53 protein-coding genes and 1 pseudogene (1 of these 54 running past the window's edge) are annotated in these 56,735 nt (G+C 70.3%); 26 read left to right on the top strand and 28 right to left on the bottom strand.

Translation table 11 applies throughout. From position 1 onward, the window contains the following. Positions 1-1,761 carry the end of a type VII secretion protein EccCa gene (gene eccCa / locus ACFQV6_RS32735; protein WP_378031513.1) on the top strand. The gene continues 2,139 nt to the left of window position 1, outside the view, so 1,761 of the gene's 3,900 nt are visible here — the last part of the coding sequence; its start codon lies off the left edge, out of view; its stop codon occupies positions 1,759-1,761. A gap of 96 nt (positions 1,762-1,857) precedes the next feature. Here eccCa and ACFQV6_RS32730 read toward each other — a convergent pair whose 3' ends face one another. From ACFQV6_RS32730 to ACFQV6_RS32720, 3 genes are all read right to left on the bottom strand, one after another. Then, positions 1,858-2,982 (bottom strand): hypothetical protein, encoded by a 1,125-nt coding sequence (locus tag ACFQV6_RS32730; protein WP_378031512.1) that lies wholly within the window; start codon positions 2,980-2,982, stop codon positions 1,858-1,860. After that, on the bottom strand, positions 2,979-4,214 hold the full coding sequence (locus ACFQV6_RS32725; protein WP_378031511.1) for a type VII secretion protein EccE: 1,236 nt from the start codon (positions 4,212-4,214) through the stop codon (positions 2,979-2,981). Before ACFQV6_RS32725 ends, ACFQV6_RS32730 begins: the two co-directional genes overlap by 4 nt. A gap of 598 nt (positions 4,215-4,812) precedes the next feature. Continuing rightward, a complete protein-coding gene (locus ACFQV6_RS32720; protein ID WP_378031510.1) occupies positions 4,813-5,505 on the bottom strand; it encodes a DUF4191 domain-containing protein in 693 nt (230 codons plus the stop codon). A 172-nt stretch (positions 5,506-5,677) separates the two neighbouring features. On the opposite strand from ACFQV6_RS32720, the gene ACFQV6_RS32715 reads away from it, so the two are divergent. The 3 genes from ACFQV6_RS32715 (at position 5,678) to ACFQV6_RS32705 (ending at position 9,212) form a co-directional block, all read left to right on the top strand. Then, positions 5,678-5,917: a hypothetical protein gene (locus ACFQV6_RS32715; protein ID WP_378031509.1), complete on the top strand. Its 240-nt coding sequence runs from the start codon at positions 5,678-5,680 to the stop codon at positions 5,915-5,917. Between the two features lie 53 nt (positions 5,918-5,970). Further along, positions 5,971-8,826 carry an AAA family ATPase gene (locus ACFQV6_RS32710; protein WP_378031508.1) on the top strand — a complete coding sequence of 952 codons (2,856 nt, stop codon included), beginning with the start codon at positions 5,971-5,973 and terminating at the stop codon, positions 8,824-8,826. 176 nt (positions 8,827-9,002) lie between these two features. Further along, positions 9,003-9,212, top strand: a complete 210-nt coding sequence (locus ACFQV6_RS32705) for a hypothetical protein (RefSeq protein WP_378031507.1) — start codon at positions 9,003-9,005, stop codon at positions 9,210-9,212. A gap of 261 nt (positions 9,213-9,473) precedes the next feature. Here ACFQV6_RS32705 and ACFQV6_RS32700 read toward each other — a convergent pair whose 3' ends face one another. The 3 genes and pseudogenes from ACFQV6_RS32700 to lipA form a co-directional block, all read right to left on the bottom strand. Then, positions 9,474-9,959: a hypothetical protein gene (locus ACFQV6_RS32700; RefSeq protein WP_378031506.1), complete on the bottom strand. Its 486-nt coding sequence runs from the start codon at positions 9,957-9,959 to the stop codon at positions 9,474-9,476. Positions 9,960-10,057: 98 nt separating this feature from the next. Beyond that, a pseudogene (locus ACFQV6_RS32695) lies at positions 10,058-10,264 on the bottom strand (transposase); the annotation flags it as partial. Between the two features lie 482 nt (positions 10,265-10,746). Continuing rightward, positions 10,747-11,709, bottom strand: a complete 963-nt coding sequence (gene lipA, locus ACFQV6_RS32690; RefSeq protein WP_378031569.1) for a lipoyl synthase — start codon at positions 11,707-11,709, stop codon at positions 10,747-10,749. Between the two features lie 297 nt (positions 11,710-12,006). Here lipA and aspS point away from each other — a divergent pair, with 297 nt between their 5' ends. Together aspS and ACFQV6_RS32680 are read left to right on the top strand one after the other, a co-directional pair. After that, positions 12,007-13,272 (top strand): aspartate--tRNA(Asn) ligase, encoded by a 1,266-nt coding sequence (aspS, locus tag ACFQV6_RS32685; protein ID WP_378031505.1) that lies wholly within the window; start codon positions 12,007-12,009, stop codon positions 13,270-13,272. Positions 13,273-13,312: 40 nt separating this feature from the next. After that, the gene (locus ACFQV6_RS32680) at positions 13,313-14,488 is read left to right on the top strand and encodes a PQQ-binding-like beta-propeller repeat protein (protein ID WP_378031504.1); all 1,176 of its coding nucleotides are present in this window, start codon (positions 13,313-13,315) and stop codon (positions 14,486-14,488) included. On the opposite strand, the gene ACFQV6_RS32675 is transcribed toward ACFQV6_RS32680, so the two are convergent. From ACFQV6_RS32675 to lpdA, 6 genes are all read right to left on the bottom strand, one after another. Next, on the bottom strand, positions 14,485-14,649 hold the full coding sequence (locus ACFQV6_RS32675) for a peptide ABC transporter substrate-binding protein (RefSeq protein ID WP_378031503.1): 165 nt from the start codon (positions 14,647-14,649) through the stop codon (positions 14,485-14,487). The genes ACFQV6_RS32680 and ACFQV6_RS32675 overlap by 4 nt on opposite strands. Then, entirely contained in the window at positions 14,649-15,278 is a 630-nt protein-coding gene (gene lipB / locus ACFQV6_RS32670) for a lipoyl(octanoyl) transferase LipB (RefSeq protein ID WP_378031502.1), read from the bottom strand. The genes ACFQV6_RS32675 and lipB overlap by 1 nt, the downstream gene beginning before the upstream one ends. 21 nt (positions 15,279-15,299) lie before the next feature. Further along, positions 15,300-17,180, bottom strand: coding sequence for a DUF2079 domain-containing protein (locus tag ACFQV6_RS32665; RefSeq protein ID WP_378031501.1), 1,881 nt, complete (start codon positions 17,178-17,180; stop codon positions 15,300-15,302). Between the two features lie 31 nt (positions 17,181-17,211). Then, complete coding sequence (locus ACFQV6_RS32660; RefSeq protein WP_378031500.1) at positions 17,212-18,129, bottom strand: TIGR01777 family oxidoreductase; 918 nt, start codon at positions 18,127-18,129, stop codon at positions 17,212-17,214. Between the two features lie 88 nt (positions 18,130-18,217). Beyond that, positions 18,218-20,098 carry a 2-oxoglutarate dehydrogenase, E2 component, dihydrolipoamide succinyltransferase gene (gene sucB / locus ACFQV6_RS32655; protein ID WP_378031499.1) on the bottom strand — a complete coding sequence of 627 codons (1,881 nt, stop codon included), beginning with the start codon at positions 20,096-20,098 and terminating at the stop codon, positions 18,218-18,220. Between the two features lie 35 nt (positions 20,099-20,133). Next, positions 20,134-21,525, bottom strand: coding sequence for a dihydrolipoyl dehydrogenase (gene lpdA, locus ACFQV6_RS32650; protein ID WP_378031498.1), 1,392 nt, complete (start codon positions 21,523-21,525; stop codon positions 20,134-20,136). A 163-nt stretch (positions 21,526-21,688) separates the two neighbouring features. Between lpdA and ACFQV6_RS32645 the strand changes: the two genes are divergently transcribed. Next, the gene (locus ACFQV6_RS32645; protein WP_378031497.1) at positions 21,689-22,009 is read left to right on the top strand and encodes a hypothetical protein; all 321 of its coding nucleotides are present in this window, start codon (positions 21,689-21,691) and stop codon (positions 22,007-22,009) included. 32 nt (positions 22,010-22,041) lie between these two features. Here ACFQV6_RS32645 and ACFQV6_RS32640 read toward each other — a convergent pair whose 3' ends face one another. Continuing rightward, on the bottom strand, positions 22,042-23,577 hold the full coding sequence (locus ACFQV6_RS32640) for a leucyl aminopeptidase (protein ID WP_378031496.1): 1,536 nt from the start codon (positions 23,575-23,577) through the stop codon (positions 22,042-22,044). A 118-nt stretch (positions 23,578-23,695) separates the two neighbouring features. Between ACFQV6_RS32640 and gcvT the strand changes: the two genes are divergently transcribed. Next, positions 23,696-24,787 carry a glycine cleavage system aminomethyltransferase GcvT gene (gene gcvT, locus ACFQV6_RS32635; protein ID WP_378031495.1) on the top strand — a complete coding sequence of 364 codons (1,092 nt, stop codon included), beginning with the start codon at positions 23,696-23,698 and terminating at the stop codon, positions 24,785-24,787. A gap of 135 nt (positions 24,788-24,922) precedes the next feature. Here gcvT and ACFQV6_RS32630 read toward each other — a convergent pair whose 3' ends face one another. Further along, positions 24,923-25,657, bottom strand: a complete 735-nt coding sequence (locus tag ACFQV6_RS32630; RefSeq protein ID WP_378031494.1) for an adenosylcobinamide-GDP ribazoletransferase — start codon at positions 25,655-25,657, stop codon at positions 24,923-24,925. Beyond that, positions 25,650-27,695 carry a bifunctional adenosylcobinamide kinase/adenosylcobinamide-phosphate guanylyltransferase gene (locus tag ACFQV6_RS32625; RefSeq protein WP_378031493.1) on the bottom strand — a complete coding sequence of 682 codons (2,046 nt, stop codon included), beginning with the start codon at positions 27,693-27,695 and terminating at the stop codon, positions 25,650-25,652. The genes ACFQV6_RS32630 and ACFQV6_RS32625 overlap by 8 nt, the downstream gene beginning before the upstream one ends. Positions 27,696-27,777: 82 nt before the next feature. Between ACFQV6_RS32625 and ACFQV6_RS32620 the strand changes: the two genes are divergently transcribed. Beyond that, positions 27,778-27,975, top strand: a complete 198-nt coding sequence (locus ACFQV6_RS32620) for a hypothetical protein (protein WP_378031492.1) — start codon at positions 27,778-27,780, stop codon at positions 27,973-27,975. 1 nt (position 27,976) lies between these two features. Next, positions 27,977-28,801, top strand: a complete 825-nt coding sequence (locus ACFQV6_RS32615; RefSeq protein WP_378031491.1) for a site-2 protease family protein — start codon at positions 27,977-27,979, stop codon at positions 28,799-28,801. Between the two features lie 36 nt (positions 28,802-28,837). On the opposite strand, the gene ACFQV6_RS32610 is transcribed toward ACFQV6_RS32615, so the two are convergent. Both ACFQV6_RS32610 and ACFQV6_RS32605 read right to left on the bottom strand, forming a co-directional pair. After that, positions 28,838-29,836, bottom strand: a complete 999-nt coding sequence (locus tag ACFQV6_RS32610) for an aldo/keto reductase family protein (RefSeq protein WP_378031490.1) — start codon at positions 29,834-29,836, stop codon at positions 28,838-28,840. 13 nt (positions 29,837-29,849) lie between these two features. Continuing rightward, the gene (locus ACFQV6_RS32605) at positions 29,850-31,184 is read right to left on the bottom strand and encodes a WG repeat-containing protein (protein WP_378031489.1); all 1,335 of its coding nucleotides are present in this window, start codon (positions 31,182-31,184) and stop codon (positions 29,850-29,852) included. Positions 31,185-31,461: 277 nt separating this feature from the next. Here ACFQV6_RS32605 and ACFQV6_RS32600 point away from each other — a divergent pair, with 277 nt between their 5' ends. From ACFQV6_RS32600 to ACFQV6_RS32585, 4 genes are all read left to right on the top strand, one after another. Then, entirely contained in the window at positions 31,462-32,151 is a 690-nt protein-coding gene (locus tag ACFQV6_RS32600; protein ID WP_378031488.1) for a hypothetical protein, read from the top strand. Between the two features lie 2,280 nt (positions 32,152-34,431). Continuing rightward, entirely contained in the window at positions 34,432-35,292 is an 861-nt protein-coding gene (locus ACFQV6_RS32595; protein ID WP_378031487.1) for an ABC transporter permease, read from the top strand. Beyond that, complete coding sequence (locus ACFQV6_RS32590; RefSeq protein WP_378031486.1) at positions 35,285-36,085, top strand: ABC transporter permease; 801 nt, start codon at positions 35,285-35,287, stop codon at positions 36,083-36,085. Before ACFQV6_RS32595 ends, ACFQV6_RS32590 begins: the two co-directional genes overlap by 8 nt. After that, entirely contained in the window at positions 36,082-37,041 is a 960-nt protein-coding gene (locus tag ACFQV6_RS32585) for an ATP-binding cassette domain-containing protein (RefSeq protein ID WP_378031485.1), read from the top strand. The genes ACFQV6_RS32590 and ACFQV6_RS32585 overlap by 4 nt, the downstream gene beginning before the upstream one ends. Here ACFQV6_RS32585 and ACFQV6_RS32580 read toward each other — a convergent pair. Further along, positions 37,025-37,579 carry a helix-turn-helix domain-containing protein gene (locus ACFQV6_RS32580; RefSeq protein ID WP_378031484.1) on the bottom strand — a complete coding sequence of 185 codons (555 nt, stop codon included), beginning with the start codon at positions 37,577-37,579 and terminating at the stop codon, positions 37,025-37,027. The genes ACFQV6_RS32585 and ACFQV6_RS32580 overlap by 17 nt on opposite strands. Positions 37,580-37,675: 96 nt before the next feature. Here ACFQV6_RS32580 and ACFQV6_RS32575 point away from each other — a divergent pair, with 96 nt between their 5' ends. Beyond that, positions 37,676-38,461: an AzlC family ABC transporter permease gene (locus tag ACFQV6_RS32575; protein WP_378031483.1), complete on the top strand. Its 786-nt coding sequence runs from the start codon at positions 37,676-37,678 to the stop codon at positions 38,459-38,461. Continuing rightward, a complete protein-coding gene (locus ACFQV6_RS32570) occupies positions 38,455-38,763 on the top strand; it encodes an AzlD domain-containing protein (RefSeq protein ID WP_378031482.1) in 309 nt (102 codons plus the stop codon). Before ACFQV6_RS32575 ends, ACFQV6_RS32570 begins: the two co-directional genes overlap by 7 nt. Positions 38,764-39,006: 243 nt before the next feature. On the opposite strand, the gene ACFQV6_RS32565 is transcribed toward ACFQV6_RS32570, so the two are convergent. The 3 genes from ACFQV6_RS32565 to nadA all read right to left on the bottom strand — a co-directional run bounded on the left by ACFQV6_RS32565 (position 39,007) and on the right by nadA (position 42,548). Beyond that, the gene (locus ACFQV6_RS32565; protein WP_378031481.1) at positions 39,007-39,633 is read right to left on the bottom strand and encodes a DUF3043 domain-containing protein; all 627 of its coding nucleotides are present in this window, start codon (positions 39,631-39,633) and stop codon (positions 39,007-39,009) included. 159 nt (positions 39,634-39,792) lie between these two features. Further along, positions 39,793-41,148, bottom strand: coding sequence for a UDP-N-acetylglucosamine 1-carboxyvinyltransferase (gene murA / locus ACFQV6_RS32560; RefSeq protein ID WP_378031480.1), 1,356 nt, complete (start codon positions 41,146-41,148; stop codon positions 39,793-39,795). A 221-nt stretch (positions 41,149-41,369) separates the two neighbouring features. Beyond that, positions 41,370-42,548, bottom strand: a complete 1,179-nt coding sequence (gene nadA, locus ACFQV6_RS32555) for a quinolinate synthase NadA (RefSeq protein WP_378031479.1) — start codon at positions 42,546-42,548, stop codon at positions 41,370-41,372. A gap of 60 nt (positions 42,549-42,608) precedes the next feature. Between nadA and ACFQV6_RS32550 the strand changes: the two genes are divergently transcribed. From ACFQV6_RS32550 to ACFQV6_RS32535, 4 genes are all read left to right on the top strand, one after another. Beyond that, on the top strand, positions 42,609-43,718 hold the full coding sequence (locus tag ACFQV6_RS32550; RefSeq protein WP_378031478.1) for a glycerate kinase: 1,110 nt from the start codon (positions 42,609-42,611) through the stop codon (positions 43,716-43,718). A gap of 132 nt (positions 43,719-43,850) precedes the next feature. Next, entirely contained in the window at positions 43,851-44,219 is a 369-nt protein-coding gene (gene erpA / locus ACFQV6_RS32545) for an iron-sulfur cluster insertion protein ErpA (protein ID WP_378031477.1), read from the top strand. A 109-nt stretch (positions 44,220-44,328) separates the two neighbouring features. Continuing rightward, positions 44,329-45,306: a carbohydrate kinase family protein gene (locus ACFQV6_RS32540; protein ID WP_378031476.1), complete on the top strand. Its 978-nt coding sequence runs from the start codon at positions 44,329-44,331 to the stop codon at positions 45,304-45,306. Positions 45,307-45,313: 7 nt separating this feature from the next. Continuing rightward, positions 45,314-45,814 (top strand): AAA family ATPase, encoded by a 501-nt coding sequence (locus ACFQV6_RS32535; protein ID WP_378031475.1) that lies wholly within the window; start codon positions 45,314-45,316, stop codon positions 45,812-45,814. On the opposite strand, the gene ACFQV6_RS32530 is transcribed toward ACFQV6_RS32535, so the two are convergent. Next, positions 45,807-46,016 (bottom strand): sulfurtransferase TusA family protein, encoded by a 210-nt coding sequence (locus ACFQV6_RS32530; protein WP_378031474.1) that lies wholly within the window; start codon positions 46,014-46,016, stop codon positions 45,807-45,809. The two genes, ACFQV6_RS32535 and ACFQV6_RS32530, sit on opposite strands and share 8 nt — an antisense overlap. Then, positions 46,013-47,155 (bottom strand): cysteine desulfurase family protein, encoded by a 1,143-nt coding sequence (locus ACFQV6_RS32525; RefSeq protein ID WP_378031473.1) that lies wholly within the window; start codon positions 47,153-47,155, stop codon positions 46,013-46,015. Before ACFQV6_RS32525 ends, ACFQV6_RS32530 begins: the two co-directional genes overlap by 4 nt. 192 nt (positions 47,156-47,347) lie before the next feature. Here ACFQV6_RS32525 and coxB point away from each other — a divergent pair, with 192 nt between their 5' ends. After that, a complete protein-coding gene (gene coxB / locus ACFQV6_RS32520) occupies positions 47,348-48,283 on the top strand; it encodes a cytochrome c oxidase subunit II (protein ID WP_378031472.1) in 936 nt (311 codons plus the stop codon). Positions 48,284-48,293: 10 nt separating this feature from the next. Then, on the top strand, positions 48,294-48,716 hold the full coding sequence (locus ACFQV6_RS32515) for a cytochrome c oxidase subunit 4 (RefSeq protein WP_378031471.1): 423 nt from the start codon (positions 48,294-48,296) through the stop codon (positions 48,714-48,716). A gap of 61 nt (positions 48,717-48,777) precedes the next feature. Here the strand turns inward: ACFQV6_RS32515 and ACFQV6_RS32510 are convergent, their stop codons facing one another. The 4 genes from ACFQV6_RS32510 to ACFQV6_RS32495 all read right to left on the bottom strand — a co-directional run bounded on the left by ACFQV6_RS32510 (position 48,778) and on the right by ACFQV6_RS32495 (position 51,671). Then, positions 48,778-48,987: a hypothetical protein gene (locus ACFQV6_RS32510; RefSeq protein ID WP_378031470.1), complete on the bottom strand. Its 210-nt coding sequence runs from the start codon at positions 48,985-48,987 to the stop codon at positions 48,778-48,780. A gap of 128 nt (positions 48,988-49,115) precedes the next feature. Next, positions 49,116-50,174, bottom strand: a complete 1,059-nt coding sequence (trpD, locus tag ACFQV6_RS32505; protein WP_378031469.1) for an anthranilate phosphoribosyltransferase — start codon at positions 50,172-50,174, stop codon at positions 49,116-49,118. Positions 50,175-50,204: 30 nt separating this feature from the next. After that, complete coding sequence (locus ACFQV6_RS32500; RefSeq protein ID WP_378031468.1) at positions 50,205-50,642, bottom strand: hypothetical protein; 438 nt, start codon at positions 50,640-50,642, stop codon at positions 50,205-50,207. 45 nt (positions 50,643-50,687) lie between these two features. Continuing rightward, entirely contained in the window at positions 50,688-51,671 is a 984-nt protein-coding gene (locus ACFQV6_RS32495) for a cytochrome c oxidase assembly protein (protein ID WP_378031467.1), read from the bottom strand. 106 nt (positions 51,672-51,777) lie between these two features. Here ACFQV6_RS32495 and ACFQV6_RS32490 point away from each other — a divergent pair, with 106 nt between their 5' ends. Genes ACFQV6_RS32490 through ACFQV6_RS32475 form a run of 4 tightly spaced genes read left to right on the top strand, consistent with a single transcriptional unit; the run spans position 51,778 to position 55,978 of the window. After that, complete coding sequence (locus ACFQV6_RS32490; protein WP_378031466.1) at positions 51,778-52,374, top strand: heme-copper oxidase subunit III; 597 nt, start codon at positions 51,778-51,780, stop codon at positions 52,372-52,374. A 48-nt stretch (positions 52,375-52,422) separates the two neighbouring features. Continuing rightward, entirely contained in the window at positions 52,423-53,271 is an 849-nt protein-coding gene (locus ACFQV6_RS32485) for a c-type cytochrome (protein WP_378031465.1), read from the top strand. Then, positions 53,268-54,371: a ubiquinol-cytochrome c reductase iron-sulfur subunit gene (locus ACFQV6_RS32480; RefSeq protein WP_378031464.1), complete on the top strand. Its 1,104-nt coding sequence runs from the start codon at positions 53,268-53,270 to the stop codon at positions 54,369-54,371. The genes ACFQV6_RS32485 and ACFQV6_RS32480 overlap by 4 nt, the downstream gene beginning before the upstream one ends. Next, positions 54,368-55,978 carry a cytochrome bc complex cytochrome b subunit gene (locus ACFQV6_RS32475; RefSeq protein WP_378031463.1) on the top strand — a complete coding sequence of 537 codons (1,611 nt, stop codon included), beginning with the start codon at positions 54,368-54,370 and terminating at the stop codon, positions 55,976-55,978. Before ACFQV6_RS32480 ends, ACFQV6_RS32475 begins: the two co-directional genes overlap by 4 nt. Before the next feature lie 360 nt (positions 55,979-56,338). Here ACFQV6_RS32475 and ACFQV6_RS32470 read toward each other — a convergent pair whose 3' ends face one another. Further along, positions 56,339-56,626: an Lrp/AsnC family transcriptional regulator gene (locus ACFQV6_RS32470; protein ID WP_196419919.1), complete on the bottom strand. Its 288-nt coding sequence runs from the start codon at positions 56,624-56,626 to the stop codon at positions 56,339-56,341. Positions 56,627-56,735: the final 109 nt, after the last annotated feature.

Genomic DNA, 56,735 nt, shown 5'->3' with positions numbered 1-56,735 from the left:
TACACGACGTTCTACTCGGTGCCGGAGCGTAACCCGGAGCCGGTTGAGGTGGAGGAGCCGCCCGAAGAGGGCGACACGCTGCTCGAAGTGCTGGTCCGGCAGATGGAGGGCAGGGGCACTCCCGCGCACGAGGTGTGGCTGCCGCCGCTCGACAAGGCGCCCACCCTCGGCCAGATGATCCCGGAGACCATTCCGGCGCCGTTGCACGCGCTCGGCGGCATCGTCGACAAACCGTTCGAACAACGGCGCGATCCGATGTGGCTGGACCTCTCCGGCGCGGGCGGCAACCTCGTGGTCGTCGGTGCCGCTCAAACCGGAAAGAGCAATTTCTTGCGTACGGTGATCGCAGCTCTTTCCTTGACCCACACCCCTCGTGAGGTGCAGTTCTATGCTCTTGATTTTGGAGGTGGACCGCTCAGCGGGCTGATCGACCTGCCGCACGTCGGCGGCGTGGCCACCCGGCGCGACGTGGATCGCGTCCGCCGCACCATCGCCGAGTTGCACGGGCTGATGCGCGCCCGCGAGGAGCTCTTCGCCCGGGAGAGTGTCGAAGGCGCCGCGGACTATCGGCGGGCCAAGACGCAGGGCAGGTTCGCCGAGGACCCGTTCGGCGACGTGTTCCTGGTCGTGGACGGCTGGTCGACGCTGCGCACCGAATTCGAGGACCTCGAGTCCACGGTGCACGAACTCGCCAACCAGGGACTCGGCTTCGGCATCCACATCCTCGCCGCCACCAACCGCTGGACCGACATCCGGCCGCAGATCCGCGATGTCTTCGGCACCCGGCTCGAACTGCGGCTCGGCGATCCCAGCGATTCGGTGATCAACCGGCGCGAGGCGGTGAACGTGCCGGTCAAAGCACCCGGCCGCGGTCTCACACCGGCCGGCCACCACTTCCTGGCCGCGCTGCCCCGCATCGACCGGGAACAACGCGTCGACGACCTCGCCGAGGCCGTCACCGATCTGGTCAAACACGTCGCCGAGCAGTGGACGGGCCCGCCCGCTCCCCGGGTCCGCCTGCTACCCGCCGAGCTGCCCTACGAGGCACTGCCGCCGGCCCAGGGGGCGGTGATCCCGATCGGCGTCGCCGAAGCCGACCTGCAGCCGGTCTTCCTCGACTTCGGCGCCGAACCGCACGCCCTGCTCTTCGGCGACGTGGAGAGCGGCAAGAGCTCGTTCCTGCGCAGCCTCGCCCGATCCCTCACCGCCAACCACGGCCCCGAACAGGCCCGCCTGCTCCTCGTCGACCTGCGGCGCAGCCTGCTCGGTTGCGTCCCCGCCGAGCACACCATCGGGTACGGCAGCTCGCACCAGGTCACCGCCGGCCTGATCGAGCAGGTGGCCGTGGCCATGCGGGAACGGCTGCCCGGCCCGGACGTCACCCCCGAGATGCTCAGCGACCGCAGCTGGTGGAAGGGTCCCCAGCTCTACGTGCTGGTCGACGACTACGACCTGGTGGCCGGTGCGACCCAGAACCCGCTCCTGCCCCTGCTCGAGTTCCTGCCGCAGGCCCGCGACATCGGACTGCACGTCGTCATCACCCGCCGGATCGGCGGCGCCAGCCGGGCCCTGTTCGACCCGGTGATCGGCCGGATCCGGGAGCTGGCGTCACCGGGCATCATGATGTCCGGGCCGCGGGAGGAGGGGCCGCTCTTCGGCACCCTGAAGCCCCAGCCGCTGCCGCCGGGCCGCGCTTGGATGGTCACCCGCAAGCACGGCGCTCGGCTCGTCCAGCTCGCTTGGACACCGCCGGCTCGCTGACCCACCTCCCGGCCTTACTTCCCCGTCTTACTTCCGGGCCTCACCTCGCCTCCTCGCCTCCTCGCCTCCTCGGTCGCTGGCTTGCCTCGCGCCGGCTCATCTTCGGGGTGGGCCGACGTACTGCTGTTCGAGTGCGGTCTGCTGCAGGAACACGTACTGGTCGGCGCCGTCCCCGACGACGGCGAGCATGTCGTCGGCGACGGCCTCCAGGAAGCGGCTCTCCGGGCCCATCCGCAGCGTCGGCGCGGCGATGGCGACCTCCTCGCCGCCGAGCCGCTGCAGCAGGACGATCCGGGCGTCCTGCAGCGCTGTCACGCCGGACCGGTCCAACTGCCGCAGGATGGTCAACTGCGTGTGCCACTCACCCAGCGGCGGCGGAGTCGCCGGCCCCGTCATGCCGAGGTCATAAACGGTCAGGGTGGGAAGCTGCGCGGTGCCGGGCGGGAACCCGCCCTGGTCGCTGCTGAGCACGGTGAGCCGGTTGTACTGCCCGGTGGCGCGCTCCCCGAAGCCGGACCAGGCCTGCGGCTCAGTGGTTACCACGATCGCACGGGCGCCGAGCGCGAACGCCCGGAAGATCAGGAGCTGAGCGGCCCAGACGCCACCGACCAGGGTGATCCGGACCGGTTCGGGGGCGAAAACTCTCAACGGTACGGGCGAACGGTGCTGATCCCGCCCGAGCAGCAGTCCGGAGCCGGGCGGCGCCGCGATCGCCACGCGGCGCAGCCCGGTACGCGGGATCGCATGCCATCCGATGTGGAGCCTGCTGGTTCGCCCGGAGGGCCCGGTTCGTTCCTGCTCCCGGGCGTCCGTCGGTCCGTCCGGGTCGTGCGGTGGCCTGCGGGATTGGTCGGGGATGGTGAGACGGGCCAGGGGTGCGGAGGTGACTGGTGGCGCGGACGCTCCGGGAAAGGGGGCGGCTGCCGCGGCTGATCCGGTGACGGTTGTGGCTGGTGGCGCTGTTCGTCCGGTGGCCAGTGTTGCTGGTGGCGCCGCTCGGCCGGTGGCGGGTGTGGCTGGTGGTGCCACTGATCCGATGGTGGACGTGGCGGGTGGCGCTGTGGGGTCGGTGGCGGTGGGCGGAACCGATGCGGCTGCGCGCTGGCCGGGCGTCGCGTGGTGGGTGTCGGTGGCATCGACCGGGGGTGGTGGCACGGGAGCGTGGGCTCGGGCCACTGTCGGCGGGACCTGTTGCGGTCCGGGTGTCTCCGGATGGCTCATCCCGGGCCACCTCCGGTCGGGGCGGTCGCGTAGGTGGCTGGGCCGTGCTCGCCATCGAGGGGCTGGAGTTCGGTGGCCATCTGGAGTGCGCCTTCGAGGAGCATGCGGTCCAGTGCTTGCAGGTCGGCTTCCGGGCGGGTTGCCAGGCGGAGCAAGGCTCGGACGGTGATGTCCTGCCCGTTTGCGCTGAGGATGAGGGCTGTGCTGGTGAGGGCTACCGGTGCGGTGGCGGCCCACGCGAACAGGGAGCTGATCTCGGCTACCTGGGCCGGCCAGGTACGCAGCCAGTAGGTGCGGTGCGTGAGCCGGGCGGAGCGCCAGTGTGTCCATGACTCGTCCACGTCGGTCCCCGGGGCGACGTCGCAGGAGCGGGACAGGGAGGCCACGATCTCGCCGGCGTTCAGGGTTCGGGCGGTGAGGCCGAGCCTGCGCAGGTTCGTCACCAGCTTGCGGCCCAGGCCGGCGGCGAGCGCGGCGGCGGACTCCGGGTCGGCGGTGTGGTCGAGCAGGGCTTCGGCGAGCAGCCGGGCGTCGACGCGCACGCTGATCGACGTCTCGCGGTGGGCCGGGACCGGGGCCGGGCTCACTGCCTGCACCAACTGCCGGTAGGACGACCCGGCGGGAGAATCGGGATGCACGTCGGGACTGGGCGCCGGGATCGTGTGTGTGACCAGCGCCAGCACGACGCCGGGCTGGTCGGTGCTGTTGAGGAGTCCGGCCAGGGCGTCCAGCGGAAGCGGCCCGGTCGCCGGATCGAGCGCGACGACGCTGAACCAGCCCGCTTCATCCCGCGCCACACCGGTCCCGTCCCGCGCCACACCGGTCCCGTCCCGCGCTGCGCCGGCGACGGTTGTGCCGTTGTGGGGGGCGGGGATGTCGCGGACGGTCAGGCCGGGGGCGATCGTTCGTAGTGCGGCCAGCAGGGGGCCGGCGTCCGATTCCAGTCGGGCGGCGCGTCGCCGGTGGAGGGCGCGGGCGATCCGGCGGTGTTCCAGCCACCAGCGGTCTTGCCGTCGGCTGAAGAAGACCAGCAGGAGGACTGCGGCGAACGCGGCCGCGATGACTGTGGGGAGCAGGCCCTGGGTGAGGCCGGCGATGACGGCGAGGACGGAAGCTTCGGCGGCGAGGATCTGCGCGAGGCTCCATGAGCCGAGGTGGCCGCGGCGAGGGACTGGGCGGGCGGTCGAGTCGGCGGTTGTCGGGGGTGGGGGATAGCCGTCGCTGCTTCGCACCGGATCACCCCCTAGACGGTCAGTAACGACGCAATTCTATGAGAGTAATCATGATCGTCGTTGTCCCGGCGCGGCTGAGTTCCGTGTGGCTCTGTAACCCACCGGCTGGGCGTGGGCGGGGTTTTTTGGGCGCGAGGGCACCGCTGAGGGCCAGCTGGGTGGACGGGCTGGGCGTGGGCGGGGCTTTCTGGGCGCTAGGGCACCGCTGAGGGCCAGCTGGGTGGGTGGGCTGGGCGTGAGCGGGGCTTTTCGGGCTTGGAGGCACCGCTGAGGGCCAGCTGGGTGGGTGGGCTGGGCGTGAGCGGGGCTTTTTGGGCGTGGGAGCACCGCTGAGGACCAGCTGGGCGTCAGCGGGGGGTGGTGGGCGGTGACGAAAGAGGTGGGAGGTTGGAGGTGTTGGACCGCTACGTCCGGCGCGGGCGCTGCGGCCTGGAGTTGCAGGCCGCGCGCCGGGAGCAGAAGGGGACGGGACGATTTGGCGGAGCCGCAGTCCCGTACCCCTGAAGTTGCCTTTAGTGAGGGCGCTGCTGGCGGAACGCGCCCCTGAAGTTGCCTTTAGTGAGGGCGTTGCTGGCGGAACGCGCCCCAGACGTTGTTTTTAGCGTGGGCGCTGCTGGCGGAACGCGCCCTTGCTGGGCCGCATGTTCTTGGGGATCGCGCCCTTGGGCATCTGGGGGCGGGCCATCAGTGCGCCGAGGCGCTTGTCGAGGGCGTTGACGTCCTTGCCGGTGAGGTTGCGCGGCAGTTTGAGCATGGTGGAGCGGAGCTTGCGGACCGGGAGCTGGCCCTCGGCGCTGCCGATGATGTAGTCGTAGAGCGGGGCGTTGCCGATCACCTTGACCAGGCGCTTGCGCTCCTGGCTGAGGAGGTTGCGCACGCGCTGCGGGTCGCCCTCGGCGAGGAGGATGACGCCGGGGCGGCCGACCACGACGTGGACCATGTCGAACTGCGTGGTGGAGCTGGCGGCCGGGCGGACGCGCCAGTCGCCGCGCATGTTCTCCATCAGGGAGGCGGCGGCGCCGGGCTGGCCCTCCGCCACGTTCATCATCGCGGTGTTGGAGCGCAGGTTGAGCACGATCAGCACGGCCAGCAGCGTGAACAGGATGCCGACCGGGATCCAGAGCAACCCCCAGCCCAGGAGCACGGCGAGCACGGTGAGGGCGACCGGGATCGCCACCGCCGCGACGACCAGCGGGACGAACCACTTGTCCTGCTTCGCCGTGAACGCGAACACCTGGCCGATCTGCTTCAGGCGCTCGCGGAACGACACCTTCTCCTGGGGCTTTGCCATAGCCGCAAAGTGTAGTGGGGCTCAGGTACCTTACGGCGTCCCGGGCACCTCAGGAGTCCTGAGTAAGGAGGGGAGGGCCCCGGAGATCGGGCATCGTCCCCATGCCGGGCGGGTGCCTTCACGCGAAGAGTTACCGGTGCGACAAGCCGAACTCTTCCGCAGGAGGCCCGAGATGATCCCCTTCACCAGCCCTGAGATCCAGCTCGATCTGATCCGTGAGCACAACGACCGGCTGGTTCGTGAGGCCGCCCAGGACCGGCGGGCGCGGGAGTCGGCAGGCGGCCGGGAGCGCCGGTTCGGCAGGTGGCCGCGGATGCGCCGGTTCGGCGGGTGGCCGCGGATGCGCCGGTTCGGCAGGTGGCCGGGGGCGCGCCGGGCGAGGCGGCCGGCCGGGCAGTCGCTCGCGTCGTGAGCGGGGCGATCGGGGCGGAAAATCTGTCGTACCCGCGTGGCATGCTCGAACTCATGACGGTGAGTGCCCACAGTTCGGTTCTGGTCGGCCGCGACGCCGACCTGGCCACGCTGCACGAGGTGCTCAAGCGCGTCCGGGGTGAGGAGCCGTCGGCCCTGCTTGTCGGCGGTGAGGCGGGGGTCGGCAAGACGCGCCTGGTCGAGGAGTTCTGCCGGTCACTGGCCGGTGAGCCGGTCCGCCTGCTCACCGGCCAGTGCCTGGAGCTGGGTGAGGAGGGCCTGCCCTTCGCGCCGTTCGCTGCCGCGCTGCGGGAGCTGTCCCGGCGAGAGGGGCGCGCTGTGTTCGACGGGCGGGAGCCGGAGTTCGCCCGGTTGCTGCCCGAGCTGGGCCCGGCGCCGGAGCCCGGTGAGTCCCGCCGTGGGCATCTCTTCGAGCTGGTCGGGTCGCTGTTCGCCCGGCTCGCCGAGCAGCAGCCGCTGGTCCTGGTGATCGAGGATCTGCACTGGGCCGACCGTTCCACCCGTGACCTGATCGGCTTCCTGGTGCGCTCCGCGCGGGTGCCGGGGCTGATGCTGGTGGCCACCTATCGCACCGATGAGCTGCACCGCGGTCACCCGCTGCGGCCGTTCCTCGCCGAGTTGGAGCGGGTTCGCGGTGTGCAGCGGCACGAGCTCGACCGGCTCGACCGGGACGGCACGGCCGAGCTGCTGGGTCACCTGCTCGGCGCCGAGCCCGACGCGCCCACCGTCGACGCGGTCAGCGAGCGGGCCCAGGGCATCCCGTTCTTCATCGAGCAGTTCGCCTCGACCGGCGATCCGCGCTGCGGCGACATTCCCGAGAATCTGCGCGACCTGCTGCTCTCCCGCGTCGACCAGCTGCCCGAGTCGGCGCAGCGGGTGCTGCGGGTCGCCGCGGTCGGCGGGACCAGGTTCGGTCACGACCTGCTGGCCCGGGTCGCCGGGATGGACGATCCGACGCTGGAGTCCGCGCTGCGAGCCGCGGTGGCCGCCCAGATGATCGTTTTCGACCCCGCCGGGGGTTATGAGTTCCGGCACGCGCTGGTTCGCGAGGCGGTGCACGACGACCTGCTGCCGGGCGAGCACGCTCGGCTCCACGCGAAGTTCGCGGCGGTGATCGAGGCGGAGCCGCACCTGATCGATCTCGACCGTGCGCCGGCCGAGATCGCCCATCACTGGCACGCCGCCCACGATCATCCGCGGGCGCTGGTCGCCGCGCGCCGGGCTGCCGCCGACGCGGGGACCCGTTATGCGTTCGCGGAGAAAGCGCGTCTGCTCGACCGGGTGCTCGAGTTGTGGGAGCAGGTGCCCGACGCGGCTGCCCTTCTCGGCACCACCCATCTGGACCTGCTGGAGGAGGCGGCGCTCGTCGCCATCGACTCCGGGGAGCACATGCGGGCCCTGAGCCTGACCCGGGCGGCGCTCGGCGACCTGGACAGCGAGGCGGAGCCCCTGCGGGCGGCCCGGCTGATGATCCGGCGGGCGAAGGTGCTGCGTAATGCCGGTAAGAGTGACGGGGCGCCGGAGGCTCGCGAGGCGTACCGGCTTTTGCAACTGGTGCCGCGCGATACCGAGTGGCTGCGGCTGCTGGCCGACGTGGCGTATGTGTATGGAGGCATCGACGGCGACGAGGCAGCCGGGATCGCTCAGCAGTTCAAGGACACCGCGGCCGAGCTCGGTGACGAGGCCACCCAGATCTCCGCCGAGGTCATTGTCGGGCAGATCTGCGGCGGCAAGCTCTCCGCCGCGATCGCCCTGCCGGCCATGCGCCACGCGGTCGACCGCGCCCGGACAGCGGGTGACCTGCAGAGCTTCGCTCACTCCCTGGTCAACCACTCGGACGCGCTGTTCGAGGTGGGTGAGTATGCGGAGTCGGCCGCTGCTGCCGCCGAGGGAGTGCCGCACGCTGACCGGGTGGGTGTCAGCCGCACCACCGGGGTCTACCTTCTGGCCAACCACGCCGAGGCGCTGATGGCGCTGGGCGACTGGGACGAGGCGGACGCCCTGCTGGCTCAGGCGGCCCGGCACGATCCGCCGGGCACGCTTGCTGTCCCGTGGCTGCGGCTGCGCGCGCGGATCCGGCTGGCCCGCGGGCACGAGGGGGCGGATGCCTTGGTGGGGTTGGCTACGGCGTTCCTGAGTAAGCCGTTTCTGAACGCGGACACCCGGGTGTCCCTGCTGGAGCTGCGGATCTTGGCGAGCCGGGCGGCGGGAGATCTGGGTACTGCTACGAGCGTGGCAACGGCTGCAGTGCGCGATCGTGGGGTGAAGCAGCGCCCTCGGTACGGGTGGCCGCTGCTCGCGGCGGCGGCACGGGTGGTGGCCGTGCGACCGGACGCGGAGCTGGAAGCGGCCGTTCGGGAGGCGGTGGCGGGGCTGCCCCAGCGGTATCCGGCTGAGCGGGCCTGTGCGGCGGAAGTGGAAGCGCTGCTCGACGGTGGGGTGGAGCGGTGGCGGGCGGCGGTTGGGGCTTGGCGGGAGGACGGGCAGGCGTACCAGTTGGGGGTGGCGCTGCTCGGGCTCGCTGAGGCGGTGGCGGCGGACCGGCAGGCGGCCACGGAGGCGATCACGGAGTCGGTGGCGATCGCGGCCCGGCTGGGGGCTCGGCCGCTCGCCGAGGCGGGGGAGACGCTCGCGCGGCGGCTCGGGGTGCGGGTGGCGGCGGTCGGTGCGGCTGGTGGGGTATCCGGTCCGGAAGTGCTGACGGCTCGGGAGCGGGAGGTGTTGCGGCTTGTTGCTGAGGGGCGGAGCAACAGTGGGATCGCACAGCGGCTGTTCATCTCGCCCAAGACGGCGAGTGTGCATGTGTCGCGGATCATCGCGAAGCTTGAAGTGAGCAATCGGGTGGAGGCTGCGGCTGTGGCTCGTCGGTTGGGGCTGCTGGAGGAGTGACCTGACGGGCGGTTGGGGCTGCGGTTCGCTCTTGGGCGGGGCGGTTCCTTCGGTGGCTGGGCGTTGGGGGGTTGGAAAGGCTAAGGGCGGGTGGCGGGGCTTCCGATACTGGTGGCCGACTCCTCGTGTGGGAGTGGTTACTAACCGCGTTTGCCCTCAACCTTCGGAGGCCGAAGATGGACGCTGCCCTTGATGTGGCTTATCCGGTGGTCGACGCATTGTTCGGGCCGGACTCGGATCTGCCCTGGTGGGCTTGGGTGGCGCCGCTCGTGATGATCTTCGCCAAGTTGCTCGGGCCGGTGGTGGCTCCTGAGGCTGCTGGGGCGGGATCTGGCGTTCGATCCGGGAAGAAGGGCAAGAAGTCCAAGAAGGGTAAAAAGAAGTAGTTTTCTTGTACTTGGAGCGCCGTTCGGCGGGGGGCCCGGCGGGCGGCGCTTGTTGCTGTCCGGCTGGGTGTGGGTGCTGTAACCACCGCCCTGCCGGAGTGATCACTATCCATAGCGAACTCTCAGAACGACCTTGAATTGGACTCAACGCACAGATCAACTCGAACCTGGAAACGCTCTCAGGGTCAGCTGGGTGTAGGGGGGCGTTTGGGAGGTGGGCGGCCCCGCTCAGGGCCAGCTGGGTGGGTCCCTATGGTTTTGTCAAGGAGCTTGGTCGGGTGGGGTGGCGTTGGCCTGGTTGAGGAGTTGTTCGACGGCTCCGGGGCTACGAAGCACGCGGAGGTCAGCGTGGGCGGCGTTGCTCGCGATCGCGGCCATGACAGCGGGCAGGCTGCGGCGTCGGTAGGTGAGGACCCAGCGCCAGAAGGCCAAGTTCTCGCGGGAGCGGCGCAGTGCGCGCCAGGCGCAGCGCCAGAGGGGAAAGTCCAGCACAATGACGGTATCGGCGGCTCGCAGTCGTACGTCGAGTACGTCGTAAGGGCCGAGGTCGCCGTCGATGATCCATCGCTGGCCGTTGGTGAGCCGGTGTTGGATGTCCGTCCACCGGTCTTTGGGTGTTGGGGTGAGGTCTGGCGCCCAGAAGTGTTTATCCAGCTCGATGACCGGCAGAGCCAGGGCGGTGCCCAGGTGAGCGGCGAGGGTGGACTTACCCGCGCCGCCACGGCCGAGGATCACGATTTTCCTCATGCTGCTCGGGCACCCGGGTGGGCGGCGGGTGCCTGGTAGCGGGCACGGTTGCGCAGCATGGCGTGCAGGACGTCGACGCGACGGCGGGCGAGGCAGATGCGGGCGGCGTCGGCGATGACGTAGGCGTCGCGGGCGTCGGTCTTCGCCGTGCCTTGGTGCAGGTCAGCCAGCCGCCGCATGACCAGACCCGGCAGATTCGCCACCTGGTGCCCGCAAGCGCGGGCGACCGCGACGGGCAGTGCGACCGCATGATGGTCGGGTTTGCCGACCTCGAGCCCCAGGAACACGCCGTACTCGTCGTGCACGCCTTTGCCTCCCACGAGTCCACAAGGGGCTCGGTCGCTGGTCAGGGCGTCGGACTGCCGGCAACCACGTTACGGAGAGACCTACCCATGAGGGGTGGCCGGGTCCCTATCAGCGGTCCGCCGACGCCACCCGGCCCGGCGACAACACCCCCCGGATCATGCCTGCGACAGGGGCGATAAGTCATACCGGACCGAGCGACCGAGCAGTCCCCGGTGGGGACGATCAAAAAGGTAACGGGTGGAAGGCCCCGCTCAGGGCCAGCTGGGTGGCCCGGCTGGGTGTGAGGGGGCGTTTGGGGGGTGGAAGGCCCCGCTCAGGACCAGCTGGGTGGGCCGGCTGGGTGTGAGGGGGCGTTTGGGGGGTGGAAGGCCCCGCTCAGGGCCAGCTGGGTGGGGTGGCTGGACGGGAGTGGGGTGGGGGAATGGGTAGCGCCCGCCGGGTGGGCCGGGCGGGCGCTGGGGAGAGCGGGAGAGTGGGAGGGTCAGCCTCGGGCTTCGAGGGCCTGCTTGTAGAGGCGGCCGGCTCGGTAGGAGGAGCGGACCAGGGGGCCGCTCATGACGCCGGCGAAGCCGATTTGTTCGGCTTCGTCGCGGAGTTCGACGAACTCGTCGGGCTTGACCCAGCGCTCGACCGGGTGGTGGCGGGGGGTCGGGCGCAGGTACTGGGTGATGGTGATTAGTTCGCAGCCGGCCGCGTGCAGGTCGCGGAGGGCGGCGGAGATCTCGGAGCGCTCCTCGCCCATGCCGAGGATCAGGTTGCTCTTGGTGACCAGGCCGGCCGCTCGGGCCTGGGTGATCACGTCGAGGGAGCGCTCGTAGCGGAAGCCGGGGCGGATGCGCTTGAAGATGCGCGGGACCGTCTCGACGTTGTGCGCCAGGACCTCGGGTGCCGCGCCGAAGACCTCGGCGAGCTGGGTGGGGTCGGCGTTGAAGTCGGGGATCAGCAGCTCGACGCCGCAGCCGGGCTGGAGCTTGTGGATCTGGCGGACAGTTTCCGCGTAGAGCCAGGCGCCGCCGTCGGGCAGGTCGTCACGGGCGACGCCGGTGACGGTGGCGTAGCGCAGGCCCATGGTGGCGACGGACTCGCCGACGCGGCGGGGCTCGTCGGCGTCGAACTCGGCCGGCTTGCCGGTGTCGATCTGGCAGAAGTCGCAGCGGCGGGTGCACTGGTCACCGCCGATGAGGAAGGTGGCCTCGCGGTCTTCCCAGCACTCGTAGATGTTGGGGCACCCGGCCTCCTGGCAGACCGTGTGCAGGCCTTCTTTCTGCACCAGGCCGCGCATCTGCGTGTACTCAGGGCCCATTTTCGCCTTGACTTTGATCCACGGCGGTTTCCGCTCGATGGGAGTTTCGGCGTTGCGCGCCTCGATGCGCAGCATGCGGCGGCCCTCGGGAGCAATAGTCACACCCCGAAGATACGCCCGTTTGACGCCCACCTGACGCAGGGTGTGAGTGCCCTCACCGGCCCGGAACCAAATCGTGTGCACACCGGTACGAAAGTTGCTAACGTCCCCGCCACGGCATTGATGGGACCAAGTAACGCTCTGATTACACCGGCCGAGAGAGCCACCCGGGAGCTGCGAAGGGCGGCCCGGTGCCGGAGCGTGAAGACACCCGGAGCCGAGCACGAAAAGAGGCGCCTCAAGACTTACGAGGCGTGAAGGTGCGGTGGTACCGCGAGGATTCCCGCTCGCCCGCACCTCCCTGGGGCCGCGTTGCAGAATCCCGAGGAGGTACGAGCCATGCAACGCATCCTCTCCGCCCAGCTGTCCGAGCACGTCCACGAAAAAGTGGCGATCGCCGGCTGGATCCACCGCCGCCGCCTGCTCAAATCGGTGGCCTTCCTGATCGTCCGGGACGCCGCGGGGCTCAGCCAGGTGGTTGTCACCGACCCGGCGACCCGGGCGCAGCTGGAGCAGCTCGCCGAGGAGAGCGTCGTCGAGGTGACCGCTGTCGTCACCGCGAACCCGCAGGCCCCCAATGGTGTGGAGCTGACCGGGCCACAGGTCCGAGAGTTGAGTGCGGTGGGCGTACCGCTGCCGTTTGAACTGCATCGGCCGACGCTGACCGCGGGCCTGCCCGCCCAGCTCGACCATGCTGCTCTTGCCCTGCGGCACCCGAGCCGGGCCGCGACGTTGCGGATCGCTGCCGCCGCGACCGCGGGTTTCCGCAAAGCCCTGGAAGCGCAGCGGTTCGTCGAGATCCAGACGCCGAAGATCGTGGGTTCGGCGACCGAGTCGGGGTCGAGTGTCTTCCGGCTCGACTATTTCGGGCGGCCGGGCTATCTGGCGCAGTCGCCGCAGTTCTACAAGCAGCTGATGGTCGGTGTGTTCGAGCGGGTCTTCGAGGTCGGGCCGGTGTTCCGGGCGGAGCCGAGCGACACCGCGCGGCATCTGGCGCAGTACACGTCGCTGGACGCCGAGATGGGTTTCATCGCCGACCACCGGGACGTGATGGCGGCGCTGACGCTGGTGGTGCGCGGGATGCTGGCCGAGGTGACCGCGCGTACGGGCCATCGGACACCCGAGGTCCCGGCGGAGGTCCCGGCCGTGCACTTCACCGAGGCTCTGCGGATCGCCGGTGCGCCGCCGGACGAGCCTGACCTGGCGCCCGCGCACGAACGGGCGCTGGGGGAGTGGGCGCGGCGGGAGCACGGGTCGGAGTTCGTCTTCGTGACCGGTTATCCGATGCGCAAGCGGCCCTTCTACACCCATCCGGACCCGGGGCGGCCCGCGTACTCGAACGGGTTCGACCTGCTCTTTCGCGGTCTGGAGATCGTCACGGGCGGTCAGCGGCTGCACCGCTACGAGGACTACGTCGCGGCGCTGAGCGCGGCGGGCGAGCCGGTGGAGGCCTATCGGGGCTATCTCGACGGCTTCCTCTACGGGATGCCGCCGCACGGTGGCTGGGCGATCGGTCTCGAGCGGTTCGTGGCCAGGCTGACCGGCCTGGCGAACGTCCGGGAGGTCACCGCGTTCCCGCGTGACCTGCATCGGATCGCGCCGTAGTTTCACAGCGGTTTGACGTGGGGGCGGGTCGACTGTGCCGGTGCTGATCGATCTCGATGCGCCACCGGCGCGGCGCCCGCCACCGCCCGTCGACCGGCGATGGTTCGGCGCGGTGGCTGCCGCCGTGCTGCTCCTGATGCTGGGCGGGGCGGCCGGTGTGCCGGAACCGGGGAAGGTGCGCCAGGTCGCCTCCTCGGGCGGCGCCGTCGTGGCGAGCCTGCTGACGGAGTCGGCGCTCTACACCGCGCAAGCCGTGACCGGCGAGAACGCGGTGGTGGAGATTTGGGCCCGGTCGCTCACCGAGGGCGGGGAGTCGTGGAGCGCGCGGGCACCGAACGGCGAGGTGACCCTGCGCAGTATCGGTGGAACCCTGGTCGTGGTGTCCGATGCGGCGATCACGGTCCTCGACGCACGCGACGGCCGGGTTCGATGGAGTGAGAGGTCGGCCTTCTCGGCCATCGTGGTCGGCGAGCGGGTGCTGCTGTCGTACGACGATGTCGAGTGGGGCGCGAAGACCACCTTCACCGACCTCGCGTCGGGGCGGAAGCTGTGGTCGGTCGAGGGGCAGCCGGACGTCGCGTTCCTGGACGAGTCCGGGCGATACCTGGTTGCCGCGGACTACGGCGGCCACACCGTGCTGCGTGACACCGCGAGCGGCCGGATCCTGGCTACCCGCGAGCTGGACGTCCTCGACGGGATGGTGATGATCATTGGCGATCGGGTCCTCGTTTCCCGCGCCGCGCGGCTGCTCGCGCTGCGGCTGCCGGACCTGGAACGGCTCTGGGAGGTGACCACGCCCTTTCCCGAGACTATGCAGCCCTGCGGCGGCCTGCTCTGCGTGACCGACTCCCGCGGGCTGGCGGCCTTCGACCCGGCCACCGGCGACGAACGCTGGCGGACCGCCGTCTGGACCAGCTACCACCAGCCCGCCGCGGTGCGCGCGGACGGCCAGGGGGTTGCGGTGGGCGCGGACGGCCGGGCCGTCGTGCTCGATCCGGTGACCGGGCGGACGGTACGGGAGCTCGGCCGCGGCCGTCCGGTCGGCGACCTGATGCTCCGGTTCGCCGACGGCCAGATGTGGATCACCGGTCTCCGGTCGGGACGGGTGATGGGCAGCGTGCCCGGTGTCATCCCGTTCGGCTGCACCACCGCCGGGCGCTTCCTGGGCTGCCCGGTGGCGGCCGGAGCCTTCACCGTCTGGGAGACGCCCCGCTAAAGGATCACCATCAGCGTGACGGCGGCGACGATGACGAACGGGACGATCGTCGTGCAGACCAGGATCGTCCAGGCGACGGGATGGCCGAAGTTGAGGACCACCCCACCGCCCTTCTTCGGTACGAAGACCCGCTTGTCACGGGGATCGCGATAGAGCGCCATCAGAACAGCGTCGGCAGGTGTCGCTCGACCACCGGCAGCACCTCGGCGACCGTCACCGGGCGGCCCAGCTCGGCGCTCAGGGAGGTCACGCCCGCGTCCCGGATGCCGCACGGGACGAACCGGTCGAAGTTGGCCAGGTCGCAGTCGCAGTTCAGCGCGAAGCCGTGCAGGGTCACGCCGCGCGACACCCGGATGCCGATCTGGGCGATCTTGCGGTCGAGGCCGCCGTCGGTCGCCCGGACCCAGGCGCCGCTGCGTCCCTCGACCCGCTCGGTGGCCACGCCGAACTCGGCGCAGACGTCGATCAGCAGCTGTTCGGTCCGGCGGACGTAGGCCACCACGTCGACCGGGTCGGGAAGCCGGACGATCGGGTAGCCGACCAGCTGCCCCGGGCCGTGCCAGGTGATCTTGCCGCCACGGTCGACGTCGACGACCGGCGTGCCGTCGAACGGGCGGTCGGCGGGCTCGGTGCGCTTGCCCGCGGTGAAGACGCTCGGGTGCTCCAGCAGCAGGACGGTGTCCGGCCGGGAGCCGTCAGCCACGCCCTCGTGCAGGCGCTTCTGCTCCTCCCACGCGTCCCGGTAGTCGACCAGCCCGGGGCGCAGGACGGTGATAACAGAGGAAGTCACAGCGGAAGCCTAACTCCGGCCTCAGCGATCGACCGGATCCACTCCGGGACGGATGCGCCACACCAGGACGTCGTCCACCCGCTCGGGCGGGCCGAACAGCTCGATCGCTGTGGTCTCGACGGCCGACCGGAACAGGATGCGATGGTCCGAGCCGGTGATCTCGTCGGCCAGGAACACCGCTTCGACGCCCCAGTACTCCAGGTCACGCCGGGCCTGGTCGCGGTCGATGTTGCTGAGCCGGGGCACGTAGCCGTACAGGGCGGCTCGGGTGAACAGCCAGTCGGTGGAGAGCGGCGGTGCACCGATCCGGCCGACCAGCTTGCGGCCCTCCTCGCCGGTGGTCTGCGGGCCGAGGAAGTAGCCGTCCGGGATGCGGAACTGCGCACCACCACGGGCCATCGTGTACGCCTGCCAGCGCTGCCCGTCGGCGTGCACGTTCAGGGCGAACGGGAGAGCCGTGAGCACACCGTCGTCCGAGACGTACTGGCGCCAGGTGCCGTTCCTGATGAACCCGGGTTCCGGCGCGCGCTCCTGATGCCGTACCGGAAGGGGGAAGATCGGCAGAAGTGCCACCGCGACCCCCGCACCCAGCGCGAGCCGCATCGAGGCCGGAATGTTCGCCCGGTTCGTCACCATGTGCTCGATCAGCAGCGCCAGCAGGATGCCGAAGACGCCGGCCAGCGCGAGCGCGAAGCGCAGCGGCAGCGCCGAGTCGAAGAGCGGCAGGTGGGCGAGCAGCGCGTAGGGCAGCGGGATGTTGATCTCGTCGCCCATCCAGTTCAGCCGCGGGCCCCAGGAGAGCACCAGGAAGAACACGCCGACCACGGCGATCGCGCGCAGGGTGGCGCGGCGGCCCGGCCCGGCCTGCTGCCAGAGCAGCCGGAAGGCGACAAGCAGAAGGGCGATCAGGGGTACGCCGAAGTACGACGTCTCCTCGGTCCGGTTGGGTCCGAGGTCGGAGCCGAACCCGAGGAGGCCGGCCAGGGACCGGCTCGGGTACGACAGGTACGACGCCACGTCCTCCACGAAGTACCGCTGGTTGAAGCCGGTCCCCTTGAACGCGAGCGGCCCGGCGAAGTGCATGTAGAGCGGGTACGCCAGCAGTGCCCCGGCCACCACAGCGGTCACGCCGAGCGCCCGCAGCACGGTCGGCACGGCCGCGATGGCCTCCTGCCGCACCGGGCCGGCCAGCGACCACGCGGCGATGAAGACGCCGCTGGCCAGGGCGGTGTAGAACAACCCCTCGGGTGCGATCGAGAAGCCCATCGCCAGCAGCAGGCCGAGCACGATGCCGTTGCGCAGCCAGCGCCCCGGCGTCCGCAGTTTCAGCACCCGCCAGAGCACCACCGGGACGATCCAGCCGGCCGTCCAGTTCAGGTGGCCGTTGGCGTGCGAGACGAACCCGGGCGCGAAGCCGCAGAACAGGCCGCCCAGCGCCGCCGCGAACGTGCTGGACACCAGCCAGCGGCGCAGGAACAGGTACCACACGAAGGCGGACCCGGCCAGGTTCAGCGTCAGGATCGTCACGAAGCTGATCTGCGGCCCGGCCAGCCAGGTCAGCGGCGCGAAGAGCACGGTGTACACCGTGATCGACGTGTTCGCCGCCAGGTTGACGCCGAGCGGAGCGTTCATCACGTCCGCGAAGTACGGGTCGGCGCCGGTGCCGAGGATGTGGACCCCGTAGGCCAGCAGCCACTCGAACCACGCCTGGTCGCCGACGTTGTCGGAGAGCACGTGGTTGTACGGATCGCGCCACAGACCGTTCGTCACGTAGCCCGCGAGTGCCAGGGCGATCAGGGCGACGGTCAGGTGGGCACGCCACGGCCGGGCCCGGAGCGGCGTGTCCGCCTGCTCGGAGGGCGGGTCCGTGGGGGCGGCTGAGGTGGGGGCGGCGACTGACATCAGGCGCAGGTTAGCAAGAGCCCGCCGTAAGTCAGGGAGCCATCGCCGCTCCCGGCCGCAGCGCCGCCCTCAGCGCCTCCTCCATGCTCGGATACGTCCAGGCGAACCCGGCTGCCGAGAGGACTCCCGGCAGCACCCGCTGGCTGCGCTGCGCCTCACCGGCCAGCTCACCGAGCACCAGGTCGAGCGCGGGACCGGGAACGGTCAGCAGCGCGGGCCGCTTCAACTGGCCGGCCAGCACCCTGGTGAAGTCGGCGTTGCGGATCGGCTGCGGCGAGGCCAGGTTGACCGGGCCGCTGAGGTCCTCGCGCTCCAGCAGGAACTCCGCGGCGTTCAGCCAGTCGGCGAGGGAGATCCACGCCATCCACTGGCGGCCGCCGCCGATGCGCGCGCCGGCGCCCAGCTTGAACGGCAGCAGCAGCGGCTTGAGCAGGGAACCCGAGGCGTCGATCGTCGGGGCGGTGCGCAGCAGCACCACGCGGACGCCGGCGTCCTCGGCGGGCCGGGCGGCGGCCTCCCACACCCGGCACAGGTCGGCCAGGAACGTGGTGCCGGCCGAACCCTCCTCGGTGACGGCCTGCTCGCCGGTCTCCCCGTACCACCCCACTGCGGAGCCCTGGAGCAGTGCGCGCGGTCGCTCGTCGTCCGGCAGCTGCCGGATCGCCTTGGCGATGGTGTCGGTGGTGTTGATCCGGCTGGATCGCAGCACCCGCTTGTAGCTCGCGGTCCACCGGCGGTCACCGATGTTGGCGCCGGCCAGGTTGATCACCGCGTCGGCGCCGGCGAGCAGCACCGGGTCGAGCCGGCCCTGCGCGGGGTCCCAGGTGGCCTCGCCGGGGCCCGCGGACGGGCGGCGAACGAGTCGGGTGAGGTCGTGGCCGCTGCGCCGGAGCCGGTCCGCGAGCCGGGTGCCGAGGAACCCGGAGGCCCCGGCCATGACGATCCGCATACCTCATTCTTTCCCGGAGATCGCCCTTCGTAAAACAAACCGGGGGCAACGCCACACGGCGCGCCCCCGGTTTTTCTGCCGACAGGTGCTACAGACCGAGGTCGGCCTCGAAGTTGCCGCCCTCGAGGCGCTCCTTCAGGGTGACCAGGAAGCGGGCGGCGTCGGCGCCGTCCACGATCCGGTGGTCATAGCTGAGTGCCAGGTAGACCATCGAGCGGGGCACGATGATCTCGCCCAGGTTGGCGTCGTTCACGACCACGGGGCGCTTGACCACCGCGCCGAGGCCGAGGATGCCGACCTGCGGCTGGTTGATGATCGGCGTGTCGAAGAGGGCACCCCGGCTGCCGGTGTTGGTCAGCGTGAACGTGCCACCGGAGATCTCGTCGGGGCCGATCTTGTTGTTCCGGGTCCGGTCGGCGACGTCGGCGATCCGCTTCGCCAGGCCGGCCAGGTTGAGGTCGCCCGCGTCCTTGAGAACCGGGACGATCAGGCCCTTCGGCGTGTCCACCGCGATGCCCAGGTGCTCGGCCTCGTGGTAGGTGACCGTGCCGGCCTCCTGGTCGATCGACGAGTTGACGACCGGGTGCTGCTGGAGCGCCTCGACCGCGGCCAGGGCGAAGAACGGCAGGAACGTGAGCTTCACGCCGTGCTTGGTCTGGAAGTCGGCCTTCGCCTTGTTCCGCAGCTGGGCGATCTTGGTGACGTCCACCTCGACGACCGTGGTGAGCTGCGCCGACACCTGGAGCGACTCGACCATGCGCCGGGCGATGGTGGCCCGGGTCCGGGTGAGCTTCTCGGTGCGGCCACGCAGCGGGCTCGGCGCCGGCTTGGCGGCCGGCTTCGGTGCCGCGGCGGCCGGGGCGGCAGCGGGTGCGGGTGCGGGCTGAGCCTTGGCGGCGGCAGCCTTCTCCGCGGCGTCCAGCACGTCCTGCTTGCGGATGCGGCCGCCGACGCCGGTGCCGGTCAGCGCGGACAGGTCCACGCCCTTCTCGGCGGCGAGCTTGCGGACCAGCGGCGTCACATAACCGGCGTCGCCGGCACCGTTCGCCTGAACCGTCTCGGCGGCCGGCGCTGCCGGCTGGGCGGGAGCGGGTGCGGGCTGGGCCGACGCCGGCTGGGCGGACGGCTGCTTTGTCTCCGCGGCGGGGGACGGCGTCGAGTACGACTCGCCGACCTCCGGTGCCGGAGCCGACTCGACCCGCGGCTGCGGAGCCGGTGCGGTCTCCTGCTTCGGAGCCTCCTGCTTCGGAGCCTCCTGCTTCGGAGCCTCCTGCTGGGGTGCTTCCTGCTGCGGTGCGGCCGGTGCGCTGCCCTCGGCGCCGATGATCGCGAGCTCCGCGCCGACGTCAGCGGTCTCGTCCTCGGCGACCTTGATCTCCAGGACGGTGCCGGCGACCGGCGACGGGATCTCGGTGTCCACCTTGTCGGTGGAGACCTCGAGCAGCGGCTCGTCGACCTCGACGGTCTCGCCGACCTGCTTGAGCCAGCGGGTGACGGTGCCCTCGGTGACGCTCTCACCCAGTGCCGGCATCTTCACCGCGGTGCCCTCGGCGGCGCCGCCCTCAGACGAGGCGGACGGGGCGGCGGTCTGCGGCGCCGGAGCCTCGTCCTCGACCGGCTTCTCGGTCGACGGCGTGTTCAGCGCGGCGGGCTCGGGTTCCGGCTCCGCTTCCTGCTGCTGGGCTTCCTGCTGCTGGGCGGGTGCGGGCTCCGACGAACCGGCGTCCTCGCCCTCGCCCGCGATCACGGCCAGCTCGCTGCCGACCTCGGCGGTCTCGTCCTCACCGACCACGATCCGGGTGAGCACACCCGCGGCCGGCGACGGAATCTCCGTGTCGACCTTGTCGGTCGAAACCTCGAGCAGCGGCTCGTCGGCCTCGACGCGCTCGCCCTCCTGCTTGAGCCAGCGCGTGACGGTGCCCTCGGTGACGCTCTCACCCAGCCGCGGCATGGTTACCGATACCGGCATTTTTCCCCAAACTCCTTAACGCAGTAAAAGAAAGATCAGCTGTGCGCGTGCAGGGGCTTGCCCGCGAGCGCGAGGAAGGCCTCGCCCAGCGCCTCGTTCTGCGTCGGGTGGGCGTGTACGAGCTGCGCGACCTCTTCCGGGAACGCTTCCCAGTTGTAGATCAGCTGGGCTTCGCCGACAAGTTCGCCGACCCGGGCACCGACCATGTGCAGGCCGACGACCGGACCGTCGTTCACGCGGACCAGCTTGATGAAGCCCGCGGTCTTGAGGATCTGGCTCTTGCCGTTGCCGCCGAGGTTGTAGTTGTAGGTCGAGATCTTGTCGTCACCGTACTTCTCCTTGGCCTTCGCCTCGGTGAAGCCCATCGACGCGACCTCGGGGTCCGAGTACGTGACGCGGGGGATGCCGGCCTCGTCGATCACGGCCGGGTTCAGGCCGGCGATCTCCTCGGCGACGAAGATGCCCTGCTGGAAGCCGCGGTGCGCGAGCTGCAGGCCGGGGACGATGTCACCGACGGCGAAGATGTTGCCGACACCGGTGCGCAGGCGCTCGTCGACGATCACGAAGCCGCGGTCGAGCGTGACGCCCTGCTGCTCGTACCCCAGGTTGGCGGTTGTCGGGCCACGCCCGACGGCGACCAGCAGCACCTCGGCCTCGAGGGTCTCGCCGCCCGCGATGGTCACCCGCACGCCGTTCTCGGTGCTCTCCACCTTCTCGAACGGCTTGCCGACCTTGAAGTTGATCTTCCGCTTGCGGAAGGCGCGCTCGACCTGCTTCGAGATGTCCTCGTCCTCCGCGGCGACCAGCCGGGGGAGAGCCTCGATGATCGTCACGTCGGCGCCGAACGACTTCCACACGCTGGCGAACTCGACGCCGATGACGCCGCCGCCCAGCACGATCGCCGACGACGGAACCCGGTCCATCGTGAGAGCGTGCTCACTGGTCAGCACCCGCTTGCCGTCGACCTCCAGGCCGGGCAGCGAGCGCGAGTAGGAGCCGGTCGCGAGGATGACGTTGCGGCCGGTGTATCGCTGGCCGTCGACCTCGACGGTGTCCTTGCTGACGAGCTTGCCCTCGCCGGACACCACAGTGATGTTCTTGTTGTTGGTCAGGAGGCCGGTCAGGCCCTTGTAGAGGCGGCCGACCACGCCGTCCTTGTACGAGTTGACCCCGGCCATGTCGATGCCGACCAGGTCCGCCTTGATGCCGAACTGCTCGCTCTCGCGCGTCTGGTCGGCGATCTCCGCCGCGTGCAGCAGCGCCTTGGTCGGGATGCAGCCGCGGTGCAGGCACGTGCCGCCCAGCTCCGCCTTGTCGATCAGGGCGACCGAGAGGTTCAGCTCGGCCGCACGCAGCGCGGCCGCATAACCACCGCTGCCGGCGCCGAGAATGACGATGTCGAAGGTTCCGCCGTTGGGCTGGCTCACGTTGACTCCAGTAGTCGCATCGTCGCCATGTGGGTCACACAATGGAAACGGTCACAGTCCCGTCACCGACATCTTGTCACTTCCGGACCCGGTCAATGCAGTCAGGTGCCCCACGACACGTCGTGGCGACGTACCCTTGCCGCATCGAGCGTGAGGAGCGGCAGTGGCTTGGTTTCGGCGACGTCCATCATCGGGCCGGCCTGGTGGACGACCCGTTGACAAGGCCGATCTCGAGCATCTTACGCAATTCATCAGGTCCCGGCGCGGAGTCGAGGCTTTCGTCGAGCCACAGACGACAGTGACCGAGACCACCATGTTGCTCGTCGCGCACGACGGCGAGTGGACCAGGCGGCGCATCGAGTCACCTGAGATCGCCCGCCGCTTCGCGCACCAGCTCTCGCTGCCGATCTACGACGTCCGCCTGCTGGGCTATCCGCAGCGGATGCGCGACTACAACGAACGGCAGCGGCGCCGCCCCAGTTGAAGGTGAGGCGGCGCCGGCAGATCATTTTCGGGTCACGCCAGGTCGTCGATGAGCTTCAGGAACGTGCGGACCGGCACCCCGGTGCCGCCCTTGGTCCAGTAACCGTTCGGCTCACCGCTGTGATAGCTGGGGCCGGCGATGTCGATGTGCGCCCACTCGACACCATCGGCGACGAACTCCCGCAGGAAGACGCCGCCCTGCAGCATGTGCCCGGCCCGGTCGAGGCTGGAGTTGGTCTGGCAGATGTCGGCGATCTCCGACTCCATGCCCTTGCGGACGTCGTCCGGCAGCGGCATCGGCCAGGCCGGCTCGCCGACCGCGTCGCCGGCCGCCTGCACCAGCGCGGTGGCCTCGGCCGAACCCATCAGCCCGGCGATCCGCTTGCCCAGCGCCACCACCTGGCCGCCGGTCAGCGTGGACGTCTCGAACAGGTAGTCGGTGCCGTCGGCGCACGCCCGGGCCATCGCGTCGCCCAGCACCATCCGGCCCTCGGCGTCGGTGTTGAACACCTCGACCCGCTTGCCGTTGAACATCGTGATCACGTCGCCCGGCCGGTACGCCGACCCGGACGGCATGTTCTCGGCGATCGCCAGGTAACCCGAGACCGCGACGCCCGGCTTGAGCGCGGCGACCGCGAGCATCGTGGCGGCGACGGCTGCCGCTCCGGCCATGTCGGACTTCATCTCCCACATGCCGGCGGCCGGCTTGATGCTGACACCACCGGTGTCGAACGTGATGCCCTTGCCGACGAGCGCCACCCGCTTCGGGTCGGCCACCCCGGACGGCGTGTAGGTGAGCTTCACCAGGCGCGGCGGGGCCTCCGAGCCCTGGCCGACAGCGACGATGCCGCCGTAGCCGCCGGCCTTCAACTGGTCGAAGTCCAGCACCTCGACGGCCAGGCCGGCCTCGGTGGCGGCCTCGGACACCAGGTCGGCGAAGTGCGGGGGACGCAGCTCGTTCGGCGGCATGTTGACCCAGTCGCGGGTCAGGCATACCGACCGGGAGACCACCTGGGCGCGCTCGATCTCGGCGGCCGCGGCCGGGTCGGCGGCGTCCGGGACGTGCAGTTGCAGCGCGGCGACCGGGTCACGGCGCCCCTTCTGCGGCTTCGTCTTGTAGCCGGCGAAACGGTAGGAGCCGAGCAGGGCGCCCTCCAGCACCGCGCGCAGCACGGGCGGGGCGTCCGCGTCGTCGGGCAGCGGAAGGGCGAGCGCCACGGTGCCGCTGCCGGCGAGGGCGCGTACCGCCGCGCCGGCGCCGCGCCGCAGCGTCTCCAGCTCCGGGGCGGGCCCGTTCGGCTCGCTGCCCAGACCCACCGCGACCACCAGCGGCGCCGCGATGGTGCCCAGCGTGGCGAGCTTGGTCACCTCACCCGGTGCGCCGCTCGCGCCGAGCAGAGCCAGCGTCGCGGTGAGCTTGCCGTCGAACGCCGCGGCGATGCTCTCCGCTCCGGCGGCCGGCAGCAGGGCGCCGTCCTCCTCGGGCTGGCTGTGCAGGCCGATGACGATGGCATCGACCGCCAATTCGGCCGGGTCGCTGTCGACCAGGCTGAGACTGGGCTGAGTCACTCGGGCACTCCGGGACGTCGAGCCGGGATGTCACGGGTAGTGCGGTCCCGGCTGTTGGGAAAGAGGTGTTGTCACCGCGACTCTATAGATGCTCAAGGTCAGCGGTAAGTTGAGTCTCATGTCTGCCGAGCTTCTCCGGTCCCCACTGCACGATCGACACGTCGCCCTGGGCGCGAAATTCGCCTCCTTCGGCGGCTGGGACATGCCCCTGGAGTATGCGGGCGGCGGCGTGTTGCGCGAGCACGCCGCGGTCCGCGAGGCGGCCGGCGTCTTCGACGTGTCGCACCTCGGCAAGGCCCGGGTCAGCGGTGCGGGCGCCGCGAGCTTCGTCAACTCCTGCCTCACCAACGACCTCGGCCGCATCGCGCCCGGCAAGGCGCAGTACACACTCTGCTGCGACTCCTCCGGCGGTGTGGTCGACGACCTGATCGCCTACCTGCACAGCGACGACCACGTCTTCCTCATCCCGAACGCCGCCAACACGGCCGAGGTGGTCCGCCGCCTGACCGAGGCCGCCCCGGACGGCATCACGGTCACCGACGAGCACCGGTCACACGCCGTCCTCGCCGTGCAGGGCCCGCAGTCCGCGGAGATCCTCGGCAAGCTCGGCCTGCCCACCGACCACGGCTACATGTCGTTCGCGCCGGCCGCCGTCGGCGGGACCGAACTGGTCGTCTGCCGCACCGGCTACACCGGCGAGCACGGCTACGAACTGGTCGTTCCCTGGGACGGCGCCGGCGCGGTCTGGGACGCGATCATCGAGGCCGGTGTGCGCCCGTGCGGCCTCGGCGCGCGCGACACCCTGCGCACCGAAATGGGCTACCCCCTGCACGGCCAGGAGCTCACCCTTGACATCAGCCCGGTCCAGGCCCGCTCCGGCTGGGCGGTCGGCTGGAACAAGCCGGCCTTCTGGGGCCGCGAAGCGCTGGTCACAGAGAAGGCCGCCGGGGCCCGCCGCCAGCTGCGCGGACTCGAACTGACCGGCCGTGGCATCCCGCGCGGTCACATGCAGGTCTACGCCGGGGACGCCCTGGTGGGCGAGACGACGAGCGGGACCTTCTCGCCGACGAAGAAGGTGGGTATCGCGCTGGCCCTGCTCGACACCGCGGCGGGTCTCGCGGACGGTGATCTGGTCCAGGTCGACATCCGCGGCAAGCGGATCGAGGCGCGCATCGTCAAGCCGCCATTCGTCACGCCTTCGGTTCGCTGAAAGGCATTTTTATCGTACGACCGACGCAGAGCACTCGAGGGCGACGGCTCCCGATCATGAGGAGTTCTGCCGTAACGGTGCGCCTGGTGCCTCAAGATCTCGTTGACGAGGGCTCGCGTGCTGTGGTGGCGTGGATCAGCCGAGGGTCAGGGTGACCAGGGTGACTGTTGTGGCGAGTTCGACGGCGGCGCCCAAGATGTCGCCGGTCAGGCCGCCGAATCTGCGTACGGAATGACGCACCAGAACGAGCACCGCCAACAGTGCGACGGCGACGGCAGCCGGCCCCTGCCACGGACGGCCCGGAACGGCCGCGGTGGCGAGGCCCGTCACCGCGATCGCGGCCGTCACCACGGCCCAGAGCGGCACGGTCGACGCCACCAGTGCGCCCAGGCCCTCCGGGCGCGCCGCGGGAACGCCCCGGCGGCAGGCGACCGTGACAGCGAGCCGACCGGTTGCCCAGGCCGTCACCACCGCCCAGTGGCCGGCCTCGGTGAGCGCCGCGGCCTGAACTAGAACGGTCACCGCGAGAGCCGCCACACCGAACGGGCCGATGTCCGGCTTCTTCATGATCTCCAGTGCGGCGGGGCCCGATCGGTAGGAGCCGAGCGCGTCCACAGTGTCCGCGAGCCCGTCCAGGTGCAGCCCGCGGGTGAGCAGCGCGCCGGCACCGACGGTCACCGCGGCGGCGACCAGCGCAGGTGATCCGGCGGCGTCGAGGCCTTCGTGCACACCTGCCAGTACCAGGCCGAGCAGCGCGCCCACGAGCGGCGCGACGGCCATGGCTACGGCGGCGCTGAAGCGGTCGACCCGGCCCGCCTTCAGCGGCAGGACGGTCAGGGTGGTGACCGCCAGCCTGAGGCCGTCAAGCACCCGTGCTGGTGGCCGGCCCCGAACGCCCCGGCTCCGTCTCCTCCTGCTGCGGCTCCGCCTCCGCCTCCGTCCGCTGTTCCGCCTCCGTCCGCTGTTCCGGCTCCGTTTGCGGCTGTGGTTCCGGCTCGGTGAGGGTCTCGGCCTCGTCGCCGGCGTCCGTGTCGAGGCCGCCGTCCCCCTGCTCACCCAGCAGCACCGGATGGACCGGCAGGGCGGACGACAGGCCGATCGCCGTGCGCAGGACCGGCAGCACGGCCAGCGCGTTCGCCCCTTCGCCCAGATCCAGGCCGATCTCCAGCACCGGGGTCAGCCCCAGCACATCAGCACCCTGCTTGACCAGCGCGAGCGTGCCCTGCTCGGGCAGCAGGCACCAGTGCCGGGTCTGCGCGGCCAGATCCCGGGCGACAAGACCCGCCGCGATGCCGAGCGGACCGTCCAGCAGCACCGGCAACCGGCGGGCGGCGGCGCCGAGCAGCACACCGGTGGCGACGGCCAGGTCCGGGCCGCCCAGTTCGCGAAGGATGTCGGTGGCGCCGCGGGACTCCTGGCGGATGCGGTGCAGGGCGTCGCGTACGGCAGCGCACCGCACTATCCACGCGTTGTCGTCGAACCGCCCGCCCGGCAGCAGCACCCGGGGCAGCACGGCGACCGCCTCGGCGCCGGTCGTCGCCGCGAGCACCGCCGTGGCGACCGCCTCCAGGCCGGGTGCGAGGCCGGCCAGCAGCACGGCTTCCTTGCCCGCGTCGGCGGCCGCGTCGGCGAGTTTCCAGCCCTCGCGCAGCGCGGCCTCCACGGTCGCGTCGTCGGTGACCGGGCCGTCCTCCATGGCGCCCGCGTCGGCGGTACGCAGCACCGCGATGTCCGCGCCGGCCTGCGCCGCCAGCCGGCCCAGCAGACCGGTGCCCTGCTCAGCCTCGCCGACCCGGCGCTCCACGTCGAACGGGTCCGCCCCGGCCGCGGCACCACCGGCGTGCCGGCCGGCGATCACCACCACCCGGACCGCGGACCAGGGCGACGGCTTCATCGTGTCCTGGGTGCTGGCGGCGAACTCGATCGCCTCGCCGAGCGCGCCCAGCCCGGCGCCGGGCAGGTCGAGTCCGGGCAGCCGGTCCCGCGCGTCGGGGCCGGCGTCGCTGCTCGGCAGCGGAAGGTCCATGCCGACCTTGATCTCGGTCAGCCCGGAGGCGACGAGGGGCAGCGCCGTGGTCTGCTCGCCGAGAACGGCCGCCAGGTTCGCCGAACCGGTCGTACCCGCCACCACGTCCGCCGTCCCCTCGGAGCGGACAGCAGGCTCACCGGCCGGGACCACGACAACCGCCTCGGCGACCGGCGCGGTCACCGTGGCAGCGGCCGGGGCGGCCACCGGGGCGGCGCCCGGCGTGGTCATCGGAGGCGGCGGGGGAGCGGCCACCGCGGGCGGCGCTGTCGACAGCACAGCCGGCGGCCGCGACGGCGTGACCGGGTCCGACGCCGCGGCGGCTTCCGCGGCCGCGACTCCACGCTTCAGCCACGTCGGCTGTCCCGCCACGACCAGCACCACACCGTCACAGACCTCGGCGAGAGCCTGGTTCGTCGTACCCAAGGCGTCGGCGAACGCCCGCCCGACCGGCGTCACCGGCACCAGCGACAGCCCCACCTCGGGGCTGACCAGCACCAATCGCGCCTCGCAGGCCTGCACCGCGGCGGCGAGCGCCGCAACGTCGGCCTCGTCGTCGTTGGGCTGGCGTGCCGGGTCCAGCACCGCGGCCACCCAGCCGCCGAGGTCGTCGACGAGCAGGGTCTCGTCCGGCTTGGCCTCGCCGAGCAGGACCGCCAGGCGTGCCGGGTCCGCACCGGTCTCCTCGGTGGACCAGGCCTGCGGGCGGCGCCGCTGGTGCGCCTCGATCCGTGCCAGCCATTCCGGGTCGTCCTCGCCGCCGGCCGCGGTGGCCACGTAACGCACCGAGGGCGCGTCTGCCACCAGGGATTCGGCGAACGCGGATTTGCCGGAGCGGATTCCGCCGAGCACCAGGACCGTGTTCCACCGATCTTCGGACATGCCCCGTACCTTAGAGCCGGGTCGCACACGTCGACGCCGTAGGGTGGAAGCCCACCGACGGACGACGTGAGGGGGCGGCTCAATGCCGTGGAGTTGGCGGTACGAGGACGTCGACGGTAAGCCAGTCGACGGGCCGGCCGAGACGTTCAGCAGCCAGGCGGATGCGGAGTCCTGGATCGGGCAGGAGTGGCGGAATCTGCAGACCGCGGGTGTCAACACGGTCGTGCTGGTCGAGGACGACCGCGTCGACTACCAGATGAGTCTGGCACCGGCGGACTGACGTGACGTACGAACCCGTCTATACCCGTACGCCGAGGAACGCCTTCCTTCCCAGCCCGATCTTCGTCGGCATCGTCGCGGTCTTCGCCGTGAGCGGTGTCATGACGTGGACGCGATTCGGCAACGTCAAGATCGACGTTTTCCTCTTCGTCATCTCGGGCTGGATCGTCTCGCTCTGCCTCCATGAGTACGCGCACGCGGTCAGCGGTTACTTCTCCGGCGACCTGACCGTCGCCGACCGCGGTTACCTGCGCCTCAACCCGCTGAAGTACACGCACCCGCTGCTCTCCATCGTGCTGCCGGTGGTCGTGGTGATCCTCGGCGGTATCGGCCTGCCCGGCGGTGCGGTCTGGGTGGACCACAGGTACATCAGCAGCAAGGTGAAGGACTCGCTGATCAGCGCGGCGGGCCCGCTCACCAACGTGGTGCTCGCGCTGGTGGTGGCGGTGCCGTTCCTGGCCGGGATGGCACCGGAGCTGATCCAGAACGAGGCGGGGCGGTACACGCTGTCCAGCGTCGACCACGTCGAGTTCTGGGCGGCCCTGGCGCTCCTCGCGTTCCTCCAGGTGACCGCCGCCGTACTGAACCTGCTGCCGATTCCCGGCCTGGACGGCGGCGGGATCATCTCGCCGTTCTTCAGCCCGGCCTACCAGCGGGCCTGGAACCTGGCCGCGCCGTGGGGCTTCCTGGTGCTGTTCCTGCTGCTCTGGCAGACCCAGGTCGGCGACTACTTCTACAGCCTGGTGAACTGGCTGGCCGGCCTGATCAGCGTCCCGCCCTGGCTGTACGCGTACGGCTTCGAGCTGATGCGCTTCTGGAGCAACTGAGGACGGCGGGGCCGCACCGCGCGGCCCCGCCTGTTCTCACGGCCGCTTGTCCGGGCTCTTCGTCAGCGACGGGTCCCGGGTCACCACCGGCTCCAAGGCCTCGTCGATCGCCTTGAGCAGGCCGTCGTCGAGCTTCACCCCGGACGCCTTCACGTTGTCGCGCACCTGCTCGGGCCGGGACGCGCCGATGATCGCCGCGGAGACGTTCGGGTTCTGCAGCACCCACGCGACAGCGAGCTGGGCCATCGTCAGCCCGGCCTGCTCGGCGAGCGGCTGAAGCTTCGCGACCGCGTTCAGCACGTCGTCCTCGAGCCAGCGGGCGATGAAGCCGGCGCCCGATTTCTCGTCGGTGGCCCGGGACCCGGCCGGCGGCTGCTCCCCGGCCCGGTACTTGCCGGTCAGCACACCCTGAGCCAGCGGCGACCAGACGATCTGGCCGAGACCGAGCTCCTGCGAGGCCGGTACGACCTCCGCCTCGATGACCCGCCACAGCATCGAGTACTGCGGCTGGTTCGACACCAGGCGGATCTTCAGCTCGTCGGCGAGCGGCTTGGCGGCCCGGATCTCCGCGGCCGACCACTCCGACACCCCGATGTAGTGCGCCTTGCCCCGGTGCACCACGTCGGCGAACGCCTCCATGGTCTCCTCGAGCGGCGTGTGGTGGTCGTAACGGTGTGCCTGGTAGAGGTCGACGTAGTCGGTGCCCAGCCGGCGCAGCGACCCGTCGATCGACTCCATGATGTGCTTGCGGGACAGGCCGCTGTCGTTCGGGCCGGGCCCGGTACGCCAGTAGACCTTGGTGAAGATCTCCAGCCCCTCGCGGCGCTCACCCTTCAGCGCCCGGCCCAGCACCTCCTCAGCGCGGGTTCCCGCGTACACGTCGGCGGTGTCGAACGTGGTTATGCCGACTTCCAGGGCCGCGCGCACGCAGGCGACGGCCGCCTCCTCCTCCACCTGGGATCCGTGGGTGATCCAGTTGCCGTAGGCGATCTCACTGACCAGCAGGCCCGAACGGCCGAGATGACGGTGCTCCATGCCCCGAATCTACTTACAGCACCGGCCGGGTGTCCGGCAGCAGCCGCCGTACGTGATCAACAACCTCGTCACGATCGCGGTGTGCCACGTCGACGAGCGGGCGGCCCTCCCGGTCCAGGGCGCCCCAGTTGCCGGCCCGGTCGCGCACCAGGAACGCCGACGGGTGGATCACCACACCGGCGTGCCGCGGCTCGACCAGGAGCTGCCCGGTCCGGTCCAGCACGCCGAACCCGGCGCCGCCGTCGACCACCGCCAGCCCTTCGTCGGTGAACCCGTCCACCGTCGCGCCGCTCTGCAGCACCGTCGCGAAATGCCGGAACCGGGGCTCCACCGCGACCCGGGCATGCCTGTCGACAGCACCCCACAGGCCGCCACGCCGGATCAGCGCCATCCCGCGCCGGAACGGCCGCACCTCTTCGAACGGGCCGGGCACCACCAGGCGGTTCTGCCTGTCGATCGCCCCCCAGCCGCCGTCGCGGGCGACCCAGGCCAGCCCTTCGGCGAACCGGGACACGCTCGTGTAGCCGGCGGCGGCGGAGATCACCAGGTCACCGTTCGGGTCGATCAGCTCCCAGGCGGGCGAGTCGGGGCGGCGAACCCATGCCAGACCCTCCGAGAACGGCTGCGCCTCGGCATACGCCGGTTCGACAGCGGCCGCGTACCCCCAGAGCCCGGTGCCGTCGTCATGCAGCGGCGTAGGCGCGGCCGGCAGGCCCAGCATCTCCTCACGGCTGCGCGGATACGGACCCCACCCACCGTCCGCCGTGCGCCGCGTGATCACGTCGAGTGCCAGCTCGACCCGCTCCACGAGCTCCGGATCCTCACCACCACGCACGTTCAGTGCCCGCTCGAAGTGATTCACCGCCTCCAGGAACCGCCCCTGATCAAAAGCGGACCGCCCTGCCATCTCCCGGATCTCCGCACGCACCCGCGACGGCAGCTCGACGGAGTCGGCCTGCTCATAGAGCCGGTCCGCTTCCGCATACTCCGCACGCCACTGCAGCACGTGCGCGAGCCGCGCCTGCGCGATTGAAACCGGACGCAGCTCCCCGCTGGCCTCCGCGTGCAACAACGCCTCCCGGGCGTCGGCAAGCGCGTCGTCCAACTCACCCAGAACCCGCGAAACCACAGCCCGCAGGCTCAGCAGCCCGGCACGAACGTTGTCCCGCTCGGCGAACTCCAGCCTGTCGGTCAGCCGGTCCGTGAGATCCCACAACCGGTCAGGCTCATCAACCCGCTCCCGCAGCGTCTCCGGATCGAACGTCCACGGATACGCCGCCAGAATCTCCTCCGGATCGCGCCGCCGCCGCTGATCCTGACCAGCCGTCTGCTCCCGCCGCTGCCGCACCGGCGCAGCCCGCTCCCCAACCGGCGCAGGCTGAGGCGCAGGCTGAGGCGCAGGCTGAGGCGCAGGCCGCTCCCGATCCACCACGCCGGCGTCCGAGTCACTCTCAGCCTGCGAGCCACCGTCACCGGTGGGTTCGCCGGCTATTCGGTTCTCACTGTGCGCAAGCGACTCGCCATCACCGTCAGTCTCGCCAGCCGCGCCGGACTCACTCTCAGCGAGCGACTCACCGTCACCGGATTCCCTTTCCGGTACGGCCGACGTGTCCTCACTGTCGGACATGTCCGCCCCACCGACACCGGCGTCCTCTGACTCTTCCGGCGTTTCCACCGTCTCGGAGCCAGTCTTCGCCTCGTCCCCGGCGTCATCGGCCGAACTCGGCGCGGGCATTGCACTGACCGGCGCGCTTACCGCAGGTGCGGCACTGACGGGCGCGGCGGACACGGGTGCGGCGCTGATGGGTGCGGCGCTGATGGGTGCGGCGCTGATGGGCGCAGCGCTGATGGGTGCGGCACTGATTGGTGTGCTGGGCGTGGGCGGAGCGCTGACCGGTGCAGCGCTGACGGGTGTGCTGGGCGCGGGGGCTGCACTGATGGGTGCGGCGGATATGGGCGCGGCGCTGACGGGGGTGCTCGGTGCGGGAGCCGCGCTGATCGGAGTGCTCGGGTCCGGTGCGCCGCTCACCGGAGTACTGGCGAAGGGCCTCGCGCTGACGGGCACGCTGGAGATCGGCGCCGCACTGATCGGCGTGCTGGGGTACTGCGGCTTCGGCTCGGACCAGCCTTCCCCGGTGTACAGGCCGGCCTGGCCGTCCCCGGAGACAGGATCCTCAACCTCGGCCTCAGTGTCGAGCTGGACGTCCTTGATGATCGCGTCCGGTTCCGCGGCAGCGGGCACGGCCTCATCCTCGGAGGCGTCCTCCTCGCCGTCGGCCTCCTCGATGGCAGGCGCGAACCAGCCCTGCGGCTGAGCGGGAGCTTCCTCGACCGGGCTCTCCTCCTCAACTACCGGTTCCGGCTCGGGCTCGGGAACCGGCGTGGTGGCGCCCAACCCACTCATGGACAGCAACCAGCCCAGTCCGTGCGGCTCCTCCCCGCCCTCGGACTTCGCCTCGGCATCCGCCGTCTGTGGTGCGCCAGCGGGTGCCCCGGTGACCGGTGTGACGTCGCCCCCGGAGTCGAACGGCGGCGCGGTGACCGGTTCGACCGCCGGCTCATATCCAGCCTGCTGCAAGTCCTCGCCCCACACCTGCGCGACGGGTTCCGGCTCCGCGATGGGCTGCGGCTGAGCGACGGGCTGTGCCTGCGCGATGGGCTGCGGCTGAGCGACGGGCTGTGCCTGCGCGACGGGCTGTGCCTGCGCGACGGGCTGTGCCTGCGCGACGGGCTGTGCCTGCGCGACCGGCTGTGCCTGCGCGACCGGCTGTGCCTGCGCGACCGGCTGTGCCTGCGCGATGGGCTGCGGCTGAGCGACCGGCTCCGCGACGGGCTGCGGCTGTGGCGCTGCCCGGCGTGGGTCGAGCGGCCTCGTCCGGTCCTCCGACGGCCCGGCACCCGGTTCGGCGGGTCGAATCTGCCCCGGCGCAGGTGCGTGTCCTGGCGCAGGAGGGTGCCCCGGCGCAGGAGCGTGTTGAGGCGCAAAAGGTTGCTGAGGTGTAGGAGCCTGACCGACCCGTCGCGGGTCGAGGGGGCGCGTTGGATCCGCGGAGACCGGGGCGACTGGTGTCTGGCCCGGCACAGCGGGGTAGACCGCGGCGGGCGTTGCCGGCTGCGGCGGCGTCATCCGTGTCGGCTGGGGTGCCGGGCGGGCGGTCGGCGGAGTGGCCCGCTCCTGCGGAACGGGGCGCAGGTTGAACGGCGTCTCCGGACCGTGTCCGTCCCGTGGGGCACGGCGCTCGTCGGTGTAGGCGGGGAAGGCGTCGGGCGGCGCCGGGCGGGCACTGCCGTAGGTCGGAGCGGGCCCGGAAACCGGGCGACCGTCCGCATCCTGGCGGGGAACACCCTGCTCAGGAGCCTGCCGCCGCCCCTGATAACCGCCGCCCTGATGGCCGGGCTCCTGATAGCCGCCCTGATGGCCGGGCTGCTGATAGCCGCCCTGATGGCCGGGCTGCTGGTAGCCGCCCTGATGGCCGGGCTCCGGGTAGCCGGGGTCCTGCTCGGGCCCCACCCGGCCGGGCACGTATCCGGCGGGAGTACCAGGCTGCACCGGACCAGCGAATCTGCCGGGCGGCGGGGCCTGCCCGTGTCGTCCGGCAGTATCCGGATGCGCCGGAGCGCCCGGCCCGCCGGCGACCGGGAAACCGGGTCGTCCCTGCTGCGGACCCTGGCCGTACTCGCCGCGCACGGGCGAGACCGGCCGTGGACCGTACCCGGGTGTCTGGCCCTGACCGCGACCCCACTGACCACCTTCCGGCGGCATGGGTTGCTGCGACACGGGTTGCTGAGGTGCGGGTTGCTGCGGCACCCGCCCCGGCGGACGTCCGGACTGGCCGGGCGAAACCGGCGTGGACGGACCCTGGTGCCCCGGGTTGACCGGGATCTGACCATGCCCGGGGTTGACCGGCACACCGCGCCCAGCTCCGGGTCGCGCCGAGCCGTACTCGTCAGCCGGCGGCCGGCCGTAAACCGGCGACGGTCCCCGCCGCTGCTCCGGCGCGGGCGGCCGCTCCTCCGGGAACCGATCGTGCATCCCGGCCGGCCGATTCCACGAGGGCTCCTCCCGCGAAGCAGCCGGAGCGCGCGAAGCCGCCGGAGCATGCGGAGAGCCAGGAGGGTAGGGAGAACCGGGAGAACCGGGAGAACCGGGAGAACCGGGAGACGGCGACTCCGGCCAGGTAGGCGGAGGAACCGGCGCGCCACCCACCACGGCCCGCCCGCGTCCACGGCTGTCAGGCGCACCGCTCACCGGCGCCGACCCGCTGACCGGTGCCGCGCTGATCGGCGCCGCACTGCCACGGGACGCCTCATAGACCGGGGTGTGCACAGCCTTACGACGGCCGGGGTCACCCGGATAGCGCTGGCCGGGGAGCGGCTCCCACTCCCAGGTGATCTCGTACACCCAGGCTGGTTCGTCGTCCCAGCTGTCCGCGCCCGGCCGGGAGCTCCAACCGTTCATCGGGCGCCTGGGCCCGGCGATTGGCAACGCTCCGTCACGGCGAACTCCACCTGTCAAAAAATCGTGCCGCGGCCGGCCGGGGACCCGGGTAGAGTCGCCCGGCTCCACTGCGAGGGTTCGAGAGGAGATTAACGGCGTGGACCGGCTCGACGCCAGGGTGCTGACGATCTCTCGAAACGGTCCGTTCCGCGCCTCCGCCACTACTTTCGGTGCGCTGATCGGATCGGGTTTCCGGCGGTACTCGACCTACCGGCAAGCCACCATAGCCGGAACGTTCACGAACATCGTGTTCGGCTTCCTGCGGTGTTACGTGCTGCTCGCTGTTGCCGAGGGTTCGGCGGACGGCCTGCCCGCCGGATATGACGCCGAGCAGCTCGCGACATATGTCTGGGTGGGACAGGGCCTACTGAGCGTGATCGGGCTCTGGGGCTGGACCGAGCTGGCCGATCGGATCCGCACCGGTGACATCGCGGCCGACCTGTTACGTCCGGTCCCTCCGCTGGTCAGTTATCTGGCCGCTGACCTGGGCCGGGCGCTCTACGCGATGCTGACCCGCCTCGGTGGCCCGCTGCTCGCCGGTGCGCTGTTCTTCCCGCTGCGAACCCCGACCAGGTGGCAGACGGTGCCGCTCTTCGCCGTCTCCGTGCTGCTGGCGGTGATCATCTGTTTCGGCTGCCGGTATGTGGTGAACGCCTCGGCGTACTGGCTGCAGGACGCCCGCGGACCGATCATGATCTGGACACTCGGGTCCGGGGTGCTCGGTGGCCTCTACTTCCCGCTGCGGCTGCTGCCGGAGGAGTTCGTGCTCACACTGTGGCTGGCCACGCCGCTGCCTAGCCTGCTGCAGGCGCCGCTCGACGTGATCGCCGAGCGGGACGGCCCGGCGCTTCAGGCCGGGCTCGTCGTGGTGCAGGTGGTGTGGGCGGTCGTGGTCCTGCTGCTGGCGGCGCTGGTGCAGCGGCGGGCCGAGCGCCGGCTGGTAGTGCAGGGTGGGTGAGTTGCGGGCGTACGCCGCTCTCGGTTCGGCCCAGGTCCGCTCGGTGATGTCGTACCGGGTGTCGTTTCTGGCGGAGATGGTCGCCAACATGGGCGCCACGGTCTTCGACGTGCTGGCCGTGCTGGTGTTGTTCCGTGCGACGCCGCAGGTGGGCGGCTTCTCGCTGCGCGAGGCGGTGCTGATCGTGGGCCTCAGCTCGGCCGGGTTCGCGCTGGCCGACCTGCTGGTCGGCAACGTGGATCACCTGAAGAACTACGTGCGCGCCGGAACGCTGGACACCGTACTGATCCGGCCGCTGGGTGTGCTGCCGCAGTTGCTGCTGATGGATCTGCCGCTGCGCAAGCTGCTGCGGGTGATCTTCTCGTTCGCCGTGCTGGGCGGCGCGATCGCGATCAACGACGTCGACTGGACGCCGGCGCGGCTCGGGCTCGTCGTCCTCGCACCGGTGGCGGGCTGCGTCTTCTTCTCCTCGATCTTCGTGCTCAGTGCCAGCCTGGCGTTCTGGTGGGTGGATTCGGGGGAGATCGGCGCGGCGTTCACCTACGGCGGGCGGGACTTCACGTCGTACCCGATCACTGTTTACAGCGGCTGGTTCCGAGCACTTTTCGCGTACACCATCGGTTTTGCCTTTGTGGCCTATCAGCCGGCGCTGACGCTGCTCGGCCGGACCGATCCCCTGGGTCTCCCGGCCTGGGCCGGATTTCTGTCTCCGCTGGTTGCGCTCGTCGCGGCGGTCATCGCCGGCGGCGTCTGGCGCACCGGCATCCGTCACTACCGGAGCACGGGCTCATGATCACCATGCAAAACCTTCAGAAGACCTTTACCGTACGGGTCAAAGTCGGCCGATTCCGGCGGGAGAAACGCACGGTGACGGCCGTGGGTGGAGTGAGCCTGACCATCGAGCGGGGCGAGATGGTCGGCTACATCGGCCCGAACGGTGCCGGCAAATCCACCACGCTGAAGATGCTCACCGGCGTCCTCACTCCCTCCGGCGGCGACGTCACGGTCTGCGGCCTCGCCCCGGTTCCGCAGCGGACCCGGCTCGCCCTGCGGATCGGTGTGGTGTTCGGGCAGCGCTCCCAGCTCTGGTGGGACCTGCCGCTACGCGAGTCGTTCCGGCTGCTCAGGCACATCTACCGGGTGCCCGCCGCGGAACACGAGGCCCGGTTGCGCCGCTGCCGTTCCCTGCTTGACCTCGACGAGTTCCTGGACATTCCGGTGCGGCAGCTCTCCCTCGGCCAGCGGATGCGCGGCGAGCTCACCGCGGCGCTGCTGCACGGACCGGAGGTGCTGTTCCTCGACGAGCCCACCATCGGCCTGGACGTCGTGAGCAAGCAGGCGGTCCGCTCGTTCCTGGCCGAGCTGGGCGAGTCCGGTGACGTGACGCTGGTGCTGACCACGCACGACCTGGCCGACATCGAACGTCTCTGCGAGCGGCTCGTGGTGATCGACCACGGCCGGGTCGTGCACGACGGCAGCATCGAGGCGCTGCACTCCCGGTACGGGTCACGCCGCAGCCTCGTCGCCGATCTGGACCGGCCGCTGCCGGACGGCTTCGAGCTGCCCGGCGCCACGCTCGTGGCGACGGCGGCGGAGCGGCACCGGGTGACCTTCACCCTGGAGTCGGCGGCGGCCGGGGCCGCGGTGGCGGGTCTGGTGGCGGCTGTCCGGGTGCGTGACCTGTCGCTGCTGGAGCCGGACATCGAGGATGTGGTCGCGAAGCTCTACCGCGCTACCGATGCTCCATGATCAGCACGGCCCAGGTTGATGCGAGCGCCTCGTAGCGGTGCGGCACGTCGCCGGGGAAGGTGACGTAGTCGCCCGCGCCGAGCTCGACCGTCTCACCGACCGGCCCGGTGACGATCCGGCCGGAAGCCACCACCATGTGCTCCACGGTTCCCGGGATGTGCGGCTCCGCCTCGCGGGCGTCACCCGGCTCCAGCTCGACGACGTAGATGTCGCGCCGGGTGTGCGGTGCGCCGGTCGCGAGCAGCCGTGCCACGAACTCGGCACGGTCCGCGCGCAGGCTGGTGCCCTCGCCGGCCCGGATCACCCGGATCGGGGAGGGCGGCGGCTCGACGAGCCGGCTGAACGGGACGCCGAGCGCCACGCCCAGCGCCCACAGCGTCTCGATGCTCGGGTTGCCGGCGCCCGCCTCCAGCTGGGAGAGCGTGGACTTGGCCAGGCCGGCGCGCCGGGCGAGCTCGGTCAGAGAGATCCCGGCCCGCTCGCGCTCGCGGCGCAGGGCGGCGGCGATGACGGCCAGCGGCGGTGCCGGCTGCTGCATGTTCGCTCCATCGGTCCAGGTGTTCGATTTGACGAACGCTCCGCGTTGCGTTCAGCATAACGAACTATGAGTACGGTAAAACGAACGCTTCGGGATGTGGGGGCCCTGGCCGCCGCCACGCTCGCGGTGGGCGCCTCCTTCGGTGCCATCACCATCGCGTACGGGCTACCGGCCTGGGTTCCCGTCGTCATGTCGGTGCTCGTCTTCGCCGGCGGCTCACAGTTCCTGGCGGTCGGCCTGTTCGCCGCGGGCAACCCGCTCGCCGCGGTCCTCGCCGGGCTCCTGCTCAACGCCCGGCACCTGCCGTTCGGCCTGGCAATTGGCGACACCATCGGCACCCGGTGGCGGGACCGCCTCGTCGGCAGCCACCTGATGACCGACGAAACCGTCGCCTTCGCCCTTGCCGAGCGTGAACCCGCCCAGCGCCGCCGGGTTTATTGGACCGTCGGGGTGATGCTCTTCGTCACCTGGAACACCGGCGTGGTCCTTGGTGTGCTCCTCGGCGGTGCGACCGGCGACCCGGACGCGTTCGGGCTGGACGCGGCGTTTCCGGCGGGGTTGATCGCGTTGATCCTGCCCTCGTTGCGGGACCGGGACACGCGGCGGGTGGCGCTGGTGGGAGCGGCTGTCGCGGTGTTGCTGACGCCGGTGCTGCCTGCGGGGTTGCCGGTGCTGTGCGCCCTGCTCGGGCTGCTGGTTCTGCTGCGCCCGTTCTCCCGGCGGCGTCCCGCTTCCGCTTCCGTTTCCGCTTCCGTTTCCGCTTCCGTTTCCGCTCCCGCTTCCGCTTCCGCTCCCGCTCACGCCGCGCCTGTTTCGGCCGCGGCTCCAGCGGTGTCGGACTCCGCGGCTGCGACTGATGAGGAGGAGGAGGCGCGATGCTGATCACGGCGATTTTGGCTCTTGCAGCCGGCACCTATGCCATTCGGTTGAGCGGGGTTCTGCTCCGCGACCGCCTCGCGCTCTCCGACTCGCTGCAGCGACTCCTGCCGATGGCGGCCGCCGCGCTGCTCGCCGCCCTGGCCGGGACAGCGGCGCTGATGGCGGGCAGCGAGTTCGCCGGTGTGGCGCGGCCGGCCGGTGTGCTGGTGGGAGCCATCCTGGCGTGGCGCCGCGCACCGTTCGTTGTGGTGGTTGTCGCTGCCGCCGCGGTGGCCGCCCTGCTTCGCCTCGCCGGCTTGCCCTGAACGACTCGGATCAGCGGGGATACCTGAACGACCCCGAGCCCAGCGACGGTAGCTGCACACATTGGGGTTGCGTGTGCACTGATATGGCCTATGACGTGGGTAAACGCGCACACAACCTCAACGTGTGCGCCTACTCGCGCTCGACGCGTCAGCGTGTGCGTCTATCCGCGCTCGACGCGTCAGCGTGTGCGTCTGTCAGCGCTCGACGCCGGTCCCCGGAGGCCCGACCAGGGGAGGGGAGGGTTAGATCTTGGCGTTGAGGGCGACCTTGGGCTTGGGGACTCGCATGCGGCGGAAGGTGAGGCCGCGCATGATGCCGTAGAGGTAGAGCGAGCCGAGCCGCTGGCCGGTCTGCGGGAAGCGTTCCTTGACCAGCTTCTTGATGCGGCGGGCGATCAGGATGCTGTCGAGCAGGACGGCGACTGCCAGGCCGGCCCAGATCAGGGTGCTGATCTGCTGGATCAGCGGGTTGGGCACGGAGGAGCCGATCAGCACGACCACGGCGCCGCCGATGAACCAGGAGCCGACGGTGCGGCGGGAGTCGACGATGTCGCGGACCAGGGAGCGCTCGGGGCCCCGGTCGCGGGCCAGCAGGTAGCGCTCGTCGCCGTTGCGCATGCCTTCGGCGGCCTCGGCGCGCTCGGTCCGCTGCCGTTCGCGCAACTGCTTGTACGCCTCTTTGCGGTTGGACGGCGCCGGATCCTGGACGCGGCGGCCGGTGCTCACCCGTTTCGGCGTGACCACGCCCAGCTCTTTTTTGCTGGGCGTGTAGCCCTTGGGGCGCGACTCGGAACTCACCTCCTGGTCGACCGAGGAGGTGGCGTCTGCGACGAGGTCGGCTTCTTGCTTGCGGCGAAACAGCGGGGACACGCCACGAGCGTAGCCAAACGGCGCGGTGTGACACACACCGCGCCGTTGATCGTGACTAAATTGCTCGTCAGAGCCGGCTGAGAGCCGTAGCTCAGCCGGCTGGAAGCCGTAGCTCAGCCGGCCGAGAGCCGTAGCTCAGAGCCGGCTGAGAGCCGTAGCTCAGAGACGCTCGACGTGGGCGCCGAGGGCGGCCAGCTTGGCCTCGAAGTCCTCGTAGCCGCGCTTGATCAGGTTGACGCCGTAGACGCGGGAGGTGCCCTCGGCGGCGAGTGCCGCGATCAGGTGCGCGAAGCCGGCCCGCAGGTCGGGGATGACCAGGTCGGCCGCGTGCAGCTTGGAGGGGCCGGCGATGACCGCGGAGTGCATGAAGTTGCGGCGGCCGAAGCGGCAGGGTGTGCCGCCGAGGCAGTCGCGGTAGACCTGGATGGTCGCGCCCATCTGGTTGAGCGCCTCGGTGTAGCCGAGCCGCTGCTCGTACACCGTCTCGTGCATGATCGAGATGCCGCGGGCCTGGGTGAGGGCGACGACGAGGGGCTGCTGCCAGTCGGTCATGAAGCCGGGGTGCACGTCGGTTTCGAGCGCCACTGCCTGGAGCTCGACGCCGGGGTGCCAGAACTTGATGCCGCCCTCGGAGCCGGTCACGCCGTCGCGGGCGACCCGGTCGTCGGTGATCTTCAGCTCGCCGCCGATCGCGCGGTAGACGTTCAGGAACGTCATCATGTCGGCCTGGCGTGCGCCGAGCACCTCGATCTCGCCGCGGGTGGCGAGCGCGGCGGCGGCCCAGCTGGCGGCCTCGATGCGGTCCGGGATCGGCTTGTGCTCGTAGCCGTACAGGCGGGGCACACCCTGGATCTCGATGACCCGGTCGGTGTGCACCTTGATGATCGCGCCCATCTTCTGCAGCACGCAGATCAGGTCGATGATCTCCGGCTCGATGGCGGCGTTGCGCAGCTCGGTGACACCCTCGGCGCGGACCGCGGTGAGCAGTACCTGCTCGGTGGCGCCGACGCTCGGGTAGGGCAGTTCCAGCTTGGCGCCGTGCAGGCCGTTCGGGGCGCTCAGGTGCATGCCCTCGGGCGTCTTGTCGACGACCGCGCCGAACTCGCGCAGCGACCTGATGTGGAAGTCGATCGGCCGCGGGCCGATGTGGCAGCCACCCAGGTCCGGGATGAACGCGTGGCCGAGCCGGTGCAGCAGCGGGCCGCAGAGCAGGATCGGGATCCGGCTGGAGCCGGCGTGCACGTTGATCTCGTCGGTGGTGGCACTCTCCACGTTCGTGGGGTCCATCACGATCTCGCCGTCCTCGGCGCCGTCGCTGACCTTCACGCCGTGCAGCTCGAGCAGACCGCGGACCACCTCGACGTCACGGATCCGCGGAACGTCGAAGAGGCGGCTCGGTGACTCACCCAGCAGGGCGGCGACCATCGCCTTGGACACGAGGTTCTTGGCGCCACGGACCCGGATCTGACCCTGCAACGGCGTACCGCCGTGCACGATCAGGACATCGTCGGTCAACGTAACCTCCAGCCGGTGGGCGTCTGGGACACCCGGTGATCGAGGGGGCAGGCGCGGGTGGGGGTACCCGATCCTGCAACCGGGGAAGCATAGCGCTGAGTGACAACAATGGCAGGGCTGGCAGGGCGTGAAACGCCGTAAATGCTGCTCACTAAGGGAGTATTAAAGATTCCACCGAACGTGTGGATTCGTTCGGCTACGCAGAGTGACCGCAGGAGGGGTTAGGGCAGGGCCAGCATCTGGTCGAGTGCCACCCGTGCCTCGTGGGCGGTCTTCTCGTCGACCGAGATGACGTTCGGCACCCGGCCGGCGACCAGCTCCTCGAGCGCCCACACCAGGTGGGGCAGGTCGATGCGGTTCATCGTCGAGCAGTAGCAGACCGTCCGGTCGAGGAACATGATCTGCTTGTCCGGGTGGGCGAGTGCGAGACGCCGTACCAGATTGAGCTCTGTCCCGACCGCCCACGCCGACCCGGCCGGTGCCGCGTCCAGGGCCTTGATGATGTATTCGGTGGAGCCGACGTAGTCGGCGGCCCGGACCACGTCGTGCCGGCACTCCGGGTGGACCAGGACGTTGACGCCCGGCACCCGCTCGCGCACCTCACGGACGCTGTCGAGAGTGAAACGGCCGTGCACCGAGCAGTGACCGCGCCAGAGGATCATCCGGGCGTTGCGAAGCTGCTCGCCGGTCAGGCCGCCGTTCGGCTTGTGCGGGTCGTAGAGGACGCAGTCGTCCAGGTCGAAGCCCATCTCCAGGACCGCCGTGTTGCGGCCGAGGTGCTGGTCGGGCAGGAAGAACACCTTCGAACCCTGCTCGAACGACCAGGTCAGCGCGCGATTGGCGTTGGAGGAGGTGCAGACGACGCCCTTGTTGCGGCCGACGAAGCCCTTGATGTCGGCGGAGGAGTTCATGTACGTCACCGGCACGATGTCGCCCGCGATGCCCAGGTCCTCGAAGTGCTCCCAGGCGGTCTCCACCTGGCCCAGCACTGCCATGTCGGCCATCGAGCAGCCGGCGGCCAGGTCGGGCAGGATCACGCGCTGGGCGGGCGTGGTCAGGATGTCCGCGCTCTCGGCCATGAAGTGCACGCCGCAGAAGACGATGAACTCCGCGTCCGGGCGGGCCGCCGCCTGCTGCGCCAGCTTGAACGAGTCACCGGTGACGTCGGCGAACTGGATCACTTCGTCACGCTGGTAGTGGTGGCCCAGCACGAACACCCGGGAACCCAGTGCCGCCTTGGCCGCTGTCGCCCGGGCCACCAGGTCCGGGTCGCTGGGTGCGGGGAGGTCGCCGGGGCAGTCGACGCCGCGCTCGCTGGCGGGGTCGGTGCCGCGGCCGAGCAGGAGCAGCGTGAGCGGGGAGTCTGAGGGCTCGGTCCAGGTCGACGTCACGCTCGCCATCGTTGCACAACGACTGGGACGGTAGCTGCGCCCGGGAAAGTGGCCTGCCACACTCGCGGGGTGCGCGTACTGATCTGTCCGGACAAGTTCGCCGGTACCCTTTCCGCCCCCGCTGTCGCCCAGGCCGTGGCCGAGGGCTGGTCCGCCCCCGGCGACGACCTCGTCCAGCGCCCGCTCGCCGACGGCGGCCCCGGTTTCGTCGAGGTCCTCGCCGCGGCCCTGGACGGCCGGCGGATCCCGGTCGCCACCGTCGACCCGCTGGGCCGCCCCGCCGAGGGGGAGATCCTGCTCGCCGGTACGACCGCGTACGTGGAGAGCGCCCAGGCGTGCGGCCTGCACCTGCTCACCGCCGACGAGCGCGACCCCGAGCGGACCACGTCGTACGGGCTGGGCCTGCTGATCGCCGCCGCTGTGGAGAGCGGTGCGGCCGAGGTGGTCGTGGGGCTCGGCGGCTCGGCGGTGAACGACGCGGGTGCCGGGATGCTCGCCGCGCTCGGTGCCGGGCCGGTCGACATCGCCGGGTACGCGCTGCCGTACGGCGGAGCCCCGCTGATCACCGCGACAGCCCTCTCCGGCGTACCCCAGCTGCGCCAGGCCCGGCTGGTCGCCGCCACGGACGTGGACAACCCGCTGACCGGCCTGCACGGCGCCTCCAACGTCTTCGGACCGCAGAAGGGCGCGAGCCGCGAGGCGGTGCTGCGCCTGGACGCCGCGCTGGAGAGTTTCGCCGGCGTCCTGGAGAAGGCGTTCGGTGCCGAGAACCTGACCACCGCACCGGGTGGCGGCGCGGCCGGCGGGATCGGCGCCGCGCTGATCGCCCTCGGCGGCCGGGTCACCTCGGGTATCAACCTGGTCACGAACCTGATCGGGCTGGACGCCGAGCTCGACGCGGCCGACCTGGTGATCACCGGTGAGGGTTCCTTCGACCATCAGTCGCTGCGCGGCAAGGTGGTCGCCGGGATCGCGGCGGGCGCCCGGGACCGCGGCCTGCCGTGTGTGGTCCTGGCCGGGCGCAACGAGACCGGGTACCGGGAGGCCGCGGCGGCCGGTGTGACCGAGACGCACACTCTCGTCGAACATTTCGGCTCGGTCGAGATGGCCCTTGCCGAACCGGCGCGCGGCCTGCGAGAACTCAGTGCGGGCTTGGCTGAGCAATGGAGCCGCCGTTAGTCCGGTCCAAGGGTGGTGGGTGGGGCGGTCGGATGGAGGTGATCTGCGACCCGCTCGGATTGGGAATCCGGGGGAATGGGGTTAGCGTTGCCTACGTACGGCACATGACCGCACCTGGCAGGGAGATACCTAGTGACCACTGAAGCGCACACCGAGTCGACCGAGGCGACCGCCCCGTCCGGCGTCATCTTGACCGACGTCGCCGCGGTGAAGGTCAAGGCCCTGATCGAGCAGGAAGGGCGCGACGACCTGCGCCTGCGTATCGCTGTACAGCCCGGTGGCTGCTCCGGCCTGCGCTACCAGCTCTTCTTCGACGAGCGCTCGCTCGACGGCGACGTCGTGAATGACTTCGACGGTGTCGGTGTCGTGGTCGACCGGATGAGCGCTCCTTACCTCGCCGGCGCCACGATCGACTTCGCGGACCGGATCGACGCTCAGGGCTTCACGATCGACAACCCCAACGCGCAGAACTCCTGCGCCTGTGGTGACTCGTTCCACTGATCGCGGAACCAATCAGCAGGCCGTCCCGTTAACGGGGCGGCCTGCTGGCTGTCACCGACCGGTAGTCTCAAGCCGTAACGACCCTGTTTCCCCGACCCCGAGGGCCGAAATGAAGATCGCCGTCACCGGCTCGATCGCCACCGACCACCTGATGCACTTCCCCGGCAGGTTCGCCGAGCAGCTCATCGCCGATCAGCTGCACAAGGTCTCGCTCTCCTTCCTCGTGGACGACCTGGTGGTCCGGCGCGGCGGCGTGGCTCCGAACATCGCCTTCGGAATGGCCAAGCTGGGGCTGCGGCCGATCCTGGTGGGTGCGGTCGGCGCGGACTTCGCCGACTACCGGTCGTGGCTGGAGCGGCACGGGGTCGACTGCGACTCGGTGCACATCAGCGACGTGGCGCACACCGCCCGCTTCGTCTGCACCACCGACGACGACCTCAACCAGATCGCCTCGTTCTACGCCGGCGCGATGGCCGAGGCCCGCAACATCGAGCTGGCCCCGGTCTTCGAGCGCTCCGGCGGTCTCGACCTGGTGCTGGTCGGCGCCAACGACCCGGCCGCGATGATCCGCCACTCGCAGGAGTGCCGCGCCCGCGGTTACGCGTTCGCCGCCGACCCCTCCCAGCAGCTCGCCCGGATGGACGGCTCGGACGTGCTGAGCCTGATCAGCGGCGCGGAATATCTGCTCACCAACGAGTACGAGCGCTCGCTCCTGGAGACCAAGGCCGGGCTCACCTCCGACCAGGTCCTGGACGAGGTGAAGGTGCGTGTCACCACGCTCGGCAAGGACGGCGTGGAGATCACCGGGCGGGGGATCGAGCGGATCCACGTGCCGGTCATCCCGGACGTGATCGGCGAGGACCCGACGGGTGTCGGCGACGGCTTCCGGGCCGGCTTCTTCTCCGGCATCTCCTGGGGCCTGGGCCTGGAGCGGTCCGCCCAGGTCGGCTCGCTGGTGGCGGCACTGATCCTGGAGACCGTCGGCACCCAGGAGTACGACATCAAGCCCTCCGAGTTCACCAAGCGCCTCGGCGCCGCGTACGGGGAAGAAGCGGTCGCCGAGATCGCGCCGTTCCTCAAGGCCTGACCGCAGCATGGTCCTCGCCGTCTTCGCCGGCCTCCCGGGTGTCGGCAAGAGCACCCTCGCCGCCGCGGTCGCCGCCGAGCTGCCGGCCGCGGTGCTCGCCGTCGACACCGTCGACTTCACGCTCCAGCGCTACGGGGTGCACGAGACCCGGCCCGGGTTCGCCGCCTACGGGGTGGTGGCCGCGCTCGCCGAGCAGCAGCTCGGCATCGGCCACCACGTGATCATCGACGCGGTGAACCCGGTCCGCGCGGCCCGCGATCTCTGGATCGACCTGGCCGAGCGGATGGCGGTGCCGCTGCGGGTGGTCGAGGTGATCTGCGGCGACGACGCGGAGCACCGGCGCCGGGTCGAGTCCCGGTATGCGGCCCGTGATCACGAGGGCATCCCGGACTGGGTGCGTGTCCTCGAGCGGCAGGCCGAGTACGAGCCGTACCTCGGCCCCCGGCTCGTGGTCGACACCTTCCTGGCCAAGGAGCCGGTCCCGCAGGTGGTCAGCTACCTCAGCTGACCCGGCGGACGTCGAACTGGTCGCCGTGGGCGGCGACGAACTCCTGGCCCTTCATCCGGCACCAGGCGGGGATGTCGTTGGCCGCGGCGGGGTCGTCGGCGAGCACCCGCACGATCTCGCCGACCGCCACCCCGGGCATGGCCTTGGCCAGCTTGATCACCGGGAGCGGGCAGCGCTGGCCACGGCAGTCCAGGGTGATCACATCCCGGCCTCCGCCCTGATCCGCTCCACCGCGCCGGGCAGGACCGTGAGGAAGCGGTCCACCTCCGCCTCGGTGGTGCCCCGGTGCAGCGAGACCCGGATGTTGCCGTGGCTGAGCACACCCATCGCCTCCAGCACGTGGCTGGGCCGCAGCGTGGACGAGGTGCACGAGGAACCCGACGAAACCGCGAGACCGTGCCGGTCCAGCGCGTGCAACAGCGCCTCGCCGTCTACGTAGAGGCAGCTGAACGTGACGAGATGCGGCAGCCGGTCGACCGGGTCGCCGACGATCTCCACGTCCGGCACGGTCGCCGCGACCCGTTCGCGGATCCGGTCGACGAGTGCGCTCAGGCGTACCCCCTCGGTCTGAGCCTCGGCCACCACTGCCCGCAGGCTCGCCGCGGCCGCGACCACCGCCGGAAGATCTGCCGCGCCCTGCGCGTGTGGGCGATAAAGATCATCCTGCGGATGCGGTGAGATCCATCGCACACCCTTGCGAACCACGAGGACACCCACGCCCGGCGGACCACCCCATTTGTGCGCGCTGGCACTGAGCAGAGACCAACCATCGGGTACGGGCAAACGACCGACCGTCTGAGCAGCGTCGACGAAGAGGGGCACCCCGGCCTCCGCGCAGAGTTCCGCCGCTGCGGCCACCGGTTGCACAGTCCCCACCTCATGACTGGAACTGATCAGGCTCGCCAGGGCCACTCCCGGCTCCGCCACCGCCTTCGCCCAGGCGTCCAGGTCGAGCCGGCCGAGGCGGTCGACACCCACCTCGGACGCCTCGGCGGACCGGGCGGCGTGCAGCACCGCCGAGTGCTCGATCGCCGAGTGCACCAGGGAGCGGCCGAACCTCTTGCGTCCCGCCAGTCCACCCAGTACCGCGGCCTGAGCGGCGGACGTTCCGGACGGCCAGAAGGAGAGCTCGTCCGGGCGTACGCTCAAGATCTCGGCGACCACCGCGGTGGCTGCCTGCTGCAGCTGCTGGGCCCGGCGCCCGGCGGCGTAAAGCCGTGCCGGGTCCGCCCAGCCGTCGGCAAGGGACGCGAGCAGGGCCTCCCGGGCCACCGGATGCAGCGGAGCCGCGCTCGCGGAGTCCAGGTATGCCGCCCCGGCCGGATCGCCTGTGTAATCCACAGAGGGAACGGTATCGTCCGGTTGTCCGGGAGTTTGTTCCGACGGCCTGCGGGGATCCATCCCCAAGGGACCTACGGCCCCCCGGTGAGACGCGGGCCGTTCCAGGTCGAGTAGTGTGCGACCGTCGGTGAGCCTTGCCGCCAGGTGTCCGTTTCGGCGGACCCGGCGGCGCTGCTAAGGAGGCAGAAGCAGGTGGGCGCAAGGAGTTCGGCCACACGGCCGCGGGCAGTTGGCCGGGCGGCCGGGCTGGGTCTCGGCGGTGCGACGCTGCTGACGCTGCTCTCAGGATGCTCGATTGCGGACTGGGGCGATGCGTTCGGGCACTTCGGCTGGCCGAGCCGGGGCATCAGCCTGCAGGCGCACGAGATGTACGACCTGTGGATCGCGTCGACGATCGCCGCTCTGGTGGTCGGCTTCGGCGTGTGGGGTCTGATCTTCTGGTGCGTGATCCGGTATCGCAAGCGCGGTGACGAGCTGCCCGTGCAGACCCGGTTCAACATGCCGATGGAGATCCTCTACACGGTCACACCGGTGCTGATCGTCGCGGTGCTCTTCTACTACACCGCGATCGTGCAGACCAGCGTGGACAAGCTGTCGAAGGACCCGGACCAGATCGTCGAGGTCGTCGGTTTCAAGTGGAACTGGCAGTTCAACTACCGCGACGGCATGGGTGCGGAGGCGAACACGGTCGCCTCGACCGTCGGCTCGTCCGACGTCATCCCGATCCTGGTGCTCCCGGTGGGTCAGAAGATCCGCTTCGAGGAGACCAGCCGCGACGTCATCCACTCGTTCTGGGTGCCGGAGATGCTGTTCAAGCGGGACGTCATGCCGGGCAACGTGCGTAACGTCTTCGAGGCCACGCTGGACAAGGAAGGCCGCTACGTCGGCCGCTGCGCCGAGCTGTGCGGCACCTACCACGCCTTCATGAACTTCGAGCTGGTCGTCGTCTCGCCGGCGAACTTCGAGAAGTTCCTGACGAGCAAGAAGGGCGGCGCCTCCACGCCGGAGGCGATGGCCGCGATCGGCTTCACCGGTGAGGCGGCGTACGCGGAGAAGACCGAGCCGTTCAACACCCGGCGCCAGCAGCACAGCTGGAACCAGCCCGAGACCGTAGCCGCGGGGAAGTAGGAGTCTCGACGTGCGGACCGAATACAAGATCTTCGCCGCGGTCGCCGCGTTCCTCTTCGGCGCGGCCATCGTCTACGGCTTCTACACCGACGGCACCGGCACCCACCCCGAGTGGGTCGGCCTCGTCGCCCTGATCCTCTCCGGGCTGCTCTGCTCGATGTGCGCCGGCTTCTTCTGGTTCGTCGCCCGCCGCATCGACCTGCGGCCGGAGGACCGGGAGGACGGCGAGATCGCCGAGGGTGCCGGCGAGGTCGGCTTCTTCAGCCCCGGCAGCTACTGGCCCTTCGGCATCGCCCTGTCGGCCGCGATCACCGGCCTCGGCCTGGTGTTCTGGATGTGGTGGCTGGTCGCCTTCGGCCTGATCCTGGTGATCGTCACGTCCTGCGGCATGCTGTTCGAGTACTACTCGGGCACCCGGGCGCCGGAGCACTAGACCCACCGTTTCTCAAGAGAAGCCCGCACCCCTGGGGGTGCGGGCTTCTTCGTGTGCCGGGTCAGGCCGCTCGGCGCTGCTGCGGTGCCACGCGGCGGCGGCCGCCGTCCGGCTTCAGCCACAGGTGTACGACGATCGGCGCCACCACCTCGGCCGCACCGCATCTGGTGCAGACCAGTTCGGGACAGTCGTCGTGGCCGTCCTCGCAGGGTGGCACCTCGAACAGCATGTCGCCGTCGCAGATGACGCAGCGGAGTTCGCGTTCTGGCACGGGTGTCTCCTTCGCCGGAAGGTGGAATTACCCGAATGTCATTCAGACGCTGACATGCAAATCGGGCATTTCCGAGTATTACGCTCGGCGTGTTGGGGAACTTTCGCTTTCCAGAGTGGCACAGCCGCCTATTCGGCGGCCTTCGCCGCCCGCGCCGCGGCCACCCAGCGGTCCAGCTGAGCCGTCACGGCACCGGAGTCGACAACTTCCGCGGCCCGGGTGATTCCGGCCCGCAGCGTGTCTCTGAAGTCCCCTGGGAAGCCCGCCTGCGCCGCCAGCGCGGCCGCCGCGTTCAGCAGCACCGCGTCGCGGACCGGCCCCGGCTCCCCGGCGAAGGTCCGCCGGGCCACGTCGGCGTTGAACGCCGCGTCGCCACCCCGCAGGGCGTCCGGCGCGCTGCGCGGCAGGCCGAGCTCGGTCGAGTCGACGACCAGCTCCTCCACCTTGCCGTCGCGGGCCAGCCAGATCCGGGTGGGCGCGGCGGTGGTGAACTCGTCCAGCCCGTCCTCGCCGCGCATCACCAGCGCCGAGTCGCCGCGCCGGGCGAACACCTCGGCCATCACCGGCGCCATCCGGGTGTCGAAGCAGCCGACCGCGGCCGAGGTGGGCCGGGCCGGGTTCGTCAGCGGGCCGAGCACGTTGAAGAAGGTCGGCACGCCCAGCTCACGACGGGTCACCGAGGCGTGCCGCATACCGGGGTGGTAGCGGGCCGCGAAGCAGAAGCCGATGCCGGCCTCCTCGACGGTCCGAGCGACACCGGCCGGACCCAGGTCCAGCGGGAGGCCGAAGTGCTCCAGCAGGTCGGCGGTGCCGGTGGTGGAGGACGCCGACCGGTTGCCGTGCTTGACCACCGTCACGCCGGCGGCAGCCGTCACGATCGCCGCCATGGTGGAGATGTTCACCGTGTTGGCCCGGTCGCCGCCGGTGCCGACCACGTCGACCGCGCGGGTGCGGGTCTCCTCCGGCAGCTTCACCAGCGTGGCGTTCGCCAGCATCGCCTCGACCAGGCCGGCCAGCTCGGACGAGGTCTCGCCCTTGGCGCGCAGCGCGATGGCGAAACCGGCGATCTGCACCGGCGTGGCGGTGCCGGCCATGATCTCGCCCATGGCCCAGGCGGTGTCCGTGGTGGCGAGCTCCTCGCCACGCAGCAGGGCACTCGTCAGATTCGGCCAGGTACGCGCGCCCATGAAAGGGCCTCCGTCCGGGGGTCGGTCTTCTCAGCTGGAGATCTCGCCCTGCGTGCCCAGCGGGATCGCGCCGGCGCGCCGGGCGCGGAGCAGGCCGGCCACCGTCTGCCCGGTGGTGACCGGGTCCAGCGGGGCCAGCAGGGTCGCGTCGGCCTGCGCGTACGCCGCGAGCCAGCGATCGGCGGCCCGGGCGATGACGACGCAGGTGGGTGGTGGGGTCAGGTACTCGTCCTTGGCCTGGCGGGCCAGACCGAGACCGCCGGCCGGGCTGGCCTCGCCGTCGAGGACCATCAGGTCGATCTCGAACTGGTCGAGCAGTGCGCGGCACTCCTCCCACGTGGAGGCGTCGGCGAACTCGACCTTCAGGTCGGCTGCCGGGCGCGGGCCGATGGCGAGCCTGATCCGGTCCCGCACCGCGGCGTCGTCGCTGTACAGCAGAACGGTGTACTGGGTCGGCGTCTCGCTCATGTGTCCCGCCTCACGTCGTAGGTCTCGCCGATCGTACCGAATCCGTTATCCGGCCTCGGGGTCCGGTCGAACCGGCGCCCCAGCGTTTGTGATCTTGGCAGCATCGGCTGTCCGGGCGGCGTCCTCGGCCTCGGCCCGGTCCAGGGCGCGATCGATCCGTTTCGCCTCCCGCTCGGACTGGCGGACCCACTGCACCACCAGGATCCCGAGCATCGTGACGCTGACGATCTCACCGCCTGCCCACAGGATGCCGCCCGCGGTGACCTGATCGGCGTGCGGGTCCATCCAGGTCAGGCCCAGGTTCGGGTACCAGTCGCCGCCGAGCAGCTGTTTCTGCTGCATGATCGTCAGCCCGAGGACCGTGTGGAACGGCACGGAGAGGACCATCAGCAGGGCACGGCCCGGGTACGGCCACCGGTTCGGCAGCGGGTCCAGCCCCAGCAGCGGCCAGAAGAAGAGGCATCCGGTCACGATGAAGTGGAAGTGGATGAACTCGTGGAGCCAGGCGTGCTCGAGGGTCGAGCGGTACAGGCCGGTGAAGTAGAGGACGAACGGGTTCGCGATGAACAGCCCGAACGCGACCAGCGGGAACGTGAGCACCCGGACGACACGGCTGTGCACGACGGCGAGCAGCGCCCGGCGCGGTGCCGGCTGCAGGGTCCGCAGGGCCAGAGTGGTCGGTGCGCCGAGGGCCAGGAAGATCGGGCCGAGCATGGAGAGCACCATGTGCTGGACCATGTGTACCGAGATCAGCGTTGTGTCGTACGCCTCGATGCCGGTCACCGTGACCGCCGCGATCGATCCCAGTCCACCCGCGACGAAGGCCACGCTCCGCCCGGCCGGCCAGTGATCGCCGCGCTGTCTGAGCCGCCAGACCCCATAGAGATACAGCGCTGCCGAGACCAGCAGACCCAGTGCGATCAGCGATACAAGGTGGAACTCGGTGAAGATCGCCGCCGGGGTGAACGGCGGAAGATCAGTATCCCCGCTGCCGGCCGTGAGTGTTGGCATTTCGTCGAGGTGCACCACTCGAGGCTAGGCCTACCCGCTGGTCACAGAATATTCCGGGCCGTACGCGATGCCGGATTGGGGACCCCGGGGGACCTTGGGCCTGGTTCGGATGAATAATGAGGCCGTGACTGCGGCAGCCATCGACAAGAGCAGGATCCACTCGCTCACCCGACCCAACATGGTCAGCGTGGGAACCATCGTGTGGCTCTCCAGCGAGCTCATGTTCTTCGCGGCGTTGTTCGCGATGTACTTCTCCATCCGCGCGGCAGCACCCGAGCAGTGGGAGAAGCACACCGAAACGCTGAACATCCCGTACGCGACTACGTTCACGGTGATCCTTGTTCTCTCGTCGGTGACCTGCCAGCTGGGCGTGTTCGCGGCGGAGAAGGGTGACGTGTTCGCGCTGCGGCGCTGGTTCGCGATCACCTTCGTGATGGGACTGATCTTCGTGCTCGGCCAGGCGAACGAGTATCGCCACCTGGTCCACGACGGCGTCACCATCAACGGCGACGGTTACGGCTCGATGTTCTACCTGACCACCGGGTTCCACGGTCTGCACGTGACCGGCGGCCTGGTCGCCTTCATCATCTACATGATCCGTACGACCATGGGTAGGTTCACCCCCGCCCAGGCGACGTCAGCGATCGTCGTGTCGTACTACTGGCACTTCGTGGACATCGTGTGGATCGCGCTGTTCGCCATGATCTATTGGCTTCAGTGACGCCGTTACCGCTGAGCTTCGAGTTCGACACCCAGAGGGACATAGCCCATGACTTCTGACACCCCCGCCCGCAGGCGTGCCCGGGTGTTCACCCGGCGGCGCTCCGCGCCCAGCCGGGCGCGCCGGCGGCTCGGCGCAGCGGTGCGCATGATCGCTGCCCTCGCCCTGGCCGGAGGCGTCTACACCGCCTTCACCCCGGGCGCCTTCGCGGACGACGACGTCCAGCTCTCCGCGGCAGCGCGAGAGGGCAAGGCGCTCTTCGACACCAGCTGCATCACCTGTCACGGGCGTGACGGACAGGGCGTCGAGGAACGCGGCCCGAGCCTCATCGGTGTCGGTTCCGCCTCCGTCGAGTTCCAGGTCAGCACCGGCCGTATGCCGATGACCCGGCAGGAGGCGCAGGCGGAGGAGAAGCCGCCGCAGTTCAACGAGGAGCAGACCAGGCAGCTCGCCCAGTACGTCCAGGAGATCGGCGGCGGTCCGCAGGTCCCCGAGGGCTCCCTCGTCGAGGACCTGAAGACCAACCCGGACGCCATCGCCCGCGGTGGCGAGCTGTTCCGGGTGAACTGCACCTCCTGCCACGGTTTCGGTGGCGGCGGTGGCGCGCTCTCCTCGGGCAAGTTCGCACCGAGCCTGCACGACGCCACGGCCGAGCAGATCTACGCGGCGATGCTCAGCGGACCGCAGAACATGCCGGTCTTCGGTGACAACCAGCTGACGCCGGAGCAGAAGCGCCAGATCATCACCTACATTCAGAAGCAGCTTCAGGAAGACAAGGACCCGGGCGGCATCTTCAACCTGGGCCGGTACGGCCCGTCGACCGAGGGCATGGCCATCTTCCTGGTGGGCATCACGATCCTGGTCTTCACGTCGCTGTGGATTGCGGGGAAGTCATGACGGCTGTGCACTCTCACGCGGGCGAGTCCGGCGTTCAGCCGGTCGACGTGCACGACCCGCACCTGTCGCGCTTCGAGATCGTCAAAGAGGGTCTCCGGCGTGACGACATCGAGATCATCACGTACGAGTCGCAGTTCCACGGGCAGAACTCCAAGGCGGAGCGGCGGGTCGTCCGCAACATCTCCCTGCTGTTCTTCATCGCGGGCATCGCGACCGTGGCGTTCCTGTACTTCTACATCGCCTGGCCGTGGGAGTTCGAGCTCGGGCACACGCAGAGCGACTACTACACACCGCTGCTCGGTATCACGCTCGGCATCGGCCTGCTGGCGCTCGGGTTCGCGATCCTCGCCTGGGCGAAGAAGCTGCTCCCGCACGAGCTGTCGATCCAGCAGCGGCACGGCGGCCCGTCCCCCGAGGACGAGCAGCTGATCACCGGACAGACCATGCTGTATGTGGCTGACGAGCTCGGTGTCCAGCGCCGCCCGCTGCTCAAGGGCGCGATCGCCATCGGTATGGCGCCGCTCGGCCTCGCGGTCGCGGCCCCGCTGGTCGGTGGCCTCATCGAGAACCCGCACAAGGGTGATCACCCGATGATGTTCACGACCGGCTTCCACCCGTCGAACAACGGTGGTGAGCGGGTACGGCTGACCCGCGAGGACGGCAGCCCGATCCGTCCCGAGGACGTCAGCGCCGGTGGCCAGATGACCGTCTTCCCGGGCATCCCGCACGGCGCGACGAACCAGCACGCCGACTCGCCGACGCTGCTCATCCACCTGCGGGCCGACGACGCCTCGGACACCAGGCAGAGGGCCGACGCCGACCCGCGCAACAAGGGTTCGATGTGGGGCAACTACGTCGCCTACTCCAAGATCTGCACGCACGCCGGCTGCCCCGCCAGCCTCTACGAGCAGCAGACCAACCGCCTCCTCTGCCCGTGCCACCAGTCGCAGTTCCTCATCACTGACAACGCGCAGCCGGTTTTCGGACCCGCGACTCGGCGACTGCCGATGCTGCCGCTTACAGTGGACGAGGAAGGTTTCTTTGTGGCAGCGTCCGACTTCCGCGACACCGTCGGACCTGACTTCTGGGAGCGGCCGTGAAGCGCCGAAAGCTCGACCTAGCAGAGGCACCAGTCACCTTCGCCAAGGGGGTCGACGCCCGGTACACCGCGTCCACCCCGCTGCGCGGGCTGCTCAACAAGGTGTTCCCGGACCACTGGTCCTTCCTGCTCGGTGAAATCGCCCTGTTCTCCTTCATCGTTCTGCTGCTCACCGGCGTGTTCCTGACCCTCTTCTTCGACCCGTCGATGAAAGAGGTCCAGTACGACGGCTCGTACCTGGCGCTCAAGGACACCTGGATGTCCGCCGCCTACGCGTCCTCGCTGCACCTCTCGTTCGAGGTGCGCGGCGGCCTGTTCATGCGGCAGATGCACCACTGGGCGGCGCTGCTGTTCATGGCGTCGATCATCGTGCACATGGCCCGCATCTTCTTCACCGGCGCGTTCCGCAAGCCGCGTGAGGCGAACTGGGTCATCGGCATCGTGCTCTTCCTGCTGGGCTTCTTCGCCGGCTTCACCGGTTACTCGCTTCCCGACGACGGCCTCTCCGGCACCGGTCTCCGCATCGCCTCGGCGATCATGCTGACCCTCCCGGTCATCGGCACCTGGCTCTCCGCCGCCATCTTCGGCGGCGAGTTCCCCGGCGAGCTGATCATCGGCCGGTTCTACATCGCGCACGTGCTGCTCATCCCCGGCCTGCTCCTCGCGCTGATCAGCGTCCACCTGGGCCTGGTGTTCGCGCAGAAGCACACCCAGTGGCCCGGCCCGCTGCGGACCAACACCAACGTGGTCGGCGAGCGCATGTTCCCGCGCTACGCGATGAAGCAGGGCGGCTTCTTCATGGCCGTCTTCGGCGTGATCGCTCTGATGGCGGGCATGTTCCAGATCAACCCGATCTGGCTCTTCGGCCCGTACCGGGCGGCTGAGGTGTCCTCCGCCAGCCAGCCCGACTTCTACGTCATGTTCATGGACGGCCTGGTCCGTCTCACACCGAACTGGCAGATCTACATCCCCTTCGGCGACGGGTACAGCATTCCGCCGATGTTCTGGCCGGCCGTCGTGGGCCTCGGCGCGCTGTTCACGCTGCCCATGGCATACCCGTGGCTGGAAGCGCGCAAGCTCAAGGACAAGCGCATCCACCACCTGCTGGAGCGGCCCCGCGACAACCCGGAGCGCGTCGGCATCGGCATGATGGCGCTGTCGTTCTTCATGGTCGCCACGCTCTCCGGCGCCAACGACGTGATCGCCGACAAGTTCCACATCAGCCTGAACGCGATGACCTGGGCCGGCCGCATCGGCCTGCTGATCCTGCCGCCGCTCGCCTACTACATCTCGGTCCGCATCTGCCTGGGTCTCCAGCAGCACGACCGCGAGGTGCTGGCACACGGCGTCGAGACCGGCATCATCAAGCGCCTCCCGAACGGCCAGTTCGTCGAGGTACACCAGCCGCTCGGCCCGGTCGACGAGCACGGACACCCCATCCCCCTGGAATACGCGGGCTGGGTCGTACCGAAGAAGATGAACCGCATCGGTGCCCTCGCACCCGCGGTGAAGGGCTTCTTCTTCCCCGTCGAGAAGCCGGCCGAGATTCCGATCTCCCCGGCGGTCGGCGCCCCCGCCAAGCGCGAGGAAATCAAGTCCGGTCGCTGAGTTCTGACGATCAAGGCCCGCCGCGTTCTTCGCGGCGGGCCTTTTTCATTTCTTTCGTTTCATTTCTTTCGTACGGTCGACGGCTCACCGCCCCGCGCGGCCCGCGACGCAGGCGCGCCGTTCCGGCCGTGCAGCGGGTTCCGGGCGTGAGTGGGGGGTCGCTCTCAGCCCGCCGCTCTTGGGTCTTGAGTTCCGCCCGGCTCCAGCCCTCGGGCCTTGAGTTCCGCCCGCTTTGGGGGTCTACTCGCTTTGGGGTCCGCCCGGCTGTCGGGTCCGCCCGGCTGTCGGGTCCGCCCGGCTGTCGGGTCCGCCCGGCTGTCGGGTCCGCCCGGCTGTCGGGTTCGCCCGGATTGCGGCGTGTCAGTCGGCGTCAGGGAGGCCGATGGCAAAGGCGTCCTCGAGGTCGTGCTTGGAGTACGCGCGGAAGGCGATGTGCGACTCGGTATTGACGACCCCGGGAGTCTTGGAGATCCGGCCCGCGATGACCTCCGCGATGTCGTCGAACTTCGCGACACGCACGATGGCGATCAGGTCGACGTTGCCGGCCACCGAGTAGACCTCGCTGACCCCGTCAAGCGCAGCGAGCGCCTCGGCCACCTCGGGGATGGAGTCGGTGGCGCAGTCGATGTGGACGATCGCGGTGTTCACCTGCGGGCTCCTCGGCTGTGAGGGCGATAGTGGTCGCGACCATGCTATCCGCGCCCGCCTCCCCGCACACCCGCCCCAGCCCTTCCCCACCCGCCCTGCCCTTCCCCAC

Origin of the sequence: Actinoplanes sp. GCM10030250 (assembly GCF_042666575.1) — a bacterium.
Classification (GTDB): domain Bacteria; phylum Actinomycetota; class Actinomycetes; order Mycobacteriales; family Micromonosporaceae; genus Actinoplanes.
Note: the sequence above shows the minus strand (reverse complement) of the source record. Positions and strands in the feature narration are given on the sequence as shown.

Bases quoted from the DNA above. Each gene is read 5' to 3' on its own strand.
- ACFQV6_RS32730 (WP_378031512.1), bottom strand. From the start codon at position 2,982: ATGAGCCATCCGGAGACACCCGGACCGCAACAGGTCCCGCCGACAGTG.
- ACFQV6_RS32720 (WP_378031510.1), bottom strand. From the start codon at position 5,505: ATGGCAAAGCCCCAGGAGAAGGTGTCGTTCCGCGAGCGCCTGAAGCAG.
- ACFQV6_RS32715 (WP_378031509.1), top strand. From the start codon at position 5,678: ATGATCCCCTTCACCAGCCCTGAGATCCAGCTCGATCTGATCCGTGAG.
- ACFQV6_RS32710 (WP_378031508.1), top strand. From the start codon at position 5,971: ATGACGGTGAGTGCCCACAGTTCGGTTCTGGTCGGCCGCGACGCCGAC.
- ACFQV6_RS32705 (WP_378031507.1), top strand. From the start codon at position 9,003: ATGGACGCTGCCCTTGATGTGGCTTATCCGGTGGTCGACGCATTGTTC.
- ACFQV6_RS32700 (WP_378031506.1), bottom strand. From the start codon at position 9,959: ATGAGGAAAATCGTGATCCTCGGCCGTGGCGGCGCGGGTAAGTCCACC.
- aspS (WP_378031505.1), top strand. From the start codon at position 12,007: ATGCAACGCATCCTCTCCGCCCAGCTGTCCGAGCACGTCCACGAAAAA.
- ACFQV6_RS32675 (WP_378031503.1), bottom strand. From the start codon at position 14,649: ATGGCGCTCTATCGCGATCCCCGTGACAAGCGGGTCTTCGTACCGAAG.
- ACFQV6_RS32665 (WP_378031501.1), bottom strand. From the start codon at position 17,180: ATGTCAGTCGCCGCCCCCACCTCAGCCGCCCCCACGGACCCGCCCTCC.
- ACFQV6_RS32660 (WP_378031500.1), bottom strand. From the start codon at position 18,129: ATGCGGATCGTCATGGCCGGGGCCTCCGGGTTCCTCGGCACCCGGCTC.
- sucB (WP_378031499.1), bottom strand. From the start codon at position 20,098: ATGCCGGTATCGGTAACCATGCCGCGGCTGGGTGAGAGCGTCACCGAG.
- gcvT (WP_378031495.1), top strand. From the start codon at position 23,696: ATGTCTGCCGAGCTTCTCCGGTCCCCACTGCACGATCGACACGTCGCC.
- ACFQV6_RS32625 (WP_378031493.1), bottom strand. From the start codon at position 27,695: ATGTCCGAAGATCGGTGGAACACGGTCCTGGTGCTCGGCGGAATCCGC.
- ACFQV6_RS32620 (WP_378031492.1), top strand. From the start codon at position 27,778: ATGCCGTGGAGTTGGCGGTACGAGGACGTCGACGGTAAGCCAGTCGAC.
- ACFQV6_RS32610 (WP_378031490.1), bottom strand. From the start codon at position 29,836: ATGGAGCACCGTCATCTCGGCCGTTCGGGCCTGCTGGTCAGTGAGATC.
- ACFQV6_RS32600 (WP_378031488.1), top strand. From the start codon at position 31,462: ATGTCCGCCCCACCGACACCGGCGTCCTCTGACTCTTCCGGCGTTTCC.
- ACFQV6_RS32585 (WP_378031485.1), top strand. From the start codon at position 36,082: ATGATCACCATGCAAAACCTTCAGAAGACCTTTACCGTACGGGTCAAA.
- ACFQV6_RS32580 (WP_378031484.1), bottom strand. From the start codon at position 37,579: ATGCAGCAGCCGGCACCGCCGCTGGCCGTCATCGCCGCCGCCCTGCGC.
- ACFQV6_RS32570 (WP_378031482.1), top strand. From the start codon at position 38,455: ATGCTGATCACGGCGATTTTGGCTCTTGCAGCCGGCACCTATGCCATT.
- nadA (WP_378031479.1), bottom strand. From the start codon at position 42,548: ATGGCGAGCGTGACGTCGACCTGGACCGAGCCCTCAGACTCCCCGCTC.
- ACFQV6_RS32540 (WP_378031476.1), top strand. From the start codon at position 44,329: ATGAAGATCGCCGTCACCGGCTCGATCGCCACCGACCACCTGATGCAC.
- ACFQV6_RS32535 (WP_378031475.1), top strand. From the start codon at position 45,314: ATGGTCCTCGCCGTCTTCGCCGGCCTCCCGGGTGTCGGCAAGAGCACC.
- trpD (WP_378031469.1), bottom strand. From the start codon at position 50,174: ATGGGCGCGCGTACCTGGCCGAATCTGACGAGTGCCCTGCTGCGTGGC.
- ACFQV6_RS32500 (WP_378031468.1), bottom strand. From the start codon at position 50,642: ATGAGCGAGACGCCGACCCAGTACACCGTTCTGCTGTACAGCGACGAC.
- ACFQV6_RS32485 (WP_378031465.1), top strand. From the start codon at position 52,423: ATGACTTCTGACACCCCCGCCCGCAGGCGTGCCCGGGTGTTCACCCGG.
- ACFQV6_RS32480 (WP_378031464.1), top strand. From the start codon at position 53,268: ATGACGGCTGTGCACTCTCACGCGGGCGAGTCCGGCGTTCAGCCGGTC.